This is a genomic window from Cupriavidus lacunae (genome assembly GCF_003353055.1).
Classification (GTDB): domain Bacteria; phylum Pseudomonadota; class Gammaproteobacteria; order Burkholderiales; family Burkholderiaceae; genus Cupriavidus; species Cupriavidus lacunae.
In genome coordinates, this window is sequence record NZ_QKWJ01000013.1 from 1 (window position 1) to 55,574 (window position 55,574).

Consider the following 55,574-nt stretch of genomic DNA (forward strand, 5'->3'; position numbering starts at 1 on the left):
GGCGAATCGCCTCCAGCGTCTGATGGTCAAATGTACGTCCGTCTCGTTTCATACACGATCCGACCGGCACGGGCATCGCAAAGTTCCCCAATTTGTCGACTTACTTATCGACTGGTGAGTAAATGTCGCGCTAGTGGTCTGTTCAGTCGGAGGCAAGACATGGGAAAGAAAATGCCATCACGCATCGCATCGCTTGAAGACGCGCCCGCGGATGCGGCGCTGATCCGCCAGGTCATTACCGGCGCAGGATATGAATGCGTGAGCTTCGGCGAAAGCCGGCGCCTGCTGCTGGCGCTGCGCGACGCCGGTTTCGACCTGCTGCTGCTGGACTGGCAGATGCCGGACCTGTCCGGGCGCGAGGTGCTGGCCTGGGTGCGCACCCACCTCGACCGGCGCATCCCGGTGATGTTCCTGACCTGCCGCGATGCCGAGCACGATATCGTCAACGCGCTGGCGGCGGGCGCCGACGACTACATGGTCAAGCCGGTGCGCCCGGCCGAGCTGGCCGCGCGCATCGAATGCCTGCTGCGGCGCGCCTATCCCGCGCAGATGGCGCCACACGCGCCGCTGCGGCTGGGCGATTACGCTTTTGACTGCGCGTTGCGCAAGGTCACCTGCAACGGTCAGCCGGTCGGCCTGACGCCCAAGGAGTTCGACCTGGCGGTGCTGTTGTTCCGCAACGAAGGCCGTATCGTCACGCGCGACCACATCACCGCCGCGGTCTGGGGCCGCGAGATCTCACCCATGTCGCGCACCATCGATACCCATGTGTCGCGCGTGCGCAGCAAGCTCGGCCTGCAGCCTTCGCATGGCATGCGGCTGACGCCGGTCTACACGCATGGCTACCGGCTGGAGCGTACGGACCGCGCGGACCGCCCCGAGCGGGCGGCAGCGTGAAGACGCCCCTGTTGCGACATGCGGCGGTTGCCACGGCGTTGTGGCTCGGCAGCCGCTGGCTGGCGTGGGCTTTGCGCGGCCCCGCTGCCGCGGCGCCAGCGCCCGGTCACGGCGGCGACGTACGCGATCCCGCCGCGGTGCAGGACATGCTGTTGCATGTGCTCGGCCACGACCTGCGCGAACCCAATGCCTCGCTGCTGGCCTGGCTGGCCCTGCGACGTACCCAGGACCAGGCCGATGCGGCGCTGCTCGCGCAGGTCGGCGGCCATGCGCGCCGCTCGCTGCGCCATATCGACGACCTGAACCGGCTGCTGCGCGAAACGCGGCACGCCTATCGCATGCGGCGGATTGTCATGGAAAACCTGCTCGATGAAGCGCTGGATCGGGTGTGGACTGTGGCCTGCGAGGCCGGCATCCGGCTGGAACGGCCGGCAGGGCGCCTGCCGCGCATTGGCGGGGACCAGGCCATGCTGGGCGGCACGCTGGAATGGCTGTTGGCAAGTGCCATCGGTGCGGCGGCGCGAGGGACGGCGCTGCGGATCGCGTGCCGCGGCCACGCCGGCGGCGTGGCGCTCTCAATTGTGTTCAATCCCGCCGATGACGAGGGCGGCGTGCGGCTGGGCCTGCCCGGCCCGGCGCTGCTGTGCGCACAGCGCGTGGTGGCACGCCATGGCGGCATGCTGGTGCCGTTGCAGCCGGTGGCGGAAGCCGCCCCGCAAGCCGGCTGGTACCTGTGGCTGCGTCGCCGGCCGCGACCATGAAAAAAGGCACCCGAAGGTGCCTTTCGCCAGACTGATCAGACAACGATCAGAAGATGTGGCGGATGCCTGCGCCCAGGCCGAGCTGATTGTCCTTGCCCGGCAGTTGGGTCTTCGCGCCGCCGGTCACCTGGTTGTAGTCCACGGTGCCGTAGACCTGGGTGCGCTTGGACAGCGAGTACTCGGCCAGCAGAACACCGGTGTAGCGGTTGCCGCTGACATTAGCCAGACCGTTCGTGTTCTTGATGTGGTCACCATAGAACACGCCGGTCAGCGCCAGAGCCGGAGTGGCCTGGTAGGTCGCGCCGATGTAGCCGATGTTGTCCTTACGCGGGCTTGCCGTGTAATTGCCACCAGCCGGGATCGGATTGGCGCTGTTCGACGGCGTGAAGAAAGCGGCGTCGATCAGGCCAGTCTTATCCTTGCCACCGATGTAGCCGAGGAAGATCTTGGCCGGGCCGATGCCGTACTTACCGGCGGCACCCCACATTTGCTGCTTGTTGCCGTTCGTGTCACGGAATTCCTGGTACACGCCGCCAACGCCCCACGGGCCGGCTTCATATGCAGCACGGGCGCCAAAATACGGTGCGTTGCCATTGGGCGGGTTGGTCTGTGCGTGCGTGAAGCTGCCCGGCTTCTCACCGAAGCCATAGCTGACGCCAACGTTCAGGCCACCGAACTTGCCGGAGTAGCCGATCACATTGTCGCTGCGGAACTGCGTCAGGAAGAAGGGCCAGGCGTTGTTGTCGTAGTTGCCAATGGTCAGCGGATCGTAGTCGCCGAAGAAATTAAAGCCTTCGGTGTACTGGCGGCCCAGCTTGATGGCGCCGAACTCGCCGCTCAGGCCAACATATGCCTGACGACCGAACAGGCGGCCACCCTGGTTAGCCTTGCCGGTATCCGGATCAAAGCCGTTTTCCAGTTGGAAGATCGCCTTCAGGTTGTTGCCCAGGGCTTCGCTACCCTTCAGGCCCCAGCGGCTGTTGGTGACCGCGCCGTTGGTCAGTTGCGTCTGGCTGTGGTTCTGGGCGTCGGAATTGGTGGTGAAGCGGACGCTCTGGTCAACGATACCGTACAGGGTAACGGACGATTGTGCGAAAGCCGAACCTGCCAACAGGCTGCCGGCGGCGAGGACGATGGCCGATTTCTTCATGGAGCTCCTTTTCTGTCTCTTGTACTGTTCTCTCCGCCGGATCACGACGGGGACGAGGTTTACGTTTCGTGTAAACGCCGCGAAAATTTAACAAAAGGTCGGCTACAAGGACACAAAACTCCGCCGAGCCGCGCTTTCAAGCAGGATTTTGGTGCAAATCCGTTGTCTCGCCGCTACACAATTCCGGTTTGGTGCGATGCCGCAGCAGCGCGAAGCGACCTGTGCACTGGACTGGCGGGGGCAGGGCGGGGAAAGCGGAGGCCGGCCGACGCCGACGCGCAAGCGGCGCCGGTTGGCGGTAAGACGGGAGGTGTGGGGGGGAACCGCGGGGAGGAACGACCCCGGCAGCGCCGGGGTCTGTTTTCAGTTCTGCGGGATCTCGATCTTGACCTCGAGCACCTCGAGGTTGTCCTGGCGTTCCAGGCTGACGCGCAGGTCCTGGTCGCCGATCTTGACGTACTTGGAGATCACCGCCACCAGTTCGCGCTGCAGCGCGGGCAGGTAGTCGGCGGGTGCGGAATGGCCGGTGCGCTCGTGCGCCAGGATGATCTGCAGCCGCTCCTTGGCGACCGACGCGGACTTTTTCTTCTCTCCCAGCAGGAAGGAAAGGATCGACATGGGGTGAACCCTCCTTGACCGTTACTTGTTGCCGAAGATGCGGGAGAGCAGACCCGGCTTCTGGTAGTCGGTGAAACGCATCGGCTTGTCCTTGCCGAGGAAGCGGTCCACCACGTCGCTGTAGGCGTCCGACACGTCGCTGCCTTCCAGGTGGATGGCGGGCGTGCCCTGGTTGGAGGCGTGCAGCACGGCTTCCGATTCCGGGACCACGCCGATCAGCTTGATGCGCAGGATTTCCTGGATGTCGGTCAGCGACAGCATCTCGCCGCCATGCACGCGCTTGGGATTGTAGCGGGTGATCAGCAGGTGTTCCTTGATCGGATCGCCGCCTTCGCTGGCGCGCTTGGTCTTGGAAGCCAGGATGCCCAGGATGCGGTCCGAATCGCGCACCGACGACACTTCCGGGTTGGTCACGATCAGCGCTTCGTCGGCAAAGTACATGGCCATCAGCGCGCCCGACTCGATACCGGCGGGCGAGTCGCAGACGATGAATTCGAAATCCATCTCGATCAGGCCGTTGATGACCTTCTCGACGCCTTCGCGTGTGAGCGCATCCTTGTCCCGCGTCTGCGAGGCCGGCAGGATGAACAGGTTCTCGCACTTCTTGTCCTTGATCAGCGCCTGGCGCAGGTTGGCTTCGCCCTGCACCACGTTGATCAGGTCATACACCACGCGGCGTTCGCAACCCATGATCAGGTCGAGGTTGCGCAGGCCGACGTCGAAGTCGATCACGGCAGTCTTGTGGCCGCGCAGGGCCAGGCCGGCGGCAAAGCTGGCGCTGGTGGTGGTCTTGCCGACGCCTCCCTTGCCGGAGGTCACAACGATGATTTTTGCCATGGCTCTTTGGTCCAGTAATAAGTTGATGCTTGCGCTGTCTGCGATTCGGTCCCGAGCGGCGCCGCGGTTACTTGAGCCGCAGCGCTTCGAGGATCAGTTTTTCATCGGCCAGGCGCACCTGGGCGGTCTTGCCGAGCACGTCGGCCGGAAGCGTCTGCTCCGCGGTCCGGTAGATGCCGGCGATGGAAATCAGTTCGGGCTCCATGCACGTGCTGAAGATGCGCGCGCCGGTGTTGCCCTTGACGCCCGCCAGCGCACGGCCGCGCAGCGGGGCATAGATATGGATGTTGCCTTCGGCGATCACTTCGGCGCCGTAGCTGACCACGTCCAGGATCACCACGTCGCCCTGCGCGTAGACCTGCTGGCCCGAGCGCAGCGGCTTGTCGATCAGCATGGTCTGGGTCTGGCGGATGGCGGCGGCCACGGCGGCATCCGTGGCTGCCTGCGCGCCGGCGCGGGCGGATTCCTCGCGCGCGGCCTGTTCGGCGGCGGCCTGCTCCGCCGCGGCAGCGGCCTTGGCCTCGGCGGCCCGGTCGGTGGCGCGATCGGCGGCACTGCCGCGGCGGGCCTGGCTGTCGAGCAGCGGCAGGCCAAAGCGCTCGGCCCACTCGCGCTGGCCTGGGCGGGCCACCACGCCGATGGCGCGGGCCTTGAGCGTTGCCAGCGTGTCGATCACGGTGCCAAGCGCGACGGCGTTGTCATTTTCCAGCGCGCGCAGGTCCAGCGCGATCACGTCATTGGAGAAGAAGTCGGGGGTGGCTTCAAAGCGGGTGAGGAGGTCACCCCGCAGCGCAGCCATGTCGGCGGTCTGGAGGGAGAGAAGGAGGGCGTCGACGTTGCCACTGCGCAGCTCGAAGCGTGGCGATTTCTTCTGGGACATAGCCGGGTGACCGTGGAAATGCCACATTCTAACGTCGTATCTGTCGCGAACTGTAACAATTGGATCGATATGTACCGCAGGTGGCGCGTGGGTTCCATCTGCACCGGTATGGCACGCCAGCGCGCCAGGCAAGTGTGGCCGGGGTGGCTTGCGGTGCGCGAAACGCGCGGGACATGCAGGCGAGGCGGGGCCCAATGCAAAGCCTTGTTACGATTGCGCCATCTGATCAGCGGAGTTTCCATGGGCGCCATCGTCAATTGCGTGGCCTACCGGCAGGGCAAGCGGCTCGGCCCGGTGGGCATGGAGGAAATCCGGACGGTGCTGGCCGTGCCCGGCACCTTCGTCTGGCTGGGCCTGCACGAGCCCGATCTCACGCTGCTGCGCGAGGCCCAGCAGGCGTTCGGCCTGCACGACCTGGCGGTGGAAGATGCGCTCGATGCGCACCAGCGCCCCAAGCTCGAGTCCTACGGCGATTCGGTCTTCGTGGTGCTCAACACCGCGCAGCTGGTGGAAGACGAAGTCGTGGTCGGCGAGACCCATCTCTTCGTCGGCCCCAACTACGTGGTGTCGGTGCGCCATGGTGTCAGCAGCACCTACGCGCCCGTGCGCGAACGCTGCGAGCACGATCCGCACGGCCTGGCCAACGGCCCTGGCTTTGTGCTGTATGCGCTGATGGATTTTATTGTCGACCACTACATGCCGATCGTTACGCGCCTGGAAGACACCTTCGAGGCACTGGAGCAGGGCATCTTCCGCGATGAATTCGACCGCGCGGCGATCGAGCGCCTGTATCAGATCAAGCGCCAGGTGCTGCGCCTGCGCAATGCGGTCAATCCGGTCGAGGACATGTGCGGCCAGTTGATCCGGCTGCACGAAGACCTGGTGCCGAAGGAGCTGCGCGCGTATTTCCGCGACATCGAAGACCACGCCAGCCGGCTGGTGCGCACGCTCGACGTGGTGCGCGAAATGCTGACTACGGCCGTGCAGGTCAACCTGGCGCTGGTGACCGTGGGCCAGAACGAGGTGGTCAAGCGGCTGGCCGGCTGGGGCGCGATCCTGGCCATCCCGACCGTGGTCTTCAGCCTGTACGGCATGAACTTCGATGTCATGCCCGAGCTGAAATTCCACTATGCCTACCCGGCCGTGATCGGCGTGACCGCGGTTGCCTGCGGCGCGCTGTGGCGGCGGTTGCACCGGGCCGGGTGGATCTGAGCTTCTGATTTTATCTGTGTGACGAATGATCGGTCACAAAATTATTGGTGATTGATTATTCCCGTGTATAGGCATCGGATCCCGTGCGCGCCTACCGGCGCCCGGTCCTGACTCCTACACTGGAAGCAGGAAGGCGCCGCGCCCGGAGTCCGCCATGTCGATTGCCCGCCCCCCGATTGCCGCCTTGCTTGCCGGTGCCGCTGCCGCGTGCCTGCTATGCATGCAGCCGGCTGCCTCCGCGCCGCAGCCGCCCGCCCCAGCCCAGGCGCAGACCCGTGATGCGGTCGCTGCCTATGAAGCGGGCAACTTCGACCAGGCGCTGCGCGGCTTCGCCAATGCCGCGAAGCAAGGCAACCGCCTGGCGCAGTTCAACTTCGCGATGATGCTGCTGCGCGGCGAGGGCACCGCCGCCCGTCCGCAGGAGGCACTGGTCTGGCTGAAGAAAGCGGCAGACAACCAGATGACGCATGCCCAGTACACCTGGGGCGATCTTTATGAGCGCGGCGAACTGGTGCCGAAGTCGCTGGAGGAGGCCAACCGCTGGTATGCGCTGGCCGCGCAGGGCGGACATGTGCAGGCGCAGATGGCGCTGGCGACGAACTATTTCACCGGCCGCGGCGTGCCGCGCGATTACGGCCAGGCATTTGCCTGGTACAGCCGCGCGGCGATTGCCGGCGACGGCGGTGCGCAATATATCGTCGGCAGCTACTACGAGCACGGCGAGCCCGGCGTGGTGGACCAGGATATCGAGCAGGCCAAGATCTGGTACGCGCGCTCGGCCGCGCATGGGGATCCGGGGGCGCTGGCGAAGCTGCGGTCGTTGCTGGAGGAGGCGGTGCGGGGTAGGGCGGCGAGGTGAGCTGCGCTGCGTGTAAGCAGGGCACCAGGTCGTCGCCTATATTGACTGGGTGCTCCCTCTCCCGCTTGCGGGAGAGGGTTGGGGAGAGGGCCGGCTTGTCCACGAAGTGAGCGCCTGTGGTCAGCAAGCGCCTGCCCTCTCCCCCGGCCCCTCTCCCGCAGGCGGGAGAGGGGAGCAAACCGGCAGTTTGCGGAGACTTTCGCTGTTGCCAGCCTTTATCCCAGCTTCTTCTTCAACAACTCATTCACCTGCGCCGGGTTGGCCTTGCCCTTGGTCGCCTTCATCGCCTGACCGACCAGAGCGTTGAACGCCTTCTCCTTGCCCGAGCGGAATTCCTCGACCGACTTGGCGTTGGCCGCCAGCACGTCGTCGATGATCTTCTCCAGCTCGCCGCTGTCGGACATCTGCTTCAGGCCCCTGGCCTCGATGATGGCGTCGGCGTCGCCGCCGTGTTCGCCCGCCCACATCGCCGGGAACACATCCTTCTTGGCGGTGTTGTTCGACACCGTGCCGTCAGCGATGCGCGTGAGCAGCTTTGCCAGTTGCGCCGGCGTGACCGGTGCGGCGTCGATGGCGATGCCTTCGCGGTTGAGTTGCGAGGCCACGTCGCCCATCAGCCAGTTGGCGGCGGGCTTGGCGTTGGCGGTGCCCGCGCCGGCCACCACGGCTTCGTAGTATGTGGCGAAGGCCTTGGTGGCGGTCAGCGTGGTGGCGTCATAGGCCGACAGGCCGTATTGCGAGACAAAGCGCGCCTGCATCGCCGCCGGCAGCTCCGGCAGCTCGCCGCGCACGCGCTCGACCCAGCTGGGGTCGATTTCCAGCGGCATCAGGTCCGGATCGGGGAAGTAACGGTAGTCGTGCGCGTCTTCCTTGGTGCGCATGGCGCGCGTTTCGCCCGTATCCGGATCGAACAGCACGGTGGCCTGCTGGATCTTGCGGCCGTCCTCGATCTCGGCGATCTGCCACTGCACTTCGTAGTCGATGGCCTGCTGCAGGAAGCGGAACGAGTTCAGGTTCTTGATCTCGCGGCGGGTGCCGAATTCCTTCTGGCCGAGCGGGCGCACCGAGACGTTGGCGTCGCAGCGGAAGCTGCCTTCCTGCATGTTGCCGTCGCAGATGCCCAGCCACACCACCAGCGAGTGCAGCGCCTTGGCATAGGCCACGGCTTCGGCGGCACTGCGCATGTCGGGCTCGGTGACGATTTCCAGCAGCGGGGTGCCGGCGCGGTTCAGGTCGATGCCGGTCATGCCGGCAAAGTCCTCATGCAGCGACTTGCCCGCGTCTTCTTCCAGGTGGGCACGCGTCAGGTTGACGGTCTTTTCGTAGGACTCGCCCTGCTTGCCTTCGACCTGGATGGTGATGGTGCCGCCCTGTACCACCGGGATCTCATACTGGCTGATCTGGTAGCCCTTGGGCAGGTCGGGGTAGAAGTAGTTCTTGCGCGCAAAGATGCTGCGCGGCGCGATGGTGGCGCCGATCGCCAGGCCGAACTGGATGGCGCGCTCGACCGCGCCCTGGTTGAGCACCGGCAGCACGCCCGGCAGCGCCAGGTCCACCGGCGAGGCCTGTGTGTTGGCCTCGGCCCCGAAGGCGGTCGAGGTGCCGGAAAAAATCTTGGAGGCCGTCGAGAGCTGCGCGTGCGTTTCGAGGCCGATCACCACTTCCCATTGCATGGCGGTATTCCTGTTCGGTTCTTTCGGTGTTGTCTGTTGCGAGGGAGCGGCAGCGCCGCTCCGGTGTTCTGTCTGGCCTTGTCCCTTGCCGTCAGGGGTCGGGACTGGCAAGCCAGGAATCGAGCTGGGCCAGCGCGGCCACGCGGGCGACCGCATCGCCGCCGACGGTGACGCCCTGGGCCTTGCGCATGCCGGCGGGCACGTCGCGGCGGATATGCAGCTCGCTGGTGCCGTCAAAGCCGTGATACGCGCCCGGGTAGATCTCCAGCCGGAAGCGCGCGTCCGGCTGGCGCGCCTGCACGGCGCTCTGCAGCATGGCGCAGCGGGTCGCGGGCGTCCAGTCGTCGGCGCCACCGATCAGCAGCAGCAGCGGCGCACGCAGGCGGAAGTCGTGCTGCTGCACGGCGCGCTTGCAGCCCGGGTAGAACGCCACCGCGCGCTCCACCTGGGGCGTGCCGGTCGGCCACGGGCGGCTGGCGTCGACGGTGGCCAGTACCGCCTGCGCGCCGTTGGACCAGCCCAGCAGCACGATGCGCGCGGTGTCGACCGCGGGCTGCTGCGCCACCCAGCGCAGCGCGGCCAGCGTATCGGCGCGGCGCGTGCGGTCGTCGCTGCCGCGCGTGTCGATGGGCTCGGAGCAGATGCCCTGGGGCCTGCCGCGCGCGCTGAAGCTGTCGGGCATCAGCACGGCGTAGCCGCGTTCGGTCAGCCAGTGCGCGTATTCGCGATAGCGCTGCTGCAGCAGCGGCGCAACGTCCGTTTTGTCGGTTACCGCAGCGCCCGGCGTGCCCTCTCGCGAGGGGCGCGCGGACAGCAGGCCGCCGCAACCGTGCAAGGCTACCACCACGGGCAGCGCGCGCGGGGTGGCGCCCTCGCGCGGCAGGAACCAGTAGGCGGTCAGCGCGGGCGTGGCCGCATCGCCGCGCAGCTGGACGCGCTGCGCGGGTACGGCTGCCGTGGCAGTGGTAGTGCCCGGCGCAGCCCGGCTCACGTCATTCGGCGCCAGCACGCTGGCTGGGCTCAGCGGCGCCGGCTGCGCCAGTGCGGTGGCGGGCGGGTCCGGCGTATGCGCGGCCGCGCCAGCCAGCCATGCGCCCAGCCCCAATGCCACCGCGGCGCGCAGCAGCGCCAGCGCCGGGCGGGCGGCGCGCAAGGAGCGTTGCAGGGTGGCGGGTGCGTGGGTCATGACCGGCTTCGGTGGCTTCAGCGCGTGCGGGCGCAGGCGCCGGTGCCCGGCTCGAACATCACGGGCCAGGCTTCTTCATAGATGCCGGGGGTGCAGCGCTGCTGGCAGTTGGCGTGCGCCAGCGTGACGCGGCGCGGCTCCTGCCAGACCATCAGCTTGCAGGCGCTGCCGTCGTTGGCGCGCAGCTCGATATGCGGCTTCTTCTGGACCTGGCGGAAGTCAGCCAGGTTGAAGCTGCACGAGCCGCGCTTGCCCACCCACAGCTTCCACGACAGCTGCTGCACGTTGTTGTTCGACACGCGCAGCTGGGCGTCCTCGCGGAAGCCGTCTTCTTCGGTGCGGCGGCAGTCGCCGGCCAGGTCGATATCGCGGCTGGCGATCGGCGCGGGGGGCGCGGGCCGCCCCGGCACGCCCGGCAGCGGGATGCAGCCGGCCACCGCCGCGGCAAGCGCGGCCGCGGCCATCAGGCGCAGAGTCAGCGAGGAGCGTGCGGTCATGGTCAGGCCTTGGCGGGACGGCGCAGGTGCCAGTCGGTCGCCTGCTGGAACGCATGCGCGGTCTGCAGCAGGCGCGCTTCGTCGAAGTAGTTGCCGATCAGCTGCAGGCCCACCGGCATGCCGGCTTCGCCGAAGCCGCACGGCACGCTCATGCCGGGCAGGCCGGCCAGGCTGGTGGACAGCGTGAAGATGTCGGCCAGGTACATCTGCACCGGGTCCGAGGTCTTCTCGCCCAGCTTCCACGCCACCGTCGGCGCCACCGGCCCCATGATCACATCGCACTGGGCGAAGGCGCGCTGGAAGTCGTCGGCGATGATGCGGCGGATCTTCTGCGCCTGCAGGTAATAGGCATCGTAGTAGCCGTGCGACAGCACGTAGGTGCCGACCATGATGCGGCGCTTGACCTCGGCGCCGAAGCCTTCGGCGCGGCTCTTCTTGTACATGTCGAGCAGGTCGCGGTACTCGGCCGCGCGGTGGCCGTAGCGCACGCCGTCAAAGCGCGACAGGTTGGACGAGGCCTCGGCCGGCGCGATTACGTAGTACACCGGGATCGACAGCTCGGTCTTGGGCAACGTCACCTCGACCAGCGTCGCGCCCAGCTTTTCATACTCGGCCAGCGCGGCGCGCACGGCCTGCTCGACATCGGCCGCGAGGCCCTTGCCGAAGTATTCCTTCGGCAGGCCGATGCGCAGCCCGGCCAGCGGGCGCTCGGCGCTGGCGCCGGCGCGGGGCTGGCCCAGCAGGCGGGTGTAGTCCTCGTCCACGCCGCCCTGCGCGGGCGGGATGCTGGTGGAGTCCCTGGGGTCGAAGCCGGCCATGGCGTTGAGCAGCAGCGCGCAGTCTTCGGCGCTGTGGGCCATCGGGCCGCCCTGGTCCAGCGACGAGGCGAAGGCGATCATGCCGTAGCGCGACACGCGGCCGTAGGTCGGCTTGATGCCGGTGATGCCCGAGAACGACGCCGGCTGGCGGATCGAGCCGCCGGTGTCGGTGCCGGTGGCGGCCGGTGCCAGGCCAGCGGCCACGGCCGCGGCCGAGCCGCCCGACGAGCCGCCGGGCACGCGGCTGGTGTCCCACGGGTTCTGCACCGGGCCGAAGTGCGAGTTCTCGTTGGACGAGCCCATCGCGAACTCGTCCATATTGGTCTTGCCCAGCGTGACCATGCCGGCGGCGGCCATGCGCTCGACCACGGTGGCGTCGAACGGGCTCTCATAATTGGCCAGCATCTTCGAGCCGGCGGTGGCGCGCCAGCCGCGCGTGACGAACACGTCCTTGTGCGCGATCGGCACGCCGGTCAGCGGCGCGGCCTCGCCGCGCGCGCGGCGTTCGTCGGCGGCGCGCGCCTGGGCCAGGGTCCGCTCGGCATCGACGTGGATAAAGGCGTTGAGCGCGGCGGCCTGCTCGATGCGGGCCAGGTACGCGCGCGCGAGTTCCTCGGCGGAGACGGAGCGCGCGGCCAGGGCGTCGGCAAGCTGGCGCAGGGAGGTCACGGAATCAGCGGAAAAGGGCATGACAGTCGGTTGGCATCAGGGGTGTTGTACTGGCGGGCGGCCGGCGGCGGACGGCAGTGCGGGTGTCGCGTGCGTGGCGTCCGGGCCGGGCGATGGTCATTCGATGACCTTGGGCACCAGGTACAGGCCGTCTTCGGTGGCCGGCGCGGGGCGCTGGTAGTCGGCGCGGCGGTCGGTCTCGGTGACCACGTCCTCGCGCAGGCGCAGGACCATGTCGCGCACGGCCGACAGCGGGTGGGCCAGCGGCTCGATGCCGGTGGTGTCGACCGCCTGCATCTGCTCGACCAGCGAGAAAAAGTTGTTCAGCTGCGCAAGCGTCTGGGCGGCTTCGTCATCGCTGGTTTCGATGCGGGCCAGGTGGGCGATGCGCTTGACGTCGGATAGGTCGAGGGCCATGGCGTGGTGGTTCGATGCTCGGATGCAGAGGGCGCGGGCTGCGCCGGCGGCTGGCTCATGGGGCGGCTGCGTCGCACGGCCCGTGGCCTGACCGGGGGCGCCGGAGTGGCGCCCCGGAGTCGTCGGAATTACAGGTATTTTCAGGCCGTAAACGCCCGAAGCAGCAGGAATTATAAGGTATCATTGCGTGTTACCGACCTTTGGCAACGCCTACGCCACATGGCCGCGGAACGGCTCCCGGGCCGCGCCGCAACATGGTCCCTGGCCAGCGTCTCCGCGCCAGGCATTTAAAGGCGCCCGAAGGGCAAACCTGGGTCCTCTGATTAGGCCTTGCCGCCGGCCCGCGCATGTTGCATGACTGTCAACATGATGCGCCGGCGCCTGCACATTTCCGCGAACTTTTTCGCGGGGTCTAATCAAAGGTTCCCGTAGGGCCGGCGCACGCGTTGCGCCGGCGGTGCCGATCCCATTCCCATCCCGACCCGGGCAGCCCCCGGGCCGGGCGGCGGGCGGACCGGGAAGCCGAGAACCATTCCGTATCAACACCACGTATTTCGTGGCCGGGCCGCCCGCGGTGCCGGCCGCTTCGCCTACCCGCGAACACCACCACAGACAGGATTCCTGATGTTCGGATTTCTCCGCAGCTATTTCTCCAACGACCTGGCAATCGACCTCGGCACCGCCAACACGCTGATCTACATGCGCGACAAGGGCATCGTGCTGGACGAGCCCTCGGTGGTTGCGATCCGCCAGGAAGGCGGCCCCAATGCCAAGAAGACCATCACGGCGGTGGGCAAGGAAGCCAAGCAGATGCTGGGCAAGGTGCCGGGCAATATCGAGGCGATCCGCCCGATGAAGGACGGCGTGATCGCCGACTTCACCGTCACCGAGCAGATGCTCAAGCAGTTCATCAAGATGGTGCACGACAGCAAGCTGCTGCGCCCGAGCCCGCGCATCATCATCTGCGTGCCGTGCGGCTCGACCCAGGTCGAACGCCGCGCCATCCGCGAATCGGCGCTGGGCGCCGGCGCCAGCCAGGTCTACCTGATCGAGGAGCCGATGTCGGCCGCGATCGGCGCCGGCCTGCCGGTGTCGGAGCCGTCAGGCTCGATGGTGGTGGATATCGGCGGCGGCACCACCGAGGTGGGCATCATCTCGCTGGGCGGCATGGTCTACAAGGGTTCGGTGCGCGTGGGCGGCGACAAGTTCGACGAGGCCATCGTCAACTACATCCGCCGCAACTACGGCATGCTGATCGGCGAACAGACCGCCGAGGCCATCAAGAAGGAAATCGGCTCGGCCTTCCCGGGCTCCGAAGTCCGCGAGATGGAAGTCAAGGGCCGCAACCTGTCCGAGGGCATCCCGCGTGCCTTCACGGTGTCGTCCAATGAAATCCTGGAAGCCCTGACCGATCCGCTCAACCAGATCGTGTCGGCGGTGAAGATCGCGCTGGAACAGACCCCGCCCGAACTGGGCGCCGACATCGCCGAGCGCGGCATGATGCTGACCGGCGGCGGCGCGCTGCTGCGCGACCTGGACCGCCTGCTGGCCGAAGAAACCGGCCTGCCGGTGCTGGTGGCCGAAGACCCGCTGACCTGCGTGGTGCGCGGCTCCGGCATGGCGCTGGAACGCATGGACAAGCTCGGCAGCATCTTCTCCTACGAGTAAGAAGGACGCTCACGTGGCGATGCGCGGCCTGCCGGATCGATCGATCAGGGCGGCGTCGCGGCGCCTCGCCAGCCGGGGCCAGGCCCCGGCAGCCCCCGCCGCCCGGTCGTGCCGCGCCCATCCCTGCACAGGATATGGGCGCGGCACGGCGGGCGGCGGGCCGTTTCCGCGTGGGCTCCGGCTTTTGTTCGGGTAAATGGATTACTCCCCTCCGCCGCTCTTCAAGCAAGGCACCTCGGCTGTCGCCAGGCTGGTCCTGTACGTGGGTATCGCGCTGGCGCTGCTGGTGGTCGACGCCCGTTTCGACGCGCTCAGCGTGGGCCGGCAGGTTGCCGCCACCGTGCTGATGCCGGTCGAGCGCCTGGTGCTGACGCCGCGCGACGCGATGCGCACCATGTTCGACTACGCGCAGTCGTCGGCGATGCTTGCCACCGAGAACCGCGAACTGCGCCAGAACGCCGTGCAGCAGGCCCAGGCCTCGGTGCGCCAGGCGCAGCTCGAGGCCGAGAACAACCAGATGCGCAAGCTGCTCGGGCTGGCGCAGCAGTCGGCCACGCCGGTCACGGCGGCCGAGATTCTCTATGACGCGCGCGATCCCTACAGCCAGCGCATCGTGATCGACAAGGGCAGCCAGCACGGTCTGCGCGCCGGCTACCCGGTGATCGACGAGCGCGGCGTGGTGGGGCAGGTCACGCGCGTGTCGCCGTTCCAGTCCGAGGTGACGCTCCTGACCGACAAGGACCAGGCGATTCCCGTGCAGGTGGTGCGCAACGGCCTGCGCAGCGTGGCCTTCGGCGGCGCGCGCGCGGGCCAGCTGGACCTGCGCTTCATGGCCGCCGCCGCCGACCTGCAGCAGGGCGACCTGCTGGTGACCTCGGGCCTGGACGGCACCTACCCGCCGGGCCTGCCGGTGGCGAAGATCGTCCAGATCGAGCGCAAGGCCGATACCGCGTTCTCACGCGTCTATTGCGAGCCGGTGGCCGGCGTGCGCTCGCACCGTCAGCTGCTGGTGGTGCGCTACGACGCGGCCATCCCCGCGCGCGAAACAGTCGAGGCCAAGCCGGAGGCGCCGCTCAGGGGCTCCAGGTCCGCCGCGGCGCGCGCTGCCGCCGACAGCGCGGCGGCTGCCAAGGCCGCGCCCGCCAAGGAGGCACCGTGACCAATCCCCAATACCTGCTGCGGCCGGTCAATCCCGCCTTTATCGCTTTCAGCTTCGTGCTGGCGTTCCTGTTCAACCTGATGCCCTGGGGCACCACGCTGTGGATTCCCGACATGGTGGCGCTGGTGCTGGTGTTCTGGAACATCCACCAGCCGCGCAAGGTGGGCATGGGCGTGGCCTTCCTGCTGGGCCTGCTGATGGACGTGCACGATGCCCGGCTGCTGGGCGAGCACGCGCTGGCCTACACGCTGCTGGCCTACTTTGCCATCACCATCCACCGCCGCGTGCTGTGGTTCACCGTCTACACCCAGGCGCTGCATGTGCTGCCGCTGCTGTTCATCGCACACGCGGTGCCGGTGCTGATCCGGCTGGCCATGGGCGCGCCGCTGCCGGGCTGGCCGCTGCTGCTGGCGCCGGCTATCGAGGCGCTGCTGTGGCCGCTGGCCACCAGCCTGCTGCTGGCGCCGCAGCGCCGTTCGAACGATGTCGACGAAACCCGTCCGATCTGACGCCGCACCTAAACGCTAATCTCCGGGCCCAAGCAGTACCATGACCGAAATCCGCAACGTCGAACTGGAAATCGGCCGCTTCCGCATCCGCGTGGCGGCTGCGGCCCTGTTCACGGTGATCTGCTTTGGCCTGCTGTTCTCGCGCTTCCTGTGGCTGCAGTGGTACAAGCATGACCAGTACTCGGCCAAGGCCGAGGACAACCGCATCTCGGTGGCGCCGATCGAGCCCAACCGCGGCATCATCATGGACCGCAACGGGGTCGTGCTGGCGCGCAACTATTCGGCGTACACACTCGAGGTCACGCCGTCCAAGCTGACCGATACGCTGGACAACACCATCGAGAGCCTGTCCGGGCTGGTCGACATCCAGCCGCGCGACCGGCGCCGCTTCAAGCGGCTGATGGAAGAGTCGCGCAGCTTTGAAAGCCTGCCGATCCGCAGCCAGCTGACCGACGAGGAAGTGGCGCGCTTTTCCGCGCAGCGCTTCCGCTTTCCGGGCGTGGACGTGCGCGCGCGGCTGTTCCGCCAGTACCCGCTGGGCGAGTCGGCCTCGCACGTGATCGGCTACCTGGGCCGCATCTCGCAGCGCGACCAGGAACGCATCGAGGCCATGGACGAGGCCAACGACGCCGAGGGCGCCAAGTACGACCCGCGCAAGGATGCCGACAACTACAAGGGCACCAACTACATCGGCAAGATCGGCCTGGAGCAGAGCTACGAGAGCGAGCTGCACGGCCTGACCGGCTTCGAGGAAGTGGAAGTGAGCGCGGGCGGGCGCCCGATCCGCACGCTGTCGACCTCGCCCGCCACGCCCGGCAACAACCTGATCCTGTCGCTCGATATCCGCCTGCAGCAGCTGGCCGAAGCGCTCTACGGCGACCGCCGCGGCGCGCTGGTGGCAATCGAGCCGTCCACCGGCGACATCCTGGCCTTTGTCTCCAAGCCGACCTACGACCCCAACCTGTTCGTGGAAGGCATCGACACCAATACCTGGAACGAGCTCAACAGCTCGCCCGACAAGCCGCTCCTGAACCGACCCCTCAGGGGCACCTATCCGCCAGGCTCGACCTACAAGCCGTTCATGGCGCTGGCGGCGCTGGCCACCGGCAAGCGCACCGCCAACTGGGGCATGCACGATCCCGGCTTCTTCACGCTGGGCAACCATACCTTCCGCGACGACAAGCCGGGCGGGCACGGCTGGGTCGACATGCACAGCTCGATCGTGCAGTCGTGCGACACCTACTACTACGCGCTGGCGCGCGACATGGGCGTCAACGGCATCCATGACTTCATGAAGCCGCTGGGCTTCGGCCAGATCACCGGTATCGATATCGAGGGCGAAAGCCGCGGCATCCTGCCGTCGACCGAATGGAAGCGCCGCGCCTACCGCAAGCCCGAGCAGCAGAAGTGGTACGACGGCGAGACCATTTCACTGGGCATTGGCCAGGGCTACAACAGCTTCACCATCCTGCAGCTGGCGCAGGCCACCTCGGTGATCGTCAACAACGGCAGCGTGATGAAGCCCCACCTGGTCAAGGCAGTGGAAGACGCGGTCACGCGCAAGCGTTCGCTGACGGTGCCCAAGGAAAGCTATCGCATTCCGCTCAAGCAGGCCGATATCGATGTGATCAAGCGCGCCATGGTGGCGGTGACGCACTCCGGCACGGCCGCGCGCGCGTTTGCCGGGGCCGCCTATGAGTCGGCGGGCAAGACCGGCACGGCGCAGACCTACAGCCTGGGCAAGGGCGAGAAGTACAACCACCACGCGCTGGACGAGCGCAAGCGCGACCACTCGCTGTACACGGCCTTCGCGCCCGCGGACAACCCCAGGATCGCGATCGCGCTGATCGTCGAGAACGCCGGCTTCGGCGCCGCGGTGGCCGCGCCGATCGCGCGCAAGGTGATGGATTACTACCTGACCGGCAAATGGCCGGCGGAACTGGAAGCCATCGCGCCGCCGGAAGCCGAGCGCATGGCGGGCCGGCCGCCGGTGGATACGCCGAGCGTGTTTACCACCGGCCAGACCGCCAGCATCGCCAGCGCCACGGTGATGTCGGGCGGCGGCGCGCCGGCCAGCGGCGCAGCCGCCAGCGCGGTGGCCGCGGCCTCGGGCGCGCGCACCGGCGCCTCAGACGTGATCGCGGCAGCGCTGGACCCGGCCGCGATCGCGCCGGCCTCGGCCGTGCAGACGCTGGACGAACGCATGCTGCAGGCGCTCGGCCACAGCAAGCCGAAATTGCCGCCGCCGGCCTCAGCGCCGCTCGTGCCGGCCAAGGCGCCCGCGCCCAAACCACGCGTCAAGCCCGTGGCTGCCAAGGCAGCCAGCGGCGCCGACGCCACTCGCTGAAGGAGACGCGCATGGATCGACGCCGCGTCCTGTCATTCATCAAGTCCGCGCTGAGCGGCTTCGACAAGCCACTCTCGCTGATCGTCTTCCTGTTGTTCGCCACCGGCATCGTGGCGCTGTACTCGGCCGCCATCGACATGCCGGGCCGGGTCGAGGACCAGCTGCGCAACATTTTGCTGTCCTACGTGGTGATGCTGGTGATCGCCTACCTGCCCACGCAGACGCTGATGCGGGTGGCGGTGCCCATGTACACGGTCGGGGTGGCGCTGCTGATCGCGGTGGCCATGTTCGGCCTGATCCGCAAGGGCGCGCGCCGCTGGCTCTATGTCGGCATGGTGATCCAGCCGTCCGAAATCATGAAGATCTCGATGCCGCTGATGCTGGCCTGGTACTTCCAGAAGCGCGAGGGCGTGATCAAGTGGTTCGACTTTGTCGTGGCGCTGCTGCTGCTGCTGGTCCCGGTCGGCCTGATCGCCAAGCAGCCCGACCTGGGCACGGCGCTGCTGGTGATGGCGGCGGGCGTGTACGTGATCTACTTCGCGGGCCTGTCGTGGAGGCTGATCCTGCCGCTGCTGGGGCTGCTGGTGGTCGCGGTCACGCTGCTGATCACCTTCCAGAACGACATGTGCGCGCCGGGCGTGAACTGGCCGGTGCTGCACGACTACCAGCAGCACCGCATCTGCACGCTGCTGGACCCGACCACCGACCCGCTCGGCAAGGGCTTCCACACGATCCAGTCGATCATCGCGATCGGCTCCGGCGGGGTGCAGGGCAAGGGCTGGCTCAAGGGCACGCAGACGCACCTGGAGTTCATTCCGGAAAAGCACACCGACTTTATCTTCGCCGTGTACTCGGAAGAGTTCGGCCTGATCGGCAACGCGTTGCTGCTGGTGCTGTACCTGCTGCTGATTTTCCGCGGCCTGTTTATCGCGGCCAATGCGCCGACGCTGTTCTCGCGGCTGCTGGCGGGGTCGATCACGCTGATCTTCTTCACCTACGCCTTCGTCAACATGGGCATGGTCAGCGGCATCCTGCCGGTGGTGGGCGTGCCGCTGCCGCTGATGAGCTATGGCGGCACCGCGCTGGTGACGCTGGGTGCGGGCATCGGCATCCTGATGAGCATTTCGCGGCAGAAGCGGCTGATCCAGACGTAGCGCGGCACGCGTCAAAAGGGGGCCACGGCTGAGCCGCCGGCCCCCTTTGCTAAACTGCCACCCACTTTACCTCTACCGGTCCACGCCCCATGAACGCCCAAGACGTTGCCGCCTACCTGCAGAGCCATCCTGAATTCTTCGAAGAGCACGCCGAACTGCTGGCCGCGGTGCAGCTGACCAGCCCGCACAGCCACCGTGCCGTGTCGCTGCAGGAGCGCCAGATGGAAATCCTGCGCGAGAAGAACAAGGGCCTGGAGCTGCGCCTGGCGGACCTGGTCCGCCACGGCCATGACAACGACCGCACCCAGCAGCGCATGCACGCCTGGCAGCTGCGCCTGCTGGCCGAGGCCGATTCGCACGCGCTGCCCTATGCCGTGCAGGACGGCCTGCAGCAGGTGTTCGACGTGCCGGCGGTGGCGCTCAGGCTGTGGGATGTCGCCGAACAGTACGCGCACATGGAAGTGGCGCAGGGCGCCAGCGAAGACCTGCGCATCTTTGCCGAAGGCCTGCGTGCGCCGTTCTGCGGCAGCAACAGTGGCTTCGAGGCCGCGGCGCTGCTGGAGCGCGACGACATCACCTCGCTGGCGATGGTGACGCTGCGCGTGCCGTTGCGCGCCGGCGATGCCGAGGCCGGTGCCGACGTGCGCGGTGCCGCCTTCGGCCTGCTGATGCTGGGCTCGCCCGATCCGCGCCGTTTCCACGAAGGCATGGGCACCGCCTACCTGTCGCAGATCGGCGAAGTTGCGGGCGCCGCGCTGCACCGGCTGCGCGACTGAGGCGCGACGGCCTCCGCCTGACCCCATGACTGCGCGCCGGCCGCCCCGCCATGCCGTGGTGGACATTGTGCCTGCCGGCGACGACCCGCCACCGGCCCCCGATCCGCTGGTCACGCACTATCTCGACTGGCTGCGCGGCAGCCGCAAGCTGGCCGAGCACACGCTGACCAGCTACAGCCGCGACCTGCGCGTGCTGCAGGGCCATGCGGCGCGCTATGCGCCCGGCGTGGCCCTGCTGGCACTGCAGACCCACCATATCCGCAACTTTGCCGCGCGGCTGCATGGCGCCGGCCTGGTCGGCACCAGCATCGCGCGCACCTTGTCGGCGTGGCGCGGCTTCTTCCAGTGGGCGGCGCGCCACGGCCATGGCGTCACGGTGAATCCGGTCGACGGCGTGCGCGCACCGCGCTCAGGCCATGCGCTGCCCAAGGCGCTGTCGGTCGAGCACGCGGTGGCGCTGGTCGCGCATCCTGCCGGCACCGATGCCCAGGCGCTGCGCGACCATGCGGTCCACGAGCTGTTCTATTCAAGCGGGCTGCGGCTGTCCGAGCTGGTGCAGCTGGACGTGCGCTATGCGGATGCCGACGGCTACCGCTCCAGCGGCTGGCTTGACCTGGCCGGCGCGGAAGTCACCGTGACCGGCAAGGGGTCGCGCCAGCGTTCGGTGCCGGTCGGCAGCAAGGCCATCGAGGCGCTGCATGCGTGGCTGGCGGTGCGTGACACGCTGCTGCGCCCCGTCGCCGCGCCCGAAGATGCCAACGCGCTGTTCCTCGGTCCGCGCGGGCGGCGCCTGTCGATGCGCACCGTGCAACTGCGGCTCAAGGAGCAGGCCCTGCGCGCCGGCGTGCCGGCCGACGTGCATCCGCATATGCTGCGGCATTCGTTCGCCACCCACTTGCTGCAGTCTTCCGGCGACCTGCGCGCGGTGCAGGAGATGCTGGGCCACGCCAGCATCTCGACCACGCAGGTCTATACCGCGCTCGATTTCCAGCACCTGGCGAAGGTCTACGACAAGGCCCATCCCCGTGCCGGCCGGGCGCGCGCCAGGCCGGCGGCTGATCTGGCTGATCTGGCCGATCCTGACGAAACGTCGGAAGACTAGTTCACGCCCACTGCGCCAGCACCTCGCGGAAGCGCTCGATCTCGGGCAGCAGCCAGCCGCGGAAGGCCTGCACCTTGGGCAGGTTCAATGAGCCCGGCGCGCACACGAAGTACAGCAGCCACGGACATGGGATGCTGACATCGAACAGCCGCACCACGCGGCCGGCCAGCAGGTCGTTATAGGCCAGCGAGGAGCGGATCAGCGCAATGCCCTGGCCTTCAGACGCCGCCTGCAGCAACAGCGAGGAATCTTCCAGCAACAGCCCCTTGCGCGGCTCGGGCCAGTCCAGCCCGGCGGCCTCGAACCACGGCTTCCACGGATCGCCCTCGCCGCGCAGCAGCGGCAGCCCGGCCATGTCCTGCGGCCGTTCGGGCAGGCGTGCGCCATTGAAGCCCGGGCTGCAGACCGGGAAGAAGACGTCGTCCAGCAGCCGCTCCACATACAGGCCGGGATAGTCGCCGCTGCCCATGCGCAGTGCGAGATCGATTTCCTCGTGGGCAAAGTTGACCAGGGTGTTCGACGACAGCAGCTCGACATCCAGTTCCGGGTGGCGCTCGATAAAGCTGCCGATGCGCGGCGTCAGCCAGCGCGCGGCAAACGACGGCATGGTGCTGATGGTCAGGCGCTTGTCGCGGTTGCCGGCCTGCAGCGCGCGCGTGGCATCGGCGATCTGCAGCAGGGCGTCGCGCACGCGCTCGGCATAGAGGCGCCCCGCCGGCGTCAGTGCCACACGCTTGCCGTGGCGCTCGAACAGCGGCATGCCCAGCTCTTCTTCCAGCGCACGGATCTGGTGGCTGACCGCGCCGTGGGTGACGAACAGCTCCGTGGCCGCGCGCGAAAAGCTCTCGTGCCGCGCCGCGGCCTCGAAGGCGCGCAGCGCGGTCAGCGCCGGCAGGCGCGGCAGTTCGCGGTGCCAGCCGCGCGGCAGGTCCTTTTCCCAGGCGCTCTTCCAGGCCATGGTGGTCTCCAGACGGTCGTGTGTATGTGAATTTGTCTAACAAGAACAAGGAAAATATATCGTTTTGATAGTGGTCGGGCAATCACTAATATTCCATCACCGGCCCCCGCAGTAGTCATTTACTTCACGGCGAAATTCATAGGATTTAACTGGCCTGGTCCCCTTGCCGGGCCAGTTCCGGTACCTCGCCGCGAATTCGTACTGCGTCTGGCGCATCCCCGCCGAGGCCGGCTGAACGGAGAACCACCATGAAAACCGTGCTCACAACGACTGTGTTCACCCTGAATCCTGGCGAAGTCACCACGCTGTCGGTGCATGCTGCCCAACGCCTGCATGTCGAAGCGGCCCGCGGCACCGACGTATGGCTGACCCGCGAGAATGATTCGGAGGACTACTGGCTGCGTTGTGGCGGCAGCCTGCTGCTGCGCTCGGGGGACGAGGTGGTGCTGAGCGTCGACCCGCGTGCGCCGGACCCGGTGCGGCTCGCCCTCATTGCCGAAGCACGCCGCCCGGCGCTGGCGCTGGCCGACGTGCCGCACCTGGTGTACCGCAGCCTGCGCCGCCTGATTCGAGGCACGGACTGGACGCCTAACCAGGACCAGATCACCGCATCCTGAGGCGAAGGCTGGCGGGGCATCGTCCACATCACACCGCGATCGCGCGCATCTGCGCCTGGTCTGGTCGCGTGACGCATCGGACGATTCCCACCGGTAGGCACCCTGAGCGGGCAGCAGAAGTGACCGAGGCAGGGCCGGCGCAAGCCGGCCCTTTTCGTTACACTCTCGCCATGCATCCGATTCAAGTCATCGAACGCGGCCGCGAGGACTATCAGCCGTGTTTCGACGCGATGCGCGCCTTCACCGCCGCACGCACGCCCGAGACGCCCGACCAGGTCTGGCTGGTCGAGCATCCGCCGGTCTACACCCTGGGCCAGGCGGGCGACCCCGCACACCTGCTGGCCCCGGACGACCAGATTCCGGTGGTGCAGATCGACCGTGGCGGCCAGATCACTTATCACGGTCCCGGCCAGGTCGTGGCCTACCTGCTGCTCGACCTGCGCCGCCGCCGCCTGATGGTGCGCGAGCTGGTGCATGGCATCGAGCAGGCGGTGCTGGACACGCTCGCGGCGTATAATCTCGCAGCCGAACGCAAGCCCGGCGCCCCCGGCATCTACCTGTCCGACGGGCCGCACCAGGGCGCCAAGATTGCCGCGCTCGGCCTCAAGATCCGCAACGGCTGCAGCTACCACGGCGTCAGCCTCAACGTGCAGATGGACCTGTCGCCGTTCCTGCGCATCAATCCCTGCGGCTATGCCGGGCTGGAAACAGTCGACATGGCCACCGCGGGCGCCACCTTCGCGGCGGCGGATGCCAACGGCGCCCCCTTGCCCGTGACCGCGGCACAACAACCGGAAATCGCACAGCGCCTGGCGGCAGCATTGTGCGAGGTGCTGGCAGCGCATGAAGCCCGCGCGCCGGCTGCCGAAGGAATTGCCGCCCCGGCTGAAGCCAAGCAGCAGCCGGGTGAAACGGCCCTGGCCTCCTAGTCAAAAGCGAAATGCACGCTGAGCGCGTGCGGAGAAATGTATGAGCGACGCCCTGATCGCCACTTCCAGCGAAGCCCCGCAGTCCCCCGCGGAGCAGTACGACCCGACCCGCAAGCAGAAGTCGGCCGACAAGACCGCACGCATCCCCATCAAGATCGTGCCGGCCGAAAAGCTCAAGAAGCCGGACTGGATCCGCGTGAAGGCCGCCACCGGCAGTTCGCGTTTCTATGAGATCAAGGACATCCTGCGCGCCAACAACCTGGTGACGGTGTGCGAGGAAGCCAGCTGCCCCAATATCGGCGAGTGCTTCGGCAAGGGCACCGCCACTTTCATGATCATGGGCGACAAGTGCACCCGCCGCTGCCCGTTCTGCGACGTGGGCCACGGCCGCCCCGATCCGCTGGATGTGAACGAGCCGGGCAACCTGGCCCGCACCATCGCCCAGCTCAAGCTGAACTACGTGGTGATCACCAGCGTCGACCGCGACGACCTGCGCGACGGCGGTGCCCAGCACTATGTCGATTGCATCTCGCAGACGCGCGAGCTCTCGCCCATTACCCGCATCGAAGTGCTGGTGCCCGACTTCCGCGGCCGCCTGGACAAGGCGCTGGACATCCTGCAGGCGTGCCCGCCGGACGTGATGAACCACAACATGGAAACGGTGCCGCGCCTGTACAAGCAGGCGCGCCCGGGCGCTGACTACGAGCACTCGCTCAAGCTGCTGCAGGAATTCAAGCGCCGCAACCCGAACGTGCCGACCAAGTCCGGTTTGATGGTGGGCCTGGGCGAGACCGACGAGGAAATCCTCGATGTCATGCGTGACATGCGCGCGCACGATATCGACATGCTGACCATCGGGCAGTACCTGGCACCGTCGAACCATCACCTGCCGGTGCTGCGCTATGTGCATCCCGACACGTTCAAGATGTTCGAGGAAGAGGCTTATAAGATGGGCTTCACCCACGCGGCCGTGGGGGCGATGGTGCGGAGTTCGTACCATGCTGATCAGCAGGCGCATCAGGCGGGGTTTGCTTGAGTGGGTTTGTCAGTGGATTGAATGAAAAACGGCCGGGATTCCCGGCCGTTTTTCTTTGGTTCTTTGGTTCTTTGGTTCTTTGGTTCTTTGGTTCTTTGGTTCTTTGGTTCTTTGGTTCTTTGGTTCTTTGGTTCTTTGGTTCTTTGGTTCTTTGGTTCTTTGGTTCTTTGGTTCTTGGGTTGGGTTGGGGCTTCTTGCTCGTTAGCTTGGTTATGTAGGTCGGGGTCGATGTTGTCGTAGGTTTAACCGCCTGGTTCCGCCCTGCTGGGCGGGTCACTTTTTGTCCGAGCGACAAAAAGTAACCAAAAAACGCGTCGCCTCAGGCGGCTGGCCACCAATTTGGCGGCGGGGGTGATTCGGGCGGTGGTGATTTCCGTTCGATGTGGTGGGTGGTTCGAGCCTGCTACGCACCCTGTCCGGTGCCTACGTCGACGGACTATTGGACGAACCCGACTTTAGGCTATTGGCAGCCTGCTAAACACGTTATCGGTGGGACGCCTACGGCTGCGCTGCGCGCACTCAGTATCGTAGGTCGAAGGCACTGGCACGGAGTGCGTCGCTGCGCTCGCATGGCGCCGTCGTGATGCCGGGTCAAAGGCGCAAATCAGCAAGTGGTCCGCAGCTCTGCCACGTTAGGGCCGGCGCGAAGCGCAGCCGAAGGCGTCCCACCGACGCGGTGCTTAGCAGGCTGCCAACAGCCTAAAGTCGGGTTCGTCCAATAGTCCGTTGATGTGGGCACAGACAGGGTGCGTAGCAGGCTCGAACGGCCAACCACGCCAAATGGCAAGCACCGCCGCCCGAACCACCCCCACCATCAAATTGGTGGCCAGCCGCCTGAGGCGACGCGCTTTTTGGTTACTTTTTGTCGCTCGGACAAAAAGTGACCCGCCCAGCAGGGCGGAACCAGGCGGTTAAACCTACGACAACATCGAACCCGACCTACATAACCAAGCTAACGAGCAAGAAGCCCCGCCAGCTACGCCCAACCCAGTCGACCAACCCCCCTAAGGGTCATCCCTGACTATTTCCCCCTCCCTCATTTCGATATGATGAATTCATCGATAAATCATCGATGAAATACAAATACGTCACATTTTCAGCCCGCCTGCCTAAACTGGTAGCAAGTGCGCTACCGGGACTCCCATGACCTGCACCGTCTACCGACTCGCCGAACAGGCGCTGCTGTACAGCGTGGCTCCCCCCGCCTCGCTGGAAGTCCAGCGCCGCATCTGGGCGATGGCCGCCCGGGCCGCGGACTGGCGCGGGGTAGTGGACGTGGTGCCGGGCATGAACAATCTGACGGTGATCTTCGACGGCAGCGCCGATGTGGACGCGCTGGAGCGCAACCTGAAGCTCGCATGGGCCTCGGGCGAGACGCGCAATGCGACCGGCAAGCTGGTGGAGATCCCGGTGCGATACGGCGGCGAGCATGGCCCGGACCTGGGCGATGTGGCCGCCCATACCGGCTTCACGCCGCAGGAAGTGGTGCGCCGCCACGCTGCCGGCGAGTACGTCGTCTACTTCCTGGGCTTCCAGCCCGGCTTTGCCTATATGGGCGGGCTGGCACCGGAGCTGGCCACGCCGCGCCGGCGTGAACCGCGGGTGGCGGTGCCGGCGGGCTCGGTCGGCATCGGCGGCGAGCAGACCGGGATTTATCCGGCGGTGCTGCCGGGCGGCTGGCAGTTGATCGGGCGCACCGACGCCCAGCTCTTCGTGGCGGACCGCGATCCACCGTCCCTGTTCGCGCCTGGCGACACCGTGCGCTTTGTCGCCGAGGAAATCATCGCGTGATTGAGATCCTTCGTCCCGGCGCGCTCGCCTCGGTGCAGGACCTGGGCCGTACCGGCTTTCGCCGGTTTGGCGTCGGCCGCTGCGGGGCGATGGACGCACTGGCGGTGGAGGTGGGCAACCGCCTGCTCGGCAATGCGCCGGGCTGCGCCGCCATTGAATTCACGCTGGGCCGCGCCGCGCTGCGCTTTCATGCCGATATGCGCGTGGCGCTGGCCGGTGCCGAATGCGGCGCCAACCTGGACGGCGTGCCGGTGTGGTCGTGGCATGCCTTCGATGTGCACAAGGGCGAGACGCTGACGTTGCCGTCGACGCGCGGCGGCACGCGCGTGTACCTGTGCGCGGCCGGCGGCATCGACGTCGAGCCGGTGATGGGCTCGCGCAGCACCGACCTTAAATCCGGCATCGGCGGACTGGGCGGACGCGCGCTGCGGGAGGGCGACCGCCTTGCCGCGGGGCGCCCGGGACTGGCGGCCGAGACCGACTGGATCGGCGTGCAGGCGCCGGCGTGGGCGCTGCCCGCTGCCGTCGAAGGCAAGGCCACGGCGATCCGCATGCTGCCCGGCCCGGAATACGAGGACTTTGACACGGCATCCCAGGCCGCGCTGTGGCAGGCCGACTGGACCGTCACGCCCAACAGCAACCGCATGGGGCTGCGTCTGAACGGGCCCGCGCTGGCGCGGCGCACCGAGCGCAGCGCCGACTTGTTGTCGCATGGCGTGGTGCCGGGGGTGATGCAGGTGCCCCCGGGCGGCCAGCCGATCGCGCTGATGGCCGATGCGCAGACCACCGGCGGCTATCCCAAGATCGGCGTGGTGATCGGCGCGGACCTGTGGCGGCTGGCGCAGGTGCCGCTGGGGGCGCCGGTGCGCTTTGTGCAGGTGACGGTGGCGCAGGCAGAGGCGGCGCAGGCTGAGCTGGCGCGCTACCTGCGCCAGATCGACCAGGCGCTGCAGTGGCAGGGCGATGGCATGCCCATCGCCGCGCGGCGGCGCGCAGGCACGCGCGTGGCGGCATAAGTGGTGGCATAAGTGGCCGCTTAAGCGCGCACGCGCAACAGCAATCGGGCGACGCAATGCGCCGCACAGGAGAAAGGTAATGCAGATCGATTTGAACGCCGACCTTGGCGAAGGCTGTGACAACGACGAGGCGCTGCTGGCGCTGATCAGCTCGGCCAATATCGCATGTGGCTGGCACGCGGGCGACGCGGCCACCATGGTGCAGACCGTGAAGTGGGCGCTGGAGCGCGGCGTGGCGATCGGGGCGCACCCGAGCTACCCGGACCGCGAGAACTTCGGCCGCACCGAGATGCAGCGCGACCCGGAACACGTCTATGCCGACGTGCTGTACCAGATCGGCGCGCTCGATGCGATCGTGCGCGCGCAGGGCGGCGAGCTGCACCACGTCAAGCCGCATGGCGCGCTGTACAACCAGGCCGCGCGCGATCCGGCACTGGCCGGCGCCATCGTGCGCGCGGTGCGCGACTTCGATTCCGACCTGGTCTTCTTCGGCCTGGCCGGCAGCCAGATGATCAATGTGGCCAGGGAAGCCGGCCTGCGCGTCAAGCAGGAGGTCTTTGCCGACCGCGGCTACAACCCCGACGGCACGCTCGTCAGGCGCGGCACGCCGGGCGCGCTGCACGAGGACGAGGAAGTCGCCCTGAACCAGACCCTGACCATGGTGCGCGAGAAACGCGTGCGCGCCATCGACGGCAGCTGGGTACCGATTCAAGCCGAAACCGTGTGTCTGCACGGCGACGGCGCCCACGCGCTGGCCTTTGCGCGCCGCATCCGGGAACGGCTGGGCGCAGAGGGCATCGCGATCCGCGCCGGCGACTGAGCGCTACGCATCAGTCGCCAGCATTCACCGCGGCCGGCCCCGTCGTGCGGTAAGACGGCTGCCGGCCGTTGCCTCCATCACACTCGTTTGGTGTCTCTTATGGAACAGGCAGTCAATCTCTGGCCCCTTGTCGGGGTCGGCGTCATCATCATCGGCTTCGTGCTGCGCTTCAATCCCATGCTGGTGGTGGTGCTCGCCGCGCTGGCCACGGGGCTGGCCGCGCCGATGCCGCTGATGCAGATCTTCTCCGCGATCGGCACCGCCTTCGTCAAGGCGCGTAACCTGCCGCTGATCATCCTGCTGCCGCTGGCCGTGATCGGCCTGCTGGAGCGGCACGGGCTGCGCGAGCATGCGCAGGCGTGGATCGCGCGCATAGCCTCGGCCACGGTCGGCCGGCTGCTGATCGTCTACCTGGGCGTGCGCGAGCTGACCGCCGCGATCGGCCTGACCAGCCTGGGCGGCCATCCGCAGATGGTGCGCCCGCTGCTGGCGCCGATGGCCGAGGGCGCGGCCGAGAACCGCTTCGGTCACCTGCCCGAGCCGGTGCGCCAGCGCGTGCTGGCCTTTTGCGCCGCCACCGACAATGTGGGTCTGTTCTTCGGCGAGGATATTTTCGTGGCGTTCGGCGCGATCGCGTTGATGCACACCTTCCTGCTGTCGTCGAACATCGACGTGGAGCCGCTGCGTATTGCCGTGTGGGGTATCCCCACCGCGATCTGCGCCTTCCTGATCCATGCCGTGCGCCTGAAGCGCCTGGACGGCTGGCTCGAGCGCGAGCTGGGCGGCAAGGCTGCCCCTTCCGCCGCGGCTGCCGCGACGCCCAAGAGCGGCGAATAAGGAGCGCGCCATGATCATTTCCATCGAGTATCTCTACTGGCTCGCCGGCCTGGTGCTGGCGATCACCGCGCTGATGACCTTCGCCGACCGCGAGCATCCGCGCCGCTTCAGCACCGGCCTGTTCTGGCTGCTGTATGCCATCGTGTTCCTGATCGGCGACCGGCTGCCGCCGGCCGCGGTCGGCATCGGCGCGGTGGTGATGGCGCTGATTGCGGGCTTTGGCGGCGTCGGCCACGGCAAGCATGGGAGCCTGCCCGAAGAAGAGCGCCGCGCCAGCGCGCGCCGCCTGGGCAACAAGCTGTTCATCCCGGCCCTGCTGATCCCGCTGGTGACCGTGATCGGCACCGTGCTGTTCAAGGACGTCAAGATCGCCGGCGTGCCGCTGCTCGATCCCAAGAACGTGACCTTCGTCTCGCTGGGGATCGGCTGCCTGATCTCGCTGGCGGTGGTGTGCTGGCTCACGCGCGACACCGTGACGCAGGGCCTGCGCGAATCGCGCCGCCTGACCGATTCGCTGGGCTGGGCGCTGGTGCTGCCGCAGATGCTGGCAATGCTGGGCCTGGTGTTTGCCGACGCGGGCGTGGGCAAGGCCGTGGCGCACCTGACCACCGCCTATATCAACATGGACTACAAGCTGGTGGCGGTGGCGGTCTACTGCGCGGGCATGGCGCTGTTCACGGTGATCATGGGCAATGGCTTCGCGGCCTTCCCGGTGATGACCGGCGGCGTGGGCGTTCCTATCCTGGTCGGCATGTTCGGCGGCAATCCCGCGGTGATGGCGGCGATCGGCATGTTCTCGGGCTATTGCGGTACGCTGCTGACGCCGATGGCGGCCAACTTCAATATCGTGCCGGCGGCGCTGCTGGAACTCGACGACAAGAACGCCGTGATCCGCGCGCAGGTGCCGACCGCGCTGGCGATCCTGGTGGCCAATATCGCGCTGCTGTACTTCCTCATGTAACCCGCGGAGCCCCGCCATGCGTACCGTGCTGCTGACCGGCTTCGAGCCGTTCGAGAATGAACCGATCAATCCGTCATGGGAGGCGGTGCGCGCGCTTGACGGCGAGCGCGTCGGCGACGCGGTGATCGTGGCGCGCCAGCTGCCGTGCGTGTTCGGCGCGGCGATCGACACCATTGGCGAGCTGGTCGATGTGCTGCGCCCCGCGCTGGTGATCGCCGTGGGCCAGGCCGGCGGGCGCGCCGAGATGTCGGTCGAGCGCGTGGCGATCAATGTCGACGATGCGCGCATCGCCGACAACGCCGGCGCCCAGCCCATCGATACCGCCATCGCCCCGGACGGCCCCGCCGCCTACTTTGCCACGCTGCCGATCAAGGCGATGGTGCGCGACATGCGCGCGGCGGGCGTGCCGGCCTCGGTGTCGCAGACCGCCGGCACCTTCGTCTGCAACCATGTCTTCTACGGGCTGATGCACCGGCTGGCGCGGCAGCCGGGGGGCGACGTGCGCGGCGGCTTTATCCACATTCCCTACCTGCCCGAGCAGGCGGCGCGCCATCCGGGCCAGCCGAGCCTGGCGCAGGAAACGCTGGTGAAGGGGTTGCGCGCGGCGGTGGCGACGGCGTTGTCCACCCGCGCCGATGTGCGCGAGCAGGGCGGGCAACTGCACTAGGGCCCGCGCTATTCCTGTGTTCCGGCCGCGGCCGCCTCACGGCGTGCCGCGGCTTTCTTTTTCAGGGCATGGCGGCGCAGGCTGACCTGTTCGAAGCGCCAGATCACATAGCAGAACGCCAGGAACGGCCACAGCCAGCCCAGCCATTGCGCCAGGCCGTTGAAGTGGATGAAGCGGCCCATGCGCCAGCCTTGCTCCGAGATCCACGCGTAAGGGTTGGATGGCAGCACGTTGGTCAGCACCACCAGCATGACCAGCGCAACCATCGCCAGGATCGCGCGCAGCCAGCGCGGCAGGTACAGCAGCAGCGCCAGCACCAGCGAACTGGTCAGCAGCGCAAAGCGCCCGCCCTCCGACAGCCAGACAAAGGCGCTTTCGGTCGGAAACTGCAGCTCGGTCGCGGTGGCCTTAAGCAACAGCGCGGCGGCCAGCAGGCCGGCCAGGATACGCAGCATCGGCGCGTTGCGACGCATCCCGATCGAGGCGAACAGGCCCGTGCCGATCCAGCTGCTGGCGGTCACCAGCGATTCCAGCAGCTGCTGGCTCTGCATGTCCTCGGGCCGCAGGCCGATATTGCCCTGCCAGGCCTCCAGCTGGGGGAACAGCATCTGCAGCACCTGCATCGGCCACGATTCCGGGTCGGTCAGCCATTCGCGCACGATGCTGCCCATGCCGAACAGGTGCTCTTGCGGAAACACCTGGGCGAACGGCCACAGCATCAGCAGGATGATGGCAAAGCTGGCATGCGGCTCGAACCAGGCCTGGCGCAGCCGCGTCAGGCGGCCGTCGTCGATCAGCATGTGCGTGAACGGCGCCACCACGGCGCCGCCGAGCAGCGCGCCCAGCGCGTTGGTGATCAGGTCGATATTTGACGAAATGCGGCTTGGCAGCCAGGTCTGGAGGGCTTCCATGCAGGTCGACAGCAGCGCCCCGGCCACCAGCGCCACCAGCGTGGCGCGCCCGCCCGACATGCGCGGATGCAGCGACAGCACCACCAGCGCGCCGAACGGGAAGTACCCCAGCACATTGGTCAGCAGGTCGAACTCTGTGATGTAGCGCGGCTTGGGCGCGGTCAGGAAGGCAAAGGGCGAGACGCCGTTGTCGACCCAGCCCGAGAACGGGTACAGGCTGGCGTACACGACCAGCAGCGTGAAGCAGAGCAGCCCCACGCGGGCCAGCGGCGAGTGCTGCCGGCCGGAGGGTTCAGGCATTGACTGAGCCGCCTGGGGCGGCGCGGAGGGCGGCGGGGGAGCCGGCTCCATGGCAATTCTCCTTGCAGTTTTACTTTAGCTGCAGCGTGCCGGTCCAGTCGAGCAGCGCCGCGATCACCGCGTCGCTGGCCTCGGCCAGCGCCCTGACGCCGCCGGCGCCGTCGGCGCTGGCAGCGGGCCGGCGCGCCTCGAAAGTCTGCTGGCCGATCATGCCCTGGCGGTACACCGTGGCGCGCAGGCGCACCACGCCCTGGCTGGTGGTGGCGCTGTCGAAGACCTGCTCGAACGCCAGCAGGTCCACCTTGAGGGCCGGCACGCCGGTATCGCCGGACCAGGCCAGCGCACCCTGCGCCGACACGGCATCGCGCAGCCGGCTGTCGAACAGGCGTGTGGGCGACATCACCCAGCGCTGCGTGGCATAGGCCTGCAGCCGCTGGGCCTGCGCGTACTGCAGCCGGTAGTAGAGGGCGTTGCCCTCCAGCCAGTCGGGGCCATCGGTCTGCGCCACCCGCAGCTTGGGCAGTTTTGCTGCCGCGGCGTTCCCGCCGGCGGCCGACGGACCCAGGTCGTAGGTCACGGTAGGCGTGCCATGTGTGAGGGCGCAGCCCGGCAGCGCGAGCGCGGCGGCGGTCACCAGCAACGCGACAAGGCGGACTGACAGGAAAGAGGGCGCGGGTCGGCGCAGGCTTGGCATCTCGGTCGCAGGGGTCACGGCGATGTCTCGGCAGTGGCGATTGATGGAGGCGCGCACACGGCTATGGCGCGTTGAAGCCGGATTCGCCCGGGCCCGGCGCGGGCGCGGGCGCGCCGAATAGTACGCTGCTCGGGCTTTCGTCGAAGCGGCCGGCGGCGCGCTCGAAGCTGCGCGCGGTCAGGCGTGCGTCGCGCGCGAGGCCGTTGAGCTGCGGCAGCGTTTCCTGGTTGAAATTGCCGGCGGCGGTCTGCACCGAGGCAGCCGCGCCCTGCATGTCGCGCCCGACGCTGTCGACGGTGCGCATCACCGTGCCGTTGGGGTTGGCCAGCTCCTGGGTCAGGCGCCGGGTCGATTCCAGCGTCGCGTTCAGGTTCTCGGCCACCTTGGGCAGCCGGTTGGCGGCCGGCGCCAGCGAGTCGGACAGCCGCGAGTAGTCCTCGGCGGTCTTGTGCACCGAGCGGATCGCCGCCATCAGCTCGTCACGGTTGGCGCCCTGGAACATGTCGTTGAGCGAGGCCATCATGGTCTCGACCTGCGTCAGCAGCGAGTCGCCGCGCTTTTCCAGCTCTTCGAAGAAGCCCGGCCGCATGGCGATGCGCGCCACCGCCTTGGGCGAGGTCGGCAGCGGCGGCGAGGTCTCGGCGCCATCGTGCGCGGCGGAGTCGTCGAGCTGCACGTAGGCGATCCCGGTCACGCCCTGGAAGCCCAGTGTGCCATAGGTGGTGCGCGTGATCGGCGTGTCCCGGTTGACGGTGACGCGCACGATGATCTGGCCCGGCACCTGCGGGTCGAATTTGATCGACTCGACCTTGCCCACCGCAAGCCCGCGGTATTTCACGTCGCCCTGCGGCTGCAGGCCGTTGACGGTGGAACGCGTGATCAGGTCATACGGCACGCGCACGGCATGGTCGCTGCTGAACCAGAAGATCGCGAACAGCACCAGCACGGCCAGGCCGATGGTGAACACGCCGGCAAGGAATGCGTGTGACTTGTTTTCCATCATGCTTCTCCAGGGGGCGCAGCATCCGGCTGCCCGTGCGGTGGCAGCGCCTGCATGGCGCGCTGGGCGCGATCGCCCAGGAAATACTCGCGGATGAAGGGGTGGTCCACCTTCACCACTTCCGGAATCGGCGCGGCGGCGATCACCTTGTGGTCGGCCAGCACCGCGACCCGGTCGGACAGCGCCACCAGCGTGTCCAGGTCGTGCGTGATCATCACCACGGTCAGGCCCAGTTCGCGGCGCAGTTCGCGGATCAGCGCCACGTAGTCGTCGGAGGCCATCGGGTCCAGCCCCGCCGTAGGCTCGTCCAGGAACAGCAGTTCGGGCTCGAGCGCCAGCGCGCGCGCCAGCGCCACGCGCTTGATCATGCCGCCGGACAGGTCCGACGGCATCTTGTCGGCATCGCGTGCCGACAGCCCCACCAGTTGCAGCTTGAGCATGGCCGCCTGGCAGATCAGGTTGTCGGGCAGCGCGCGCAGCTCGCGCAGGGGCAGCGCGATATTGTCGATCACCGACAGCGCCGAAAACAGTGCGCCGCGCTGGAACTGCAGCCCCCAGCGGTTGCGCAGTACTTGCAGTTGCGCCGGGCGCAGCCGGGCCGGGTCTTCGCCGAACACCTTGATGGTGCCCGAGGTGGGCCGCTCCAGTCCCACGATCTGGCGCAGCAGCACGGTCTTGCCGCTGCCCGAGCCGCCCACCACCGACAGCACCTCGTCGCGGTAGACGTCCAGGTTCACATGGTCATGCACCACTGCCTTGTCGAAGCGCTTGACCAGGTCGCGCACCTCGATGACCGGGGTGCGGTCCCGGGTGCGTTCCGGGGTAGCGTTTGCTTGCGCCGCGTTCACAATCCCACGTCCTTGAACAGGATGGCGAAGACCGCGTCGGCCAGGATCACGATGGTGATCGCGCTCACCACCGAGGCGGTGGTGCCTTCGCCCAGGCTTTGCGTGTTGGGCTTGATGCGCAGCCCGAAGTGGCACGCGGTCAGCGCGATCAGGATGCCGAACACCACACCCTTGCCCAGCCCCAGCCACAGGTTGGCCACCGGCACCGCATCGGGCAGCTCGCGCAGGAAGAAGGTGACGCTGATGCCCAGCTGCATGCGCGCGGCCAGCATGCCGCCGGCCAGTGCCACCACGTCGGTCCAGGCCACCAGCAGCGGCATGGCGATGGCCAGCGCGATCACGCGCGGCATGATCAGCCGGAAGCCGTGCGAGATGCCCATGACGCGCATCGCATCCAGCTCTTCGGTCACGCGCATCACGCCGATCTGCGCGGTGATGGCCGATCCCGAGCGCCCCGCGATCAGGATCGCCGCCAGCACCGGCCCCAGCTCGCGGATCACCGCCATGCCGAGAATGTTGACGATGAAGGTGCTGGCGCCAAAGGTGCGCAGCTGGTTGGCCGACAGATACGACAGCACGATGCCGATCAGGAAGCCCACCAGCGCCGTGATTCCGAGCGCCTTGTAGCCCACGTTGTAGATATTGGCCGAGATCTCGCGCCAGGGGCCGCGCTGCGGCATGCGCGCAAGGCGCAGCAGGTCGAAGGCCAGCTGGCCCAGCATGGTGATGCCGTTACGCAGCTGCGCGCCGAACGACAGCACGTTGGCCCCGAACAGCGTGAACGGGTTGAAGCGGTCCACCATGTGCTTCTTCCAGCCCTCGCTCTGCACCGCGGCGATACGCGCGAACACGCGGCGCTGGCCCTCGCTGGCATCCAGCCGTTGCGGCAGCGCGCCATTCCATGCCTGCCACAGCAGTTGGCCGCCGATATGGTCCAGCCGCTCGACCCCGGCCAGTGACCATTGCGCGCTGTCTGGCGTCTGCGCCAGCTCATGCAGCTGCGCGCGCAATTGCCGCGCCTGGTGGCAGCCGGCCAGCGCCAGCGCGGTCCAGTCGCCACGCAGCGCTACGCTGACGGTTCCGTCCCCGCGCGTGATATCGAAATCTGGCGTCGTCTGGCGTTCCAAGGGCGTGCGATGTGATGGCCGAGTCTCGATTCTAAGCCACCCGCCCCGCTGGCGCGACCGCGCCGTGCCGAAGCTGCGGCACGGCTACAATGCGGCATCAGCCACGGGCACCCGGACCGCACCTTGTCCGTGTCTGTGTTTTCCACGATCGCCATCGATCCCAGCCCTTTGCCGCGCATGTCCGCCGTTCCTCCGACTCCATCCGATCTTCCCGCCGGTGCGTGGCGCATCGATGCCGGCGCGCTGCGCGCCATGCTGTCGCCCGCGTTGCGCGACTGGACGCTGGAGCTGGTCGAGGAAACCGGCTCCACCAATGCCGATCTCACCGCGGCCTGCCGCCAGGCACCGTGGTCCGACGCCGGCAGGCTGCGGCTGGCCTACCGCCAGACCGCCGGGCGCGGGCGCCAGGGCCGGCCCTGGCAGGGGCAGGCGGGCATGACGTTCTCGGTGGCGCTGCCGCTGGCGCTGGCGCCGGCGCAGTTGAGCGGCCTGAGCCTGGCCGTGGGCCTGGCGCTGGCCGAGGCCCTGGGCGATGTCGATGCAACGTTGGGAGCGCGGCTCGGCCTGAAGTGGCCCAATGACCTGCAGATCGATGGCCGCAAGCTGGCTGGCATCCTGATCGAGTCGGTGCCGGCCGGACCGCGGCAAGTCTGGGCCGTGATCGGCATCGGCCTGAACCTGGTGCGCGACGCACAGATGGAAGCGGCACTGGGCCGCGGACTGGCCGGCGTGGCCGAAGCCATGCCCGGCTTTGACGCACAGCGCGACGCGCCACGCCTGCTGGCCGCGCTGCTGGAACGGCTGGCGGCGATGCGCACGGACTTCCTCGCGCACGGCTTCGGGCCGATGGCGCGGCGCTGGTCCGCCGCCGATGCCTACCGCGACCAGCCGGTGCGGCTGTTGCACGATGGCAAGGTGATTGCCGAAGGCATGGCCCGCGGCGTCGACGAAGCTGGCCACCTGCTGCTGGAAACGCCGGCCGGGCTTGAGCGCATCGCCAGCGGCGAGCTGTCGCTGCGGTCCGCCCCGGGGCAGGGAGATGCCGCATGAGCGCGCCGCGGCTGCTGGTCGATATCGGCAATACCCGCCTCAAGTGGGCCTGGTGCGAATCCGGTGCGGCGCTGCCCGCCACGGGCGCGCTGCCCACGCCATGGCAGCACGGCGGCGCGGTCGCGCATGCCGACGAGGGCGCGCTGCAGACGCTGGCGGCTGACCTGCGCGCGCTGCGCGCAAGCGGGCCGATGCCGTCGGTGTGGATCAGCAATGTGGCCGGGCCGGTGATTGCCGCCGCCGTGGATGCCGCGCTGGTCGATGCCTTCGGCGGCTGCGCGCCGGTGCAGTGGGTGCGCAGCGCCGCCGCGCACGGCAACCTGGCCAATGGTTATCGCGAACCCACCCAGCTGGGCGTGGACCGCTGGGTCGGCGCGGTCGGCGCGCACCGCTGGCTGCCGCACGACACGTTGCTGGTGGTGACCGCGGGGACCGCCACCACGCTGGATATCGTCACCGTGGCCGCCGACGGCTGCGCGCGCTTCGAAGGCGGCCTGATCCTGCCCGGCCTGGCGCTGATGCTGGGCACGCTGGCGCGCAACACGGCGCAATTGCCGGCGCTTGACGTCGGCGATGCCGGCAGCGTGGCCGGCATGCAGCGGCGCTGGGCCGACAACACGCACGACGCCATCGCCGCGGGCTGCCTGGCCGCGCAGGCCGGCGCCATCGAACGCACCTGGCGCGCGCTCGGTGAGCGCGCACCGGATGCTCGTCCTGCGCGTTGCCTGCTGTCCGGCGGGGCCCGCAGCGCGCTGGCGGGCGCGCTCGCGGTGCCGTTCGCGATGCACGATAATCTGGTGCTGCTCGGCCTGCATGCGATGGCATCGGCCGGCGCCTAGCCGCACCACGCACACACCCACACGCACCGCTCCGGCCCGATCCATGACCACACCCGGCCAGTCCGACCCGCCACGCTCGCTGCGCATCGCGCTGCTGTTGCTGCTATGCGCCAATGCCTTGCTGCTGGCGGCGGTGCTCGGCGCATTCGGTGCGAACCCGCTGTCAGGATGGTTTGAAACGCCGCGCGAGCCCCAGCGGCTGGAGCAGCAGGTGCGCGGCGAACGGATGCAGCTGCAGCCGCCGGGATCCGTGCCGGCGTCGGCGCCGGCATCGTAGGCTCAGCCGCCCTGGCGCACCTTGCTCAGCAGCTTGGTGGTCGAGCGGTCGTGCAGGAAGGGGATGGCATAGGCCTGGCCGCCCCAGCTGCGCACCAGTCGGGTTTCTTCCAGCGTGTCGATATCGTAATCGCCGCCCTTGACGTAGATGTCGGGGCGCACCAGGCGGATCAGCTCCACCGGCGTCTGTTCGCGGAACATCGCCACCAGGTCGACCGATTCCAGCGCGGCCAGCAGCGCCATGCGGTCCGATTCATGGTTCAGCGGGCGGTCGTCGCCCTTGCCCAGCATCTTCACGGAAGCATCGCTGTTGACCCCGACCACCATGCTTGCGCCCAGTGCGCGCGCCTGTGCCAGGTAGGTGGCATGGCCGCGATGCAGGATGTCGAACACGCCGTTGGTGAACACCAGCGGGCGCGGCAACGCAGTGATGCGCGCGGCCAGCGCGGCGGGGTTGTCAGGCAGGGTCAGCTTGGATTCGAAAGCGGGTACGGACATGGGTCGGCATCTGAAGGTGGAGGCCGGCCCCATCGCGGAGCCGGCGTGCTTGCCCGAATGGTACCCGTTCTTGCAGCGTGCTAGCCCGCCATGCACAGCGCGACGGCCGCGTCGTTGGCAACCTCGCCGGCGTTATCGCGCGCCGGTTATCAATATGTGCTGACGGCAATGTTGCCGTGCAATCCACGCGTCGCCCGTACGTTGCGGGCGAGCGGACTTTTTTTTGGGGGGGGGGGCGGCAACCTGGCCGTGAAGGCGCTGCCGCGGTTCCACCCGGGCAAATGGTGCCGCGGAGAATCGCCAGCCGTTGCTGGCGGTTATTCCAATGTTATCGGAATTGCTGGGTATTACACCATGAATTAAATGGAATCGTAATATGGGATATGGAATGCGTAAGCGTTGTGATAATCGTCTCGTGATTTAAGTGTTTTATTTTTCGATATAAGTAAATTCGGCGAAGGGGCGTCGGGCATGGGTTTGCAGTCGCCGCGCGACAGAGTGTGGGACGACATTCAAATGGTGTAGTAACCGGTTACTACCTGCATCGCAGCCGGCTCGTTTATCATGCCAGGCACTTGATTTTCCAGAATAAGGAAAACAGTAATGCAGAATACCCGCCAGAGCCGGACCAGGTCCGGTGTGCCGCGGCGGGTCGCATTTGTCGGGAATGCGTAAGGTAGATAAGGCAGAAAAAAAGCCCCGCTTCGGCGGGGCTTTTTTTCGTGCTGCAGGACTGGCGTCAGGCTTGCGCCGGCTGGGCGCCACCGGTGCCTTGCAGGCTGGCGTTCAGTTCCTTGCGGTAGCGGTTCAGGTCCTGCACGGTCTCGAAGGTGCGTTCGAACAGCAGCGACATGTTGTGCAGGATCCGTTCGATGACCTTCTTTTCCCAGCCTTCGTCGAAGCGGATCTGCTCGTCCAGCCAGTGCTCGAGCCAGTCCGGGTCCGGCAGGCGCGACTGCACCGTGTCGTTGGGGAACAGCGCCTTGTTGACGTGCAGGTTGGTCGGGTGCAGCGGCTTCTCGGTGCGTCGCGCCGATGCCATCAGCACGCCGATCTTGGCGAAGGCGGCGCGCGCGCTGTCGCCGAACTGGGCCAGGTACTTCTTCATGTAGCGCAGATAGGCGCCGCCGTGGCGGGCTTCGTCCTGCGACAGGGTGCGGTAGATATGCTTGATTACCGGTTCCGTGTGCCATTCGGCGGCGCGGCGGTACCAGTGGTTCAGGCGGATCTCGCCGCAGAAATGCAGCATCAGTGTTTCCAGCGGCGGGGCCGGGTCGAACTCGAAGCGCACTGCGTGCAGTTCCTCTTCGGTCGGCACCAGGTCCGGGCGGAAGCGGCGCAGGTACTCCATCAGCACCAGCGAGTGCTTCTGTTCCTCGAAGAACCAGATGCTCATGAACGCCGAAAAGTCAGAGTCGTGCCGGTTGTCGCGCAGGAACATCTCGGTCGCGGGCAGGGCGGACCATTCCGTGATCGCATTCATGCGAATGGTCTTGGCCTGGTCGTCCGTCAGCATGCTGGCGTCGAAGGATTCCCAGGGGATGTCCTTGTCCATATGCCAGCGGACGGCTTCCAACGATTTGAACAGTTCGGGGTAGAGCATGGTAAGCCTTTGAAATTACGGGCAGATTCTAACAGATGCGAATTATTCTCTTCTCCTTTTTTTAGTCCGGATCGGGGCAAATGCAACGCTTTTTGACGGGGTTTGGCGCAGTCGCGCGTATTCTGCGGGCGATTTCCGGGGTGCCGGCGCGCCAATGTGCCAGCCGCGGCGCCTGGCTGGCCCCCATGTGACGGCGGGGACTCAGGGAGAAACGGCCTGCGCGCCCGTGCGCTCGCCGGCCGCTGGCGTGGCCGGCGCCGTGCCCGGAACGATGCCGTACAGGAAGGCCGCCAGTTCGTCGGCCTGGGCCTCGGCGTCGCGCTCGCCCAGCGCCATCAGCGCCTGGGTGAAGGCCGGCTCGAACAGCAGGTAGCTGGCAAAGGCGGCGCCGCGCGCCTCGGTGCCGCCCAGTGGCGCCAGCAGCGCGCGCACCGTGCGCGGCAACTGCTTCGTGTGCTCGGCGGCGATGGCTTCGATCGGCTCGCTCGGCGCGACCGTCATCACCTGCACCGGGCGCCAGCCCTCGCGGTCGCCAGCGACTTCGGGCATGCGCGCCAGCAGCCGGTTGATGTGCAGCAGCCGTTCCAGGTCGGCATTGAGGCCATCCAGGAAGATGCTGGCCAGCGCCTGGCCGCCCACCTGCGCCAGCGACGGATAGCCGCCCCCCGGCATGGTGTCGAACCAGCCCGAGCGCTGCCGCGAGGCCGCGCCGATCGCCAGGATGCGCGACGCGCCCAGGTGGATCGCCGGCGACAGCGGCGACATCTGCCGCATGGTGCCGTCGCCGAACCACTCATGGTGGCCATCGAGCTCCAGTGCCATGGCCGGGAACAGGAACGGGATCGACGACGACGCCAGCAGGTGGTCCACCGTGATCTGCGCCGGCACGGCAAGGCGCTGGCTGCGGTGCCACGGATGGATGCGGTGGTGCGACTGGTAGAAGGTCACATGGCGCCCGGTGCTGTACGACAGCGCCGTGACCGCGAACGCCTGCAGCGCGCCGCTGTCGAGGCTGGCCTGCACGCGCGCGGGCTCGAACAGCTCGCCCAGCATGCTGCCCAGCGGCGTGTTGTCGAACAGCGCGCGCGGCGCGCGCCGCTGCGTGGCCCAGCCCAGCGCCAGCGTCGACAGCCAGCGTGCCCCCGATACGCCCACGCGCAGCACATCGGTGCGGTAGACGTCGTCGGCATGGATGCTGTGCCACAGGGCGCCCAGGCTCTGCGTGGCAGCCTGGAAATTCGCCGCCTGGACCGCCAGTCCGGCGCCGTTGATCGCGCCAGCCGAAGTCCCGGCGATGATGCCGAACGGCATCGCGCCATGGCCTTTGCCGACCCGTTCGGCAATGCGGGCCAGCCCGCTCAGCACGCCTGCCTGGTACGCGGCGCGCGCGCCGCCGCCCATCATGATCAGCGCAGTGGCGGCGGGGTCGGGTCCGGATTGCGGCGCGGAGTAGGCTGCCGGGAGGGGCTCGCGGTGCATTGCGTCGGCGTGGACGAAGGGTCGGGCAGTCGGGAGTTTGGGCTCGGTTCGGGGCTCGATCCGGTGCTCAGGTGGTACGGCTGCCGTTGGTGGCGTTGCCGCTGCCATTCCCGGCATTGTCGTCGCCGTTGCCCTCGTCCTTCGCCAGCTTTGCCTTGGCAGGCTTCCTGGCCGGTGCCTTTTTCGCCGGCGCCTTCTTGGCGGCGGGCTTGCCCGTGCCGGTGGCAGCGGCCTTGTCTGGCGCGGCGGGCTTCGGTTTTGCGGCGCTCGCCTGTGCCGCGCTGGCGGCGCCGGGTGCGCCGAAGCCACCCATGCCGAACGGTGCGATGCTGGCCGCCGCGGCGCTGCTGGCGATCTGGTTGAATTGCTGCTGCAGCATGTCCCACCACAGCCCGGCATTGGGCGGCAAGGCGGACTCGGTGTCGCTGGCAGCCGCTTGCGGGCTCTCGGCGACAGGCGGCTCCTGTTGCGCACTACTGCTGCCGGTATCCGCGCCGGTGCGTTCCGGTGCCGCGGCGCTGGGCGTGTTGGCCGCGCGCGCGACGTTTTCCATCGCGGACTGCATCGCCTCGGGCGACAGGGCATTGCCGAAAGTCTGCAGCGCCACCAGCGTGGCGCGCTGCACTTCCAGGCCCTGGATGGTGGTGCGCAGCAGGTTGGTGTTCAGCTGCAGCCAGCTCTCCACGGCCTTCAGGTCGGCGATGCGCTTGTCGAGGTCGTCGAGGTCCATCGGCGGGGTCATGGCCTGCAGGCCGGGCATCATGCCGGCGGACATGCCGGTGCCGCTGCCCCACAGGCGGCGCATGAAGTCGAAGCCGTTGGTGAAATCGGGAATCTGTCCGAACATGGTTACGCGCTCCGTATGCGGCGCAGCCCCGGGATTGGCCAGGAGGGCCCGTCGGGCCGGCGGCTGCGTCGTCGTTACCTGAACTGTGGCGGCCGCTTCTGGCGCAGGCTCGCCATGCCTTCGTGCACGTCGGGCCCGGCAAAGCCCATGAATTCAAGCGCCAGCGAGGTATCGAAAGCGGGGCCGGCCATGCGCAGCCAGTTGTTGAGGGCGTACTTGGTCCAGCGGATCGCGGTTTGCGACCCCGCCGCCAGCCGGTTGGCCACCTCGAAGGCGCGCGCCACCAGTTCATCCTCTTCCACCGCCAGCGAGACCAGGCCGATCCGCTCGGCCTCTTCGCCGCTGACCGACTCGCACAGCATCAGATAGTACTTGGCCTTGGCCATTCCGCACAGCAGCGGCCACACGATGGCGGCATGGTCGCCCGCGGCCACGCCCAGCCGGGTATGGCCGTCGACGATGCGCGCGGTCCTGGCAGCGATCGAGATATCGGCCAGCAGGCCGGCCACCAGCCCGGCGCCGACGGCGGGACCGTGCATGGCGGAGACCACCGGCTTGTCGCAGTTGATGACGTTGTAGACCAGGTCGCGCGCCTCGTGCCAGACGCGGGTGCGGGTCTCGAAATCGTTGGCCATGTCCTCGACCAGCGCCAGGTCGCCGCCGGCCGAGAAGCCCTTGCCCTCGCCACGGATCAGCGCCACGCGCACCTCGGGGTCGGCGGATACGTCGCGCCAGATCTCGGCCAGCTCGCGGTGCATGTTGGCGTCCGCCGTGGCCAGCTTCTGGTTGGCCGACTGGGCCGCGCCCATGATGATTTCCAGGATGGGGCCGTGGCGGCGCAGCGTCAGGGCGCGATAGCGCTCGTAGCGGGGGGAGAGGGGTGTGGTGTCAGCGGTGGGGGTAGTCATAGGGGGGCCTGTGAAATACGTGGTTAGCGGGGCACCGGAGGTATCGTCAATTTGCCAACCGATCGGTCGGTTAATTATATGCATATCCGGCGCGCCGCCACACACGTGGCCCCTGCGTGCCTCAGGCCGCCGCCACCAGTTGGTCGATCGCGCCGAATACCGAATGGCCCTGCGCATCGAACATTTCGATCTTGACCGCGTCGCCGAATTTCAGGAACTCGGTCGACGGCTTGCCTTCGTCGATGGTCTCGAGCATGCGCTTCTCGGCGATGCAGCAGTAGCCCTTCTTGCGGTCGACGTTGGAGATCGTGCCCGAGCCCACGATGCTGCCGGCGCGCACATTGCGGGTCTTGCAGATATGGGCGATCAGCTGGCCGAAGTCGAACACCATGTCGGTGCCGCAGTCGGGCTGGCCCACCTTCTTGCTGTTCCAGTGCACGGTCATCGGCAGGTGCACCTTGCGCTCGCGCCAGGCCTCGCCGAGTTCATCGGGCGTCACCGCCACCGGCGAGAACGCCGTGGCCGGCTTGCTCTGGAAGAAGCCGAAGCCCTTGCCCAGCTCGGCCGGGATCAGGTTGCGCAGCGAGACATCGTTGGCCAGCATCACCAGCCGGATGGCTTCGCCGGCCTGCTCGGGGGTGGCGCCCATCTTCACGTCGCCGGTGATCACGGCCACCTCGGCCTCGAAGTCGATGCCGAAGGCTTCGCTCGCACAGACAATATCGTCCTGCGGACCGACGAAGTCGTCCGAGCCGCCCTGGTACATCAGCGGGTCGGTCCAGAATTCCGGCGGCATCTCGGCGCCGCGCGCCTTGCGCACCAGTTCCACGTGGTTGACATAGGCCGAGCCGTCGGCCCACTGGTAGGCGCGCGGCAACGGCGCCATGCAGTCCTTGGGCGCGAACGGGAAGGGATGGCGCGCGCGGCCGCCATTGAGTGCGTCGTACAAGTCTTGCAGCTGCGGCGCGAGGAACTGCCAGTCGTCAAGCACGGTCTGCAGCTTGCCGGCGATGTCGCTGGCGGTGTGGGCGGTCTTCAGGTCGCGCGACACGACCACCAGCTGGCCGTCGCGCGAACCGTCCTTCAGGGTTGCGAGTTTCATGGATGCAGTGCGGTAGGGATCGGGGGAGCGCCCGCGGGGCAGGCGCAATGGCCGCTAGTCTAGCGCCTAATCGGGGGCTCCAAGCCTGCGCAAGTCCTGTGCGTACTCAGTCGACCATGACGCCCCTGGCATGGATCAGTTTTGGTAAATCGATTTCGCTATAGTAAATTCGCCTACTCGCTCACCCCTCCGGGAATCGCCATCCATCGCCGCATGTCAGAGATCGAAGAAGAAGACGCCAAGCTGCGTTCCGGCATCCAGTCCATCGAGGTGGGCTTCAGGCTGCTGCAGGCGCTGGCGGCATCGCCGCGCGCGATGATGCTGCGCGACCTGGCCGCCGCCGCCGACATGAACCCGGCCAAGGCCCACCGCTACCTGGTCAGCTTCATGCGGCTGGGCGCGGTGGCGCAGGACCCCGTCAGCGGGCGCTATGACCTGGGGCCGTTCGCGCTGCAGCTGGGGCTGGCCGGGCTGAACCGGCTCGATCCGGTCAAGAAGGCGCGCCCGATCCTGTCGCAGCTGCGTGACGAACTGGACCTGACCGCCGGCATTGCGGTGTGGGGCAACCACGGTCCCACCGTGGTGCACTGGGAGGAGTCCAGCCACCCCGTCACGGTCAGCCTGCGCCTGGGGGATGTGATGCCGATGCTGAACTCCGCCACCGGCCGGCTCTACGGCGCCTACCTGCCGCGCAAGCAGACGCTGCCGCTGATCGCGCGCGAACTGGGCGCGCGCGGCAATGACGGCGTGCCCGACATGCCGCGCACGCTGGCCGAGTACGACGCCATCTGCGCCGAGGTACGCGCGCATGGCGCCGCGCGCACGCTGGGCGGCGTGCTGCCGGGCATCAATGCGTTCTCGATGCCGGTGTTCAACGCCAACGGTCACCTCGCCATGGGACTTATCGTACTGGGCGCGCAAAGCATATTCGATGCAGAATGGGGCGGTACGATGGATCGTCGCATCCGCGACATCGCCCAACAGCTCTCATCGGAACTCGGCTACCTTGGCGCAGCCACCCCGGCCGGACAAACCGGCCAATCCTAGTTCGCACGCCCGGCCCGGCGCGAATCCCCGCGTCTGGCGCCGGCGGCGCTGGATCTTCGTCATTGCCCTGGTGCTGCTGGTCCACGTGCTGGCCGTGGTGGGCTTCGTGCGCATGCCGGGACCGCTGATCCCGGTCGATGTCAGCAGCACGCCCACGCTGGAAGCGGTGCTGCTGCCGCCGCCCGCGCCGCCTGCCCCGCCCACGCCGCGGCCCGTACCCCGGCCGCGTCCGCAGCCCAGGCCGGCCGCGCCGGCTCCCCAGCCCGAACCGCATGAGGCGCCCGCCCCTGCGCCCGCCCCCCCGCTCGCGACCAGCCCGCAAGGCCCGGCCGAGATGGCCTCCGGCACCGGCGGCGAAGGCAGCGCCGCCAGGCCTGCCGCTCCTGCGCCTACCCCCGCGCCTCCCGCACCCTCAGGTGGACCGCAGGGCGGGGTCGACGGTGTGCGCTACAACGCGCCCCCGTCGGCAACCATGCATTACGCCAGCTACGTCAACGGGGTGCAGAACCCCGATGGCCTGATCCGCTGGGAGCAGGACGGCGGCCACTACCGGCTGGCCGTCGAGACCCGCGTGCTGTGGTTCCGCTTTGCCTTCCAGAGCAGCGGGGCGATGACAGAACAGGGCCTGTTGCCGGAACGCTATGAAGAACGCCGCCGCAACAAGTCGGAGGCGTCGCGCTTTGACGGCGCGGCCGGCACCGTGGTCTTTGCCTCTGGCACGCAGGCGCCGTTCCCGCCCGGGGCGCAGGACAGGTTCAGCGTGTTCCTGCAGCTGGTGGGGCTGGCGCGCGGCAACCCGCAGCGATATGCCACCCCCGGTGTGACGGAAACATTCCAGGTGGCCGACACGCGAGATGTGGAACCCATGCAAGTGCAGTATGTTGGAGAGGACGAGATCGACACCGGCCAGGGCGTGGTGCGTGCAAAGCACTTTGTGCGGCTGCCGCGCCGCGCCAACGACCGGCGCCGCGTCGAGATCTGGCTGGCGCAGTCACTGGGCTGGATGCCGGTGCGCCTGCGCCAGACCGAGCCCGACGGCACCCAGATCGAGCTGGTGTACCGCGGCAAGGAAGGACAGTAGTGTCGCCGGGTGCGCAAGACCAATGCATGCTTAACCGAAAGGAGCCCAGCCATGACCGTTGCCACGCCACCCACCGAAACCCGGCGCATCCACGCCGATGGCGCCGACCTGTACGTGCGCGTGGACGGGGCGGACGGGCCCTGGGTGATCCTGACCCATGCCCTGGCCGCCGACCATACCTTGTGGGACGCCACCGCGCAGCACCTGGCCGGCCGCTACCGCGTGGTGCGCCCGGACCTGCGCGGCCACGGCGCCAGCGACGCGCCGCTCGGGCCCTACACCATGACGCGGCTGGCCGACGACGTGGTCGCGGTGATGGACGCGCTGCAGATCCCGCAGGCGCATTTCTGCGGTATTTCGGTAGGCGGCATGATCGGGCAGACCATGGGGCTGCGCCATCCCGAACGGCTGTTGTCGCTGGCGCTGGTGGCCACCAACAGCCAGACGCCAATGGAAGCGCACCCGATGTGGCACAACCGCATCGGCCAGGCCGAAGCCCACGGCATGGCCGGCATGGCCGATGCGACCCTCGGGCGCTGGCTGACCCCGGTCTTCCATGAGGCGCACCGCGACGAAGTGTCGCGCATTCGCAACATGCTGATCGCCACGCCGGTACGGGGATACGTGGGGGTGGCCGAGGCAATCATGGCTTTTGACCTCGCCGGCGCGCTTTCCCGCATTCATTGTCCTACGCTGGTCATAGCGGGCGAGCAGGACCAGGGGGCAACGGTGGCGATGGCACAGAGCATTGCCGCGGCCATCCACGGCGCCAGGCTCGAAGTAGTGCCGCAAGCGGCGCACCTGGTGCACGTGGAGCAGCCCGAACGCTTCCACGCCGCACTGGACGCCTTTCTCGGGAGCGCCGCATGCGGGGGCCAGTGCGACGTTCCGTGACAAGCAACACACTGATGTTCTAGGCTCAAGAAACTTGTTGCATTGGCCGATGCCCAACTTATGTAAGGCAGAAAATCGTGGCAAGGTGGTGACCAGCACCAATAACTTGATTTCCTGCCGGTCACCCCAAGTTTGGAGGTAAAGCCGCGGCGCCCCCTCAAGGCATCAACTGAGGCAAGAATCAACAAGGGCAAGCCGCCCATCCATGACGCCCAGGAGGTGTGCCATGCAAATGATCTACAACAGCGACAACTACTGCATCGTGGAATTCGGTGCGGATGTCGATCAGGCGCCGCTTGAGTTCGGTGGCTATGAAATCGTCGACAAGAACCTGAAGCGCGAAATCTTTCTCGGCGGCCACCTGGCCGAGAGCTTCCGCGCCGACGTCAAACGCCTGATTGAAAGCGAGCCATCCGTGGAGGAAGTCGACGACTTTCTCGGCAAGTTCGACAATGTGATGACGCACTCGCTGGTGATGCACTGAGCGGCTTTGCCTGGAACGATCACGCCCGCTTCGGCGGGCGTTTTTGCTGGTTGCCGGCGACGCTGGGGGCCGTGCTCAATACTGTTCCCACGGCAGTCCGTCATGGCGCCAGCCATTGAGCGTATTGCGGTGGCGCTGCGCATCGAGGTCGCCCTCGAAGCCGTGCAGCACAAACTGGACATTGGTAAATCCCGCGCCTTCCAGCGCCCGTGCCGCCGCCGACGAGCGGTTGCCGCTGCGGCAGATCAGCAGCACCGGCCGCGCCGACGCCTGCCCGGCCAGTTTCTTCACCATCTGCACGAAATGCGGGTTGACCTCCCAGTCCGGGCCGTCGTTCCAGGGCACGTTGTGCGCCCCCTTGGGATGGCCGACGAACAGGTACTCCATCTCGCTGCGGCAGTCGATGAAGAGGGTTTCGGGCGATTGCGCCAGCAGGTCCTGGGCGGCGGCAGGGGCGAGGTGTTCCATGGTCGGGTATAAGCAGGGCGTCAGGGCGCTTGTTATCAATGGCGCTGTCGGTGACGCCGTTGGTGATGGTTACGTCTCTCAGTGTAGGCGCCAGACCGTCCGCCAGGCAACCGAAGGCGACCGCAAGGCCTTGATACACCTGATAAAATCGCACTTCTTTGGCCGCCATCGGCCACCGCGGCCTACCGTCGAAGCTCCGCCGGCCCCGCCTTTCCAGAGTTCCCCGCCATGAGTGCCCCTAAATCCACCGCGGCCGTGCCGCGCTCCTACACCCGGGCTGCCGAGTTGCCCCGGCTGCTGCAAGAACGCATCCTGATCCTGGATGGCGCCATGGGCACCATGATCCAGCGCTACAAGCTGTCCGAGGCGGACTACCGCGGCGAGCGCTTCACGGAACACAAGGTGGACGTCAAGGGCAACAACGAACTGCTGCTGCTGACGCGCCCGCAGGTCATCAGCGAGATCCACGAGCAATACCTGGCCGCCGGCGCCGACCTGATCGAGACCAACACCTTCGGCGCCACCCGCGTGGCGCAGGAAGACTACAAGATGGCCGACCTGGCGTACGAGATGAACGTCGAGGCCGCGCGCCTGGCGCGCGCCGCCTGCGACAAGTACAGCACGCCCGACAAGCCGCGCTTTGTCGCCGGCGCCTTCGGCCCGACGCCCAAGACCGCCAGCATCTCGCCCGACGTGAACGATCCGGGCGCGCGCAACGTGACTTTCGAAGAGCTGCGCGCGTCGTACTACGAACAGGGCAAGGCCTTGCTGGAGGGCGGTGCCGACGTGTTCCTGGTCGAGACCATCTTCGACACGCTCAACGCCAAGGCGGCGCTGTTCGCCATCGACCAGCTGTTCGAGGACACCGGCGAACGCGTGCCGGTGATGATCTCCGGCACCGTGACCGATGCCTCGGGCCGGATCCTCTCGGGCCAGACCGTTGAGGCGTTCTGGAACAGCCTGCGCCACGCCCGGCCGGTCACCTTCGGCCTGAACTGCGCGCTCGGCGCGACGCTGATGCGCCCGTATATCGCCGAGCTGGCCAAGATCTGCGACGCCGCGGTGTCGTGCTACCCGAACGCGGGTTTGCCCAACCCGATGAGCGACACGGGCTTCGACGAAACGCCCGAAGTCACCTCCTCGCTGGTGGAAGAATTTGCGGCTTCCGGGCTGGTGAACCTGGTGGGCGGCTGCTGCGGCACCACGCCCGAGCATATTGCCGCGATCGCCCAGCGCGTGGCCAACAAGACCCCCCGCACCTGGCCGGGCCAGTATCGCGACGCCGCCTGAGCCCGGAGCCAAAGACCATGAGCGACAACAAACTGCCCCCGCGCCCGATGCGCCTGTCCGGCCTCGAGCCCTTCACCATCGACGACGACACGCTGTTCGTCAACGTCGGCGAGCGCACCAACGTGACCGGCTCCAAGGCCTTCGCGCGCATGATCCTGAACGGCCAGTTCGACGAGGCGCTGGCGGTGGCCCGCCAGCAGGTCGAGAACGGCGCGCAGATCATCGACATCAACATGGACGAGGCCATGCTGGACTCGAAGGCCGCCATGGTTCGCTTCCTGAACCTGATCGCCTCCGAGCCCGACATCGCGCGCGTGCCGATCATGCTGGACTCGTCCAAGTGGGAAGTGATCGAGGCCGGCCTGCAGTGCGTGCAGGGCAAGCCCGTGGTGAACTCGATCTCGCTCAAGGAAGGCGAGGAGCAGTTCCGCCACCACGCCGAGCTGATCCGCCGCTATGGCGCGGCAAGCGTGGTGATGGCCTTCGACGAGAAGGGCCAGGCCGACACCTTCGCGCGCAAGACCGAGATCTGCAAGCGCAGCTACGACATCCTGGTCAATGAAGTGGGCTTCCCGCCCGAAGACATTATCTTTGACCCGAACATCTTCGCGGTCGCGACCGGCATCGAAGAGCACAACAACTACGCGGTCGACTTCATCGACGCCACGCGCTGGATCAAACAGAACCTGCCGTATGCCAAGGTCAGCGGCGGCGTGTCCAACGTGTCGTTCTCGTTCCGCGGCAACGACGTGGTGCGCGAGGCGATCCACACCGTGTTCCTGTACCACGCCATCGGCGCGGGCATGGACATGGGCATCGTCAACGCCGGCCAGCTCGGCGTGTATGACCAGCTCGACCCCGAACTGCGCGAGCGCGTGGAAGACGTGGTGCTGAACCGCCGCGAGGATTCCACCGACCGCCTGCTGGAGATCGCCGACCGTTTCAAGGGCGGCGGCGCGAAGCGGGAAGAAAACCTCGCCTGGCGCGGCACGCCCGAGCAGCCGGTGCCGGTGGGCGATCGCCTGGCGCACGCGCTGGTGCATGGCATCACCACCTTTATCGTCGAAGACACCGAAGAGGTTCGCCAGCAGGTCGAGGCGCGCGGCGGCCGTCCGATCGAGGTGATCGAGGGCCCGCTGATGGACGGCATGAACATCGTCGGCGACCTGTTCGGCGCCGGCAAGATGTTCCTGCCGCAGGTGGTCAAGAGCGCGCGCGTGATGAAGCAGGCCGTGGCCCACCTGCTGCCCTACATCGAGGAAGAGAAGCGCCTGCTGGCCGAGGCCGGCGGCGATGTCAAGGCGCGCGGCAAGATCGTCATCGCCACGGTGAAGGGCGACGTGCACGATATCGGCAAGAACATTGTGTCGGTGGTGCTCCAGTGCAATAACTTTGAAGTGGTCAACATGGGCGTGATGGTCCCGTGCAACGAGATCCTGGCCCGCGCCAAGGTCGAGGGCGCGGATATCGTCGGCCTGTCGGGCCTGATCACGCCGTCGCTCGAAGAGATGGCGTATGTCGCTTCGGAAATGCAGCGCGACGACTACTTCCGCGTGAAGAAGATCCCGCTGCTGATCGGCGGCGCCACCACCTCGCGCGTGCACACCGCCGTCAAGATTGCGCCCAACTACGAGGGCCCGGTGGTCTACGTGCCGGACGCCTCGCGCTCGGTGAGCGTGGCCTCGAGCCTGCTGTCCGACGACGGCGCGGCAAAGTACCTCGACGATCTGAAGTCCGATTACGACCGCATCCGCACCCAGCACGCCAACAAGAAGGCCACGCCGATGGTGACGCTGGCGCAGGCGCGCGCCAACAAGACCCCGATCGACTGGAGCACCTACGTGCCGCCGAAGCCCAAGTTCATCGGCCGGCGCGTATTCCGCAACTACGACCTGGCGGAGCTGGCCAACTACATCGACTGGGGCCCGTTCTTCCAGACCTGGGACCTGGCCGGCAAATTCCCCGACATCCTCAACGACGAGATCGTCGGCGAATCCGCGCGGCGCGTGTTCTCGGACGGCAAGGCCATGCTGTCGCGCCTGATCCAGGGCCGCTGGCTGACCGCCAACGGGGTGATGGCGCTGCTGCCGGCCAACACGGTGAACGACGACGACATCGAGGTCTACACCGACGAGACCCGCAGCAAGGTCGCGCTGACCTGGCACAACCTGCGCCAGCAGAGCGAGCGTCCGGTGGTGGACGGCGTGCGCCGCCCCAATCGCTGCCTGGCTGACTTTGTCGCGCCCAGGGACAGCGGCATTGCCGACTACATCGGCCTGTTTGCGGTCACCGCGGGCCTGGGCGTGGAGAAGAAGGAGGCCCAGTTCGAAGCCGACCATGACGACTACAGCGCGATCATGCTCAAGGCGCTCGCCGACCGCTTCGCCGAAGGCTTTGCCGAATGCCTGCACGAACGCGTGCGCAAGGATCTGTGGGGCTACGATGCCGCCGAGCAACTCAGCAATGAGCAGCTGATCGCCGAGTCGTACCGCGGCATCCGCCCGGCGCCCGGCTACCCGGCCTGCCCGGAGCACACCGTCAAGGGCCCGATGTTCGAATTCCTCGACGCGGCCGAGATCGGCATGGGCATCACCGAGTCGCTGGCGATGACGCCGGCCGCGTCGGTGAGCGGCTTCTACCTGGCGCATCCCGCGTCGACCTACTTCAGCATCGGCAAGATCGGCCAGGACCAGCTCGACGACATGGCGGCGCGCCGCCATGAAGACCGCGCGACGCTGGCGCGCGCGCTCGCGCCCAACCTGTAACCGGGTGCGACGCAACGGCGGCCGGGGCGATGCCATCGCCCCGTCTCCAGCCCGTTGATGCAGCAGGGAAAAGCACCGCTGGCGCCCTGTGTGGCGGGGCCAGGGCGACGTGTCAGGCGCCTCACAACTCCTTACAGAGCCTTTCAACTGCTCACAGACCGGCGCGGTCCGGCTCCCTAGACTGGGGGCTCGATACACGCAATCACCGGCGTGATCACCGCGGCGAATGTTTCGCCGTGGGGCATCCTGAAAGGAGTCTGTCCATGAAGAAACTGCTGCTCTCCCTGTCCGTCCTGTCGATCGCCGCCGCTTCCTCGCTGGCCATGGCCCAAGGCACCGGCGTCTCGGTTGGCACGAAGGCCGATGTCGGTGCATCGGTGACTACGCCCTCGCCAGCCGCTGCGGCGCACGGTGGCCTGAATACCGCCGGCAGCGCCGCGACGGGTGCCGCAGGCGCGGCCGACAAGGGCCTGTCCACCGCCGGCTCGGCCATCGACAAGGGTGTCGGCACCGCCGCTGACACCGCCGACGCCGCCAAGGCAGACGCAGGCAGCGCGGCCAAGCATGGCAAGCACGCGGCCAAGTCGGCCAAGAAGGCGAAGGGCGACGTGGGTGTCAGCGCTGGTGCAGAAGCTGGCGCCAAGGCGCAGTAACCCCGCCAGTCAGCGCACCGCAGTAAGCGCCAATAGTCTCTTGCAGTACTAGCCTCAACCGGTGCCGGCCGCGCCGGGCCCCCTCCAGGGATGTTCACGGGCCTGACGCGCCGCAGCAAAGCGGGACGGATCTTATCCGTCCCGCTTTGCATTGGAGCGCGGACAATCCGCGCCGCCGGGTGCGCTGCCGCCGCCTCGCATTGTCAGCCTGACACCGACATCCTGCACGCGCGTGCGGCACTACAATGACATCATCGCAAGCGGTTCCGCCTGCACCCGACGTGCACCGGGCAGATGTGCCGGGTCGTTCAACCCCGTGGAGCGCTACATGATCCGTGTCCTGATCGCCGACGACCACGAGATTGTGCGTGCCGGGCTGCGCCAGTTCATTGCCGAAGAGCCCGATATCCAGGTGACGGGCGAGGCCGGCAGCGGCGACCAGGTCATGGCGAAGCTGCGCGATGCCGAGTTCGACGTGCTGGTGCTGGACATCTCCATGCCCGACCGCAACGGCATCGATGTGCTCAAGCTGATTCGCCAGCGCAAGCCCGAGTTGCCGGTCCTGATCCTGTCCACCTACCCGGAAGACCAGTACGCGATCAACCTGATCCGTGCCGGCGCCTCGGGCTACCTGACCAAGGAAAGCGCCCCAGACGACCTGGTCAAGGCGATCCGTACGGTGGCCCAGGGCCGCCGCTACGTGAGCGCCACCGTGGCCGACCTGCTGATTGGCGGCCTCGACAAGGCGACCGAGCAGCCGGTGCACCAGATGCTGTCCGAACGCGAATTCCAGATCTTCTGCAAACTGTCGCGCGGGCAGTCGGTGTCGGTGATTGCCGACGAACTGTTTCTCAGCGTCAAGACCGTCAGTACCTATCGATCCCGGATCCTGGAGAAAATGGGCATGAAGACCAACGCTGACCTGACCTACTACGCGATCAAGAACGGCCTGGTCGAATAAGGGGCCGCAAACTGACTGCATGGCGAACTGCATAACGGACCACGTTGGCCCGCACCGGACGAGAACCAGCAATACTGAATATGTCGGAGCAGGCTTCGAACACTTCCTACCGGGCGCTGAGCATACTGCTGATTGAAGACTCGGCGGTCCTGCGAGGCATGTTGCTCGAATACCTGAAGGATTTCCCGTTCATCGAGAACGTGGACTGGGCCGACACCGAAGCCATGGCCCTGCGGCTGCTCGCCGCCGGCAAGTACGATGTGGTGATCGTTGACATCCAGCTGCGCCAGGGCAACGGCATCAATGTGCTGCGCGCGATGCAACGCAACAATACCGGCGCCGTGCGCATCGTCTACACCAACCACGCCCAGGTCAGCATATACCGCAACCAGTGCACCGAGGCCGGGGCGGACTACTTCTTCGACAAGTCGCTCGAGCTCGAGCAGGTGTTCCGCGTGATCGAGGAGCACGCGGCGCCGGCGCCCTGAGCCGGCCGGCACGCCCACACGATTCCCTGCCCGCCGGTGCGCGTCAGGCGCGCGCCGGCTCCTGGTTTTCCGGCGCCTCTGCCGGCGCCAGCACCGCGTCCGTCAGCGGCACCTCGATGCGGATGCGCACGCCCGCCTGCGCCGACGAATCGATCCGCATGCTGCCGCCCAGCGCGGTGACGCGCTGCTCCATGCCCAGCAGCCCGTGGTGGCCGGCGGTGCTGCCTGCGTCAAAGTCGGGCGGCAGGCCCTTGCCGTTGTCGCGCACGGTCAGCGTCAGCAGGTTGTCCTGGCAGGCCAGGCTGACATCGATGTGCTTGGCTTCAGAGTATTTGCTGGCATTGGTCAGCGATTCCTGCACGATCCGGTACAGCGCGATCGCGGCCTCGTCGCGCAGCGGCGGCAGGTCTTCCGGCACGCTGACTTCGGTCTCCCAGTCATTGCGCGCGCCCACTTCCTCGACCAGCTGGCAGACCGCCGCGCGCAGGCCCAGGTTCAGCAGCACGGTGGGGCGCAGGTCTTCGATCAGCCGGCGTTTGATCTGGATGCCCTGGTCCACGTGCAGCATCACGCGTGTCAGGCGCTCGGCCGCCACCGGATGGTCTTCCTGCACCTTGCGGCGCACCCAGTGCAGGTCCAGCTTGATCGCGGTGAGGATGGCGCCCAGTTCATCGTGCAGCTCGCGCGCCAGGCGTGTCTTTTCGTCCTCGGTCACGCGCTGCAGGTGGGCCGCCAGCGCCGACAGCTGGCGCGTGCGCGCGCGCACCTTGCGATCCAGCCGCACGCCTTCCTCTTCCAGCTGGGTGCGCACCGCCTCGGCCATCGACAGGCGCTTGGCATGGCCGAATCCCACCGCCATCATCAGGATGATGTTGATGGCGGTGAGCAGGGCGATGCCATAACGCGACAGCTGCACATCGTTGTCGGCGCCCTCCAGCCGGTGCGAGACCGCGCCGGCCTCGCGCGCCTGCAGCTGGTCCAGCCCGCGGCGCGCGTTGTCCATGGTCTCCTTGCCGTAGTCGGTGCGGATCAGGTCCAGCGCCACTTCCAGGTCGCGCTTGCCATAGACCAGCGTCAGCGCCATCTCGTTGAGCTTGCTGTTGACCAGCTTGGAGGTGTCGCCGAACTGCTTCAGGCCCT

At 67.5% G+C, this 55,574-nt stretch carries 55 protein-coding genes (1 of these 55 running past the window's edge); 32 read left to right on the forward strand and 23 right to left on the reverse strand.

The genetic code is table 11. The annotated features are described in order from the left end of the window. Positions 1-159 precede the first annotated feature (159 nt). Both DN412_RS12980 and DN412_RS12985 read left to right on the forward strand, forming a co-directional pair. The gene (locus tag DN412_RS12980; protein ID WP_115212015.1) at positions 160-897 is read left to right on the forward strand and encodes a response regulator transcription factor; all 738 of its coding nucleotides are present in this window, start codon (positions 160-162) and stop codon (positions 895-897) included. Continuing rightward, the gene (locus DN412_RS12985; RefSeq protein WP_115212016.1) at positions 894-1,658 is read left to right on the forward strand and encodes a sensor histidine kinase; all 765 of its coding nucleotides are present in this window, start codon (positions 894-896) and stop codon (positions 1,656-1,658) included. The genes DN412_RS12980 and DN412_RS12985 overlap by 4 nt, the downstream gene beginning before the upstream one ends. A gap of 46 nt (positions 1,659-1,704) precedes the next feature. Here the strand turns inward: DN412_RS12985 and DN412_RS12990 are convergent, their stop codons facing one another. The 4 genes from DN412_RS12990 to minC form a co-directional block, all read right to left on the reverse strand. Then, the gene (locus DN412_RS12990) at positions 1,705-2,808 is read right to left on the reverse strand and encodes a porin (protein WP_115212017.1); all 1,104 of its coding nucleotides are present in this window, start codon (positions 2,806-2,808) and stop codon (positions 1,705-1,707) included. A gap of 363 nt (positions 2,809-3,171) precedes the next feature. Beyond that, on the reverse strand, positions 3,172-3,426 hold the full coding sequence (gene minE, locus DN412_RS12995) for a cell division topological specificity factor MinE (RefSeq protein WP_010811451.1): 255 nt from the start codon (positions 3,424-3,426) through the stop codon (positions 3,172-3,174). Between the two features lie 21 nt (positions 3,427-3,447). Next, positions 3,448-4,263 (reverse strand): septum site-determining protein MinD, encoded by an 816-nt coding sequence (gene minD / locus DN412_RS13000; RefSeq protein ID WP_078194710.1) that lies wholly within the window; start codon positions 4,261-4,263, stop codon positions 3,448-3,450. Positions 4,264-4,330: 67 nt separating this feature from the next. Then, complete coding sequence (minC, locus tag DN412_RS13005; protein WP_115212018.1) at positions 4,331-5,143, reverse strand: septum site-determining protein MinC; 813 nt, start codon at positions 5,141-5,143, stop codon at positions 4,331-4,333. Positions 5,144-5,383: 240 nt separating this feature from the next. Between minC and DN412_RS13010 the strand changes: the two genes are divergently transcribed. Together DN412_RS13010 and DN412_RS13015 are read left to right on the forward strand one after the other, a co-directional pair. Then, a complete protein-coding gene (locus tag DN412_RS13010; protein WP_115212019.1) occupies positions 5,384-6,355 on the forward strand; it encodes a magnesium and cobalt transport protein CorA in 972 nt (323 codons plus the stop codon). A 154-nt stretch (positions 6,356-6,509) separates the two neighbouring features. Then, positions 6,510-7,214, forward strand: a complete 705-nt coding sequence (locus tag DN412_RS13015) for a tetratricopeptide repeat protein (protein ID WP_115212020.1) — start codon at positions 6,510-6,512, stop codon at positions 7,212-7,214. Positions 7,215-7,429: 215 nt separating this feature from the next. On the opposite strand, the gene gatB is transcribed toward DN412_RS13015, so the two are convergent. From gatB to gatC, 5 genes are all read right to left on the reverse strand, one after another. Beyond that, on the reverse strand, positions 7,430-8,887 hold the full coding sequence (gatB, locus tag DN412_RS13020) for an Asp-tRNA(Asn)/Glu-tRNA(Gln) amidotransferase subunit GatB (RefSeq protein WP_115212021.1): 1,458 nt from the start codon (positions 8,885-8,887) through the stop codon (positions 7,430-7,432). A 91-nt stretch (positions 8,888-8,978) separates the two neighbouring features. Continuing rightward, positions 8,979-10,073, reverse strand: coding sequence for a dienelactone hydrolase family protein (locus DN412_RS13025; protein WP_115212022.1), 1,095 nt, complete (start codon positions 10,071-10,073; stop codon positions 8,979-8,981). A 17-nt stretch (positions 10,074-10,090) separates the two neighbouring features. Next, positions 10,091-10,570, reverse strand: coding sequence for a hypothetical protein (locus tag DN412_RS13030; RefSeq protein WP_115212023.1), 480 nt, complete (start codon positions 10,568-10,570; stop codon positions 10,091-10,093). Between the two features lie 2 nt (positions 10,571-10,572). Continuing rightward, positions 10,573-12,078 carry an Asp-tRNA(Asn)/Glu-tRNA(Gln) amidotransferase subunit GatA gene (gene gatA, locus DN412_RS13035; RefSeq protein WP_115212024.1) on the reverse strand — a complete coding sequence of 502 codons (1,506 nt, stop codon included), beginning with the start codon at positions 12,076-12,078 and terminating at the stop codon, positions 10,573-10,575. A 96-nt stretch (positions 12,079-12,174) separates the two neighbouring features. Beyond that, the gene (gatC, locus tag DN412_RS13040) at positions 12,175-12,474 is read right to left on the reverse strand and encodes an Asp-tRNA(Asn)/Glu-tRNA(Gln) amidotransferase subunit GatC (protein WP_115212025.1); all 300 of its coding nucleotides are present in this window, start codon (positions 12,472-12,474) and stop codon (positions 12,175-12,177) included. 624 nt (positions 12,475-13,098) lie between these two features. Between gatC and DN412_RS13045 the strand changes: the two genes are divergently transcribed. The 7 genes from DN412_RS13045 to DN412_RS13075 all read left to right on the forward strand — a co-directional run bounded on the left by DN412_RS13045 (position 13,099) and on the right by DN412_RS13075 (position 21,189). Next, the gene (locus DN412_RS13045) at positions 13,099-14,142 is read left to right on the forward strand and encodes a rod shape-determining protein (RefSeq protein WP_008648066.1); all 1,044 of its coding nucleotides are present in this window, start codon (positions 13,099-13,101) and stop codon (positions 14,140-14,142) included. 196 nt (positions 14,143-14,338) lie between these two features. Further along, positions 14,339-15,301, forward strand: coding sequence for a rod shape-determining protein MreC (mreC, locus tag DN412_RS13050; RefSeq protein WP_115212026.1), 963 nt, complete (start codon positions 14,339-14,341; stop codon positions 15,299-15,301). Further along, positions 15,298-15,810: a rod shape-determining protein MreD gene (gene mreD / locus DN412_RS13055; protein WP_115212027.1), complete on the forward strand. Its 513-nt coding sequence runs from the start codon at positions 15,298-15,300 to the stop codon at positions 15,808-15,810. Before mreC ends, mreD begins: the two co-directional genes overlap by 4 nt. 40 nt (positions 15,811-15,850) lie before the next feature. Continuing rightward, complete coding sequence (gene mrdA / locus DN412_RS13060) at positions 15,851-18,157, forward strand: penicillin-binding protein 2 (RefSeq protein ID WP_115212028.1); 2,307 nt, start codon at positions 15,851-15,853, stop codon at positions 18,155-18,157. An 11-nt stretch (positions 18,158-18,168) separates the two neighbouring features. Then, entirely contained in the window at positions 18,169-19,311 is a 1,143-nt protein-coding gene (gene rodA, locus DN412_RS13065; protein WP_115212029.1) for a rod shape-determining protein RodA, read from the forward strand. An 89-nt stretch (positions 19,312-19,400) separates the two neighbouring features. Then, complete coding sequence (locus DN412_RS13070) at positions 19,401-20,087, forward strand: DUF484 family protein (protein ID WP_115212030.1); 687 nt, start codon at positions 19,401-19,403, stop codon at positions 20,085-20,087. A 25-nt stretch (positions 20,088-20,112) separates the two neighbouring features. Further along, complete coding sequence (locus tag DN412_RS13075; protein WP_115212031.1) at positions 20,113-21,189, forward strand: tyrosine recombinase XerC; 1,077 nt, start codon at positions 20,113-20,115, stop codon at positions 21,187-21,189. 1 nt (position 21,190) lies between these two features. Here DN412_RS13075 and DN412_RS13080 read toward each other — a convergent pair whose 3' ends face one another. Then, positions 21,191-22,147 carry a transcriptional regulator GcvA gene (locus DN412_RS13080; RefSeq protein ID WP_115212032.1) on the reverse strand — a complete coding sequence of 319 codons (957 nt, stop codon included), beginning with the start codon at positions 22,145-22,147 and terminating at the stop codon, positions 21,191-21,193. 248 nt (positions 22,148-22,395) lie between these two features. Between DN412_RS13080 and DN412_RS13085 the strand changes: the two genes are divergently transcribed. The 9 genes from DN412_RS13085 (at position 22,396) to pcp (ending at position 30,821) form a co-directional block, all read left to right on the forward strand. Further along, positions 22,396-22,764 carry a DUF2917 domain-containing protein gene (locus tag DN412_RS13085; RefSeq protein WP_115212033.1) on the forward strand — a complete coding sequence of 123 codons (369 nt, stop codon included), beginning with the start codon at positions 22,396-22,398 and terminating at the stop codon, positions 22,762-22,764. Positions 22,765-22,934: 170 nt separating this feature from the next. Beyond that, positions 22,935-23,693, forward strand: a complete 759-nt coding sequence (lipB, locus tag DN412_RS13090) for a lipoyl(octanoyl) transferase LipB (protein WP_115212034.1) — start codon at positions 22,935-22,937, stop codon at positions 23,691-23,693. A 40-nt stretch (positions 23,694-23,733) separates the two neighbouring features. Then, positions 23,734-24,729: a lipoyl synthase gene (gene lipA / locus DN412_RS13095; protein WP_115212035.1), complete on the forward strand. Its 996-nt coding sequence runs from the start codon at positions 23,734-23,736 to the stop codon at positions 24,727-24,729. 1,143 nt (positions 24,730-25,872) lie between these two features. Further along, positions 25,873-26,520 (forward strand): 5-oxoprolinase subunit PxpB, encoded by a 648-nt coding sequence (gene pxpB / locus DN412_RS13105; protein ID WP_115212037.1) that lies wholly within the window; start codon positions 25,873-25,875, stop codon positions 26,518-26,520. Further along, a complete protein-coding gene (locus tag DN412_RS13110; RefSeq protein ID WP_115212038.1) occupies positions 26,517-27,536 on the forward strand; it encodes a 5-oxoprolinase subunit C family protein in 1,020 nt (339 codons plus the stop codon). Before pxpB ends, DN412_RS13110 begins: the two co-directional genes overlap by 4 nt. Before the next feature lie 79 nt (positions 27,537-27,615). Further along, positions 27,616-28,356, forward strand: a complete 741-nt coding sequence (gene pxpA, locus DN412_RS13115) for a 5-oxoprolinase subunit PxpA (protein ID WP_115212039.1) — start codon at positions 27,616-27,618, stop codon at positions 28,354-28,356. 99 nt (positions 28,357-28,455) lie between these two features. Beyond that, positions 28,456-29,193: a DUF969 domain-containing protein gene (locus tag DN412_RS13120; RefSeq protein WP_115212040.1), complete on the forward strand. Its 738-nt coding sequence runs from the start codon at positions 28,456-28,458 to the stop codon at positions 29,191-29,193. A 10-nt stretch (positions 29,194-29,203) separates the two neighbouring features. Beyond that, entirely contained in the window at positions 29,204-30,154 is a 951-nt protein-coding gene (locus DN412_RS13125; protein WP_115212041.1) for a DUF979 domain-containing protein, read from the forward strand. 16 nt (positions 30,155-30,170) lie between these two features. Then, positions 30,171-30,821 (forward strand): pyroglutamyl-peptidase I, encoded by a 651-nt coding sequence (gene pcp / locus DN412_RS13130; RefSeq protein WP_115212042.1) that lies wholly within the window; start codon positions 30,171-30,173, stop codon positions 30,819-30,821. An 8-nt stretch (positions 30,822-30,829) separates the two neighbouring features. Here the strand turns inward: pcp and DN412_RS13135 are convergent, their stop codons facing one another. From DN412_RS13135 to DN412_RS13155, 5 genes are read right to left on the reverse strand one after another with little or no spacing between them, the layout of a single operon-like run. Next, positions 30,830-32,083: a VanZ family protein gene (locus DN412_RS13135; protein WP_115212043.1), complete on the reverse strand. Its 1,254-nt coding sequence runs from the start codon at positions 32,081-32,083 to the stop codon at positions 30,830-30,832. Positions 32,084-32,102: 19 nt separating this feature from the next. Beyond that, positions 32,103-32,744 carry an ABC-type transport auxiliary lipoprotein family protein gene (locus tag DN412_RS13140; protein WP_244222648.1) on the reverse strand — a complete coding sequence of 214 codons (642 nt, stop codon included), beginning with the start codon at positions 32,742-32,744 and terminating at the stop codon, positions 32,103-32,105. A gap of 43 nt (positions 32,745-32,787) precedes the next feature. Further along, entirely contained in the window at positions 32,788-33,729 is a 942-nt protein-coding gene (locus tag DN412_RS13145; protein WP_115212045.1) for an MlaD family protein, read from the reverse strand. After that, positions 33,726-34,574: an ABC transporter ATP-binding protein gene (locus DN412_RS13150; protein ID WP_115212046.1), complete on the reverse strand. Its 849-nt coding sequence runs from the start codon at positions 34,572-34,574 to the stop codon at positions 33,726-33,728. Before DN412_RS13150 ends, DN412_RS13145 begins: the two co-directional genes overlap by 4 nt. Next, positions 34,571-35,701 (reverse strand): MlaE family ABC transporter permease, encoded by a 1,131-nt coding sequence (locus DN412_RS13155; protein WP_115212047.1) that lies wholly within the window; start codon positions 35,699-35,701, stop codon positions 34,571-34,573. The genes DN412_RS13150 and DN412_RS13155 overlap by 4 nt, the downstream gene beginning before the upstream one ends. Before the next feature lie 177 nt (positions 35,702-35,878). Here DN412_RS13155 and DN412_RS13160 point away from each other — a divergent pair, with 177 nt between their 5' ends. From DN412_RS13160 to DN412_RS13170, 3 genes are read left to right on the forward strand one after another with little or no spacing between them, the layout of a single operon-like run. Then, positions 35,879-36,751, forward strand: coding sequence for a biotin--[acetyl-CoA-carboxylase] ligase (locus DN412_RS13160; RefSeq protein ID WP_115212130.1), 873 nt, complete (start codon positions 35,879-35,881; stop codon positions 36,749-36,751). Next, positions 36,748-37,590, forward strand: a complete 843-nt coding sequence (locus tag DN412_RS13165) for a type III pantothenate kinase (RefSeq protein ID WP_115212048.1) — start codon at positions 36,748-36,750, stop codon at positions 37,588-37,590. The genes DN412_RS13160 and DN412_RS13165 overlap by 4 nt, the downstream gene beginning before the upstream one ends. Before the next feature lie 43 nt (positions 37,591-37,633). Beyond that, a complete protein-coding gene (locus tag DN412_RS13170) occupies positions 37,634-37,867 on the forward strand; it encodes a hypothetical protein (protein ID WP_115212049.1) in 234 nt (77 codons plus the stop codon). A gap of 2 nt (positions 37,868-37,869) precedes the next feature. On the opposite strand, the gene rfaE2 is transcribed toward DN412_RS13170, so the two are convergent. The 6 genes from rfaE2 to DN412_RS13200 form a co-directional block, all read right to left on the reverse strand. Beyond that, entirely contained in the window at positions 37,870-38,364 is a 495-nt protein-coding gene (rfaE2, locus tag DN412_RS13175) for a D-glycero-beta-D-manno-heptose 1-phosphate adenylyltransferase (protein WP_115212050.1), read from the reverse strand. 739 nt (positions 38,365-39,103) lie between these two features. Then, entirely contained in the window at positions 39,104-39,967 is an 864-nt protein-coding gene (locus tag DN412_RS13180; protein WP_078194744.1) for a ferritin family protein, read from the reverse strand. A 201-nt stretch (positions 39,968-40,168) separates the two neighbouring features. After that, entirely contained in the window at positions 40,169-41,446 is a 1,278-nt protein-coding gene (locus DN412_RS13185) for a patatin-like phospholipase family protein (protein WP_115212051.1), read from the reverse strand. Between the two features lie 67 nt (positions 41,447-41,513). Then, positions 41,514-42,293, reverse strand: a complete 780-nt coding sequence (locus tag DN412_RS13190) for a PhaM family polyhydroxyalkanoate granule multifunctional regulatory protein (RefSeq protein ID WP_115212052.1) — start codon at positions 42,291-42,293, stop codon at positions 41,514-41,516. A gap of 74 nt (positions 42,294-42,367) precedes the next feature. Further along, a complete protein-coding gene (locus DN412_RS13195) occupies positions 42,368-43,201 on the reverse strand; it encodes an enoyl-CoA hydratase/isomerase family protein (protein WP_078194747.1) in 834 nt (277 codons plus the stop codon). 121 nt (positions 43,202-43,322) lie between these two features. Further along, a complete protein-coding gene (locus DN412_RS13200) occupies positions 43,323-44,303 on the reverse strand; it encodes a fumarylacetoacetate hydrolase family protein (protein WP_115212053.1) in 981 nt (326 codons plus the stop codon). 213 nt (positions 44,304-44,516) lie between these two features. On the opposite strand from DN412_RS13200, the gene DN412_RS13205 reads away from it, so the two are divergent. From DN412_RS13205 to DN412_RS13220, 4 genes are all read left to right on the forward strand, one after another. Continuing rightward, complete coding sequence (locus DN412_RS13205; protein WP_078194749.1) at positions 44,517-45,350, forward strand: IclR family transcriptional regulator; 834 nt, start codon at positions 44,517-44,519, stop codon at positions 45,348-45,350. Next, positions 45,310-46,431 carry a DUF3108 domain-containing protein gene (locus DN412_RS13210; protein WP_244222649.1) on the forward strand — a complete coding sequence of 374 codons (1,122 nt, stop codon included), beginning with the start codon at positions 45,310-45,312 and terminating at the stop codon, positions 46,429-46,431. Before DN412_RS13205 ends, DN412_RS13210 begins: the two co-directional genes overlap by 41 nt. Before the next feature lie 51 nt (positions 46,432-46,482). Then, complete coding sequence (locus DN412_RS13215) at positions 46,483-47,325, forward strand: alpha/beta fold hydrolase (RefSeq protein ID WP_115212054.1); 843 nt, start codon at positions 46,483-46,485, stop codon at positions 47,323-47,325. 226 nt (positions 47,326-47,551) lie between these two features. Continuing rightward, positions 47,552-47,809 (forward strand): BTH_I0359 family protein, encoded by a 258-nt coding sequence (locus DN412_RS13220; protein ID WP_078194751.1) that lies wholly within the window; start codon positions 47,552-47,554, stop codon positions 47,807-47,809. Positions 47,810-47,884: 75 nt separating this feature from the next. On the opposite strand, the gene DN412_RS13225 is transcribed toward DN412_RS13220, so the two are convergent. Then, positions 47,885-48,277: a rhodanese-like domain-containing protein gene (locus tag DN412_RS13225; RefSeq protein ID WP_115212055.1), complete on the reverse strand. Its 393-nt coding sequence runs from the start codon at positions 48,275-48,277 to the stop codon at positions 47,885-47,887. Between the two features lie 228 nt (positions 48,278-48,505). Here DN412_RS13225 and DN412_RS13230 point away from each other — a divergent pair, with 228 nt between their 5' ends. From DN412_RS13230 to DN412_RS13250, 5 genes are all read left to right on the forward strand, one after another. Beyond that, positions 48,506-49,567, forward strand: coding sequence for a homocysteine S-methyltransferase family protein (locus DN412_RS13230; protein WP_115212056.1), 1,062 nt, complete (start codon positions 48,506-48,508; stop codon positions 49,565-49,567). 17 nt (positions 49,568-49,584) lie between these two features. Further along, complete coding sequence (metH, locus tag DN412_RS13235; RefSeq protein WP_115212057.1) at positions 49,585-52,332, forward strand: methionine synthase; 2,748 nt, start codon at positions 49,585-49,587, stop codon at positions 52,330-52,332. A 263-nt stretch (positions 52,333-52,595) separates the two neighbouring features. After that, positions 52,596-52,985: a hypothetical protein gene (locus DN412_RS13240; protein ID WP_115212058.1), complete on the forward strand. Its 390-nt coding sequence runs from the start codon at positions 52,596-52,598 to the stop codon at positions 52,983-52,985. Positions 52,986-53,313: 328 nt separating this feature from the next. Beyond that, the gene (locus DN412_RS13245) at positions 53,314-53,946 is read left to right on the forward strand and encodes a response regulator (RefSeq protein ID WP_115212059.1); all 633 of its coding nucleotides are present in this window, start codon (positions 53,314-53,316) and stop codon (positions 53,944-53,946) included. 80 nt (positions 53,947-54,026) lie between these two features. Next, positions 54,027-54,434: a response regulator gene (locus DN412_RS13250; RefSeq protein ID WP_078194755.1), complete on the forward strand. Its 408-nt coding sequence runs from the start codon at positions 54,027-54,029 to the stop codon at positions 54,432-54,434. A 43-nt stretch (positions 54,435-54,477) separates the two neighbouring features. On the opposite strand, the gene DN412_RS13255 is transcribed toward DN412_RS13250, so the two are convergent. Next, positions 54,478-55,574, reverse strand: the 3' portion of a protein-coding gene (locus tag DN412_RS13255; RefSeq protein ID WP_115212060.1) for a sensor histidine kinase. The gene runs 307 nt beyond the window's last position; the window shows 1,097 of its 1,404 coding nt (coding positions 308-1,404); its start codon lies off the right edge, out of view; its stop codon occupies positions 54,478-54,480.

Bases quoted from the DNA above. Each gene is read 5' to 3' on its own strand.
- DN412_RS12980 (WP_115212015.1), top strand. From the start codon at position 160: ATGGGAAAGAAAATGCCATCACGCATCGCATCGCTTGAAGACGCGCCC.
- DN412_RS12990 (WP_115212017.1), bottom strand. From the start codon at position 2,808: ATGAAGAAATCGGCCATCGTCCTCGCCGCCGGCAGCCTGTTGGCAGGT.
- minE (WP_010811451.1), bottom strand. From the start codon at position 3,426: ATGTCGATCCTTTCCTTCCTGCTGGGAGAGAAGAAAAAGTCCGCGTCG.
- minD (WP_078194710.1), bottom strand. From the start codon at position 4,263: ATGGCAAAAATCATCGTTGTGACCTCCGGCAAGGGAGGCGTCGGCAAG.
- minC (WP_115212018.1), bottom strand. From the start codon at position 5,143: ATGTCCCAGAAGAAATCGCCACGCTTCGAGCTGCGCAGTGGCAACGTC.
- DN412_RS13010 (WP_115212019.1), top strand. From the start codon at position 5,384: ATGGGCGCCATCGTCAATTGCGTGGCCTACCGGCAGGGCAAGCGGCTC.
- DN412_RS13015 (WP_115212020.1), top strand. From the start codon at position 6,510: ATGTCGATTGCCCGCCCCCCGATTGCCGCCTTGCTTGCCGGTGCCGCT.
- gatB (WP_115212021.1), bottom strand. From the start codon at position 8,887: ATGCAATGGGAAGTGGTGATCGGCCTCGAAACGCACGCGCAGCTCTCG.
- DN412_RS13025 (WP_115212022.1), bottom strand. From the start codon at position 10,073: ATGACCCACGCACCCGCCACCCTGCAACGCTCCTTGCGCGCCGCCCGC.
- DN412_RS13030 (WP_115212023.1), bottom strand. From the start codon at position 10,570: ATGACCGCACGCTCCTCGCTGACTCTGCGCCTGATGGCCGCGGCCGCG.
- gatA (WP_115212024.1), bottom strand. From the start codon at position 12,078: ATGCCCTTTTCCGCTGATTCCGTGACCTCCCTGCGCCAGCTTGCCGAC.
- gatC (WP_115212025.1), bottom strand. From the start codon at position 12,474: ATGGCCCTCGACCTATCCGACGTCAAGCGCATCGCCCACCTGGCCCGC.
- DN412_RS13045 (WP_008648066.1), top strand. From the start codon at position 13,099: ATGTTCGGATTTCTCCGCAGCTATTTCTCCAACGACCTGGCAATCGAC.
- mreC (WP_115212026.1), top strand. From the start codon at position 14,339: ATGGATTACTCCCCTCCGCCGCTCTTCAAGCAAGGCACCTCGGCTGTC.
- mrdA (WP_115212028.1), top strand. From the start codon at position 15,851: ATGACCGAAATCCGCAACGTCGAACTGGAAATCGGCCGCTTCCGCATC.
- rodA (WP_115212029.1), top strand. From the start codon at position 18,169: ATGGATCGACGCCGCGTCCTGTCATTCATCAAGTCCGCGCTGAGCGGC.
- DN412_RS13070 (WP_115212030.1), top strand. From the start codon at position 19,401: ATGAACGCCCAAGACGTTGCCGCCTACCTGCAGAGCCATCCTGAATTC.
- DN412_RS13075 (WP_115212031.1), top strand. From the start codon at position 20,113: ATGACTGCGCGCCGGCCGCCCCGCCATGCCGTGGTGGACATTGTGCCT.
- DN412_RS13080 (WP_115212032.1), bottom strand. From the start codon at position 22,147: ATGGCCTGGAAGAGCGCCTGGGAAAAGGACCTGCCGCGCGGCTGGCAC.
- DN412_RS13085 (WP_115212033.1), top strand. From the start codon at position 22,396: ATGAAAACCGTGCTCACAACGACTGTGTTCACCCTGAATCCTGGCGAA.
- lipB (WP_115212034.1), top strand. From the start codon at position 22,935: ATGCATCCGATTCAAGTCATCGAACGCGGCCGCGAGGACTATCAGCCG.
- lipA (WP_115212035.1), top strand. From the start codon at position 23,734: ATGAGCGACGCCCTGATCGCCACTTCCAGCGAAGCCCCGCAGTCCCCC.
- pxpB (WP_115212037.1), top strand. From the start codon at position 25,873: ATGACCTGCACCGTCTACCGACTCGCCGAACAGGCGCTGCTGTACAGC.
- pxpA (WP_115212039.1), top strand. From the start codon at position 27,616: ATGCAGATCGATTTGAACGCCGACCTTGGCGAAGGCTGTGACAACGAC.
- DN412_RS13120 (WP_115212040.1), top strand. From the start codon at position 28,456: ATGGAACAGGCAGTCAATCTCTGGCCCCTTGTCGGGGTCGGCGTCATC.
- DN412_RS13125 (WP_115212041.1), top strand. From the start codon at position 29,204: ATGATCATTTCCATCGAGTATCTCTACTGGCTCGCCGGCCTGGTGCTG.
- pcp (WP_115212042.1), top strand. From the start codon at position 30,171: ATGCGTACCGTGCTGCTGACCGGCTTCGAGCCGTTCGAGAATGAACCG.
- DN412_RS13135 (WP_115212043.1), bottom strand. From the start codon at position 32,083: ATGGAGCCGGCTCCCCCGCCGCCCTCCGCGCCGCCCCAGGCGGCTCAG.
- DN412_RS13145 (WP_115212045.1), bottom strand. From the start codon at position 33,729: ATGATGGAAAACAAGTCACACGCATTCCTTGCCGGCGTGTTCACCATC.
- DN412_RS13160 (WP_115212130.1), top strand. From the start codon at position 35,879: ATGTCCGCCGTTCCTCCGACTCCATCCGATCTTCCCGCCGGTGCGTGG.
- DN412_RS13165 (WP_115212048.1), top strand. From the start codon at position 36,748: ATGAGCGCGCCGCGGCTGCTGGTCGATATCGGCAATACCCGCCTCAAG.
- DN412_RS13170 (WP_115212049.1), top strand. From the start codon at position 37,634: ATGACCACACCCGGCCAGTCCGACCCGCCACGCTCGCTGCGCATCGCG.
- rfaE2 (WP_115212050.1), bottom strand. From the start codon at position 38,364: ATGTCCGTACCCGCTTTCGAATCCAAGCTGACCCTGCCTGACAACCCC.
- DN412_RS13180 (WP_078194744.1), bottom strand. From the start codon at position 39,967: ATGCTCTACCCCGAACTGTTCAAATCGTTGGAAGCCGTCCGCTGGCAT.
- DN412_RS13185 (WP_115212051.1), bottom strand. From the start codon at position 41,446: ATGCACCGCGAGCCCCTCCCGGCAGCCTACTCCGCGCCGCAATCCGGA.
- DN412_RS13190 (WP_115212052.1), bottom strand. From the start codon at position 42,293: ATGTTCGGACAGATTCCCGATTTCACCAACGGCTTCGACTTCATGCGC.
- DN412_RS13195 (WP_078194747.1), bottom strand. From the start codon at position 43,201: ATGACTACCCCCACCGCTGACACCACACCCCTCTCCCCCCGCTACGAG.
- DN412_RS13200 (WP_115212053.1), bottom strand. From the start codon at position 44,303: ATGAAACTCGCAACCCTGAAGGACGGTTCGCGCGACGGCCAGCTGGTG.
- DN412_RS13205 (WP_078194749.1), top strand. From the start codon at position 44,517: ATGTCAGAGATCGAAGAAGAAGACGCCAAGCTGCGTTCCGGCATCCAG.
- DN412_RS13215 (WP_115212054.1), top strand. From the start codon at position 46,483: ATGACCGTTGCCACGCCACCCACCGAAACCCGGCGCATCCACGCCGAT.
- DN412_RS13220 (WP_078194751.1), top strand. From the start codon at position 47,552: ATGCAAATGATCTACAACAGCGACAACTACTGCATCGTGGAATTCGGT.
- DN412_RS13225 (WP_115212055.1), bottom strand. From the start codon at position 48,277: ATGGAACACCTCGCCCCTGCCGCCGCCCAGGACCTGCTGGCGCAATCG.
- DN412_RS13230 (WP_115212056.1), top strand. From the start codon at position 48,506: ATGAGTGCCCCTAAATCCACCGCGGCCGTGCCGCGCTCCTACACCCGG.
- metH (WP_115212057.1), top strand. From the start codon at position 49,585: ATGAGCGACAACAAACTGCCCCCGCGCCCGATGCGCCTGTCCGGCCTC.
- DN412_RS13240 (WP_115212058.1), top strand. From the start codon at position 52,596: ATGAAGAAACTGCTGCTCTCCCTGTCCGTCCTGTCGATCGCCGCCGCT.
- DN412_RS13245 (WP_115212059.1), top strand. From the start codon at position 53,314: ATGATCCGTGTCCTGATCGCCGACGACCACGAGATTGTGCGTGCCGGG.
- DN412_RS13250 (WP_078194755.1), top strand. From the start codon at position 54,027: ATGTCGGAGCAGGCTTCGAACACTTCCTACCGGGCGCTGAGCATACTG.